At 50.4% G+C, this 48,296-nt stretch carries 43 protein-coding genes, 1 other RNA gene and 3 pseudogenes (1 of these 47 cut by a window edge); 20 read left to right on the plus strand and 27 right to left on the minus strand.

Features of this window, described 5'->3' with window-relative positions; all coding sequences use genetic code 11:
• Positions 1–782 carry the 3' portion of a FecR domain-containing protein gene (locus BUB06_RS06865; RefSeq protein WP_039470908.1) on the plus strand. 166 nt of this gene lie to the left of the window's left edge, so only the last 782 of its 948 coding nucleotides appear in the window; its start codon lies off the left edge, out of view; its stop codon occupies positions 780–782.
• A gap of 169 nt (positions 783–951) precedes the next feature.
• The gene (locus tag BUB06_RS06870) at positions 952–1,962 is read left to right on the plus strand and encodes an AI-2E family transporter (protein ID WP_010295764.1); all 1,011 of its coding nucleotides are present in this window, start codon (positions 952–954) and stop codon (positions 1,960–1,962) included.
• A gap of 182 nt (positions 1,963–2,144) precedes the next feature.
• Here the strand turns inward: BUB06_RS06870 and BUB06_RS06875 are convergent, their stop codons facing one another.
• On the minus strand, positions 2,145–3,671 hold the full coding sequence (locus BUB06_RS06875) for an MFS transporter (RefSeq protein ID WP_039470910.1): 1,527 nt from the start codon (positions 3,669–3,671) through the stop codon (positions 2,145–2,147).
• A gap of 383 nt (positions 3,672–4,054) precedes the next feature.
• Here BUB06_RS06875 and BUB06_RS06880 point away from each other — a divergent pair, with 383 nt between their 5' ends.
• Complete coding sequence (locus tag BUB06_RS06880) at positions 4,055–4,429, plus strand: hypothetical protein (RefSeq protein ID WP_039470911.1); 375 nt, start codon at positions 4,055–4,057, stop codon at positions 4,427–4,429.
• Here the strand turns inward: BUB06_RS06880 and BUB06_RS06885 are convergent.
• Positions 4,422–5,909: a mannitol dehydrogenase family protein gene (locus tag BUB06_RS06885; protein WP_039470913.1), complete on the minus strand. Its 1,488-nt coding sequence runs from the start codon at positions 5,907–5,909 to the stop codon at positions 4,422–4,424. The two genes, BUB06_RS06880 and BUB06_RS06885, sit on opposite strands and share 8 nt — an antisense overlap.
• Positions 5,910–6,230: 321 nt before the next feature.
• Between BUB06_RS06885 and BUB06_RS06890 the strand changes: the two genes are divergently transcribed.
• Positions 6,231–7,511: an O-acetylhomoserine aminocarboxypropyltransferase/cysteine synthase family protein gene (locus BUB06_RS06890; RefSeq protein WP_010295775.1), complete on the plus strand. Its 1,281-nt coding sequence runs from the start codon at positions 6,231–6,233 to the stop codon at positions 7,509–7,511.
• Between the two features lie 63 nt (positions 7,512–7,574).
• Here BUB06_RS06890 and BUB06_RS06895 read toward each other — a convergent pair whose 3' ends face one another.
• The 4 genes from BUB06_RS06895 to nifJ all read right to left on the minus strand — a co-directional run bounded on the left by BUB06_RS06895 (position 7,575) and on the right by nifJ (position 13,960).
• Complete coding sequence (locus BUB06_RS06895; protein ID WP_039470915.1) at positions 7,575–8,642, minus strand: L,D-transpeptidase family protein; 1,068 nt, start codon at positions 8,640–8,642, stop codon at positions 7,575–7,577.
• A gap of 184 nt (positions 8,643–8,826) precedes the next feature.
• A complete protein-coding gene (locus tag BUB06_RS06900) occupies positions 8,827–9,624 on the minus strand; it encodes a deaminated glutathione amidase (RefSeq protein ID WP_039470917.1) in 798 nt (265 codons plus the stop codon).
• Between the two features lie 21 nt (positions 9,625–9,645).
• Positions 9,646–10,182, minus strand: coding sequence for a cytochrome b561 (cybB, locus tag BUB06_RS06905; RefSeq protein ID WP_039470919.1), 537 nt, complete (start codon positions 10,180–10,182; stop codon positions 9,646–9,648).
• A gap of 244 nt (positions 10,183–10,426) precedes the next feature.
• On the minus strand, positions 10,427–13,960 hold the full coding sequence (gene nifJ, locus BUB06_RS06910; protein ID WP_039470921.1) for a pyruvate:ferredoxin (flavodoxin) oxidoreductase: 3,534 nt from the start codon (positions 13,958–13,960) through the stop codon (positions 10,427–10,429).
• Between the two features lie 412 nt (positions 13,961–14,372).
• Here nifJ and BUB06_RS06915 point away from each other — a divergent pair, with 412 nt between their 5' ends.
• Both BUB06_RS06915 and BUB06_RS06920 read left to right on the plus strand, forming a co-directional pair.
• Complete coding sequence (locus tag BUB06_RS06915; RefSeq protein ID WP_039470923.1) at positions 14,373–14,798, plus strand: hypothetical protein; 426 nt, start codon at positions 14,373–14,375, stop codon at positions 14,796–14,798.
• A 248-nt stretch (positions 14,799–15,046) separates the two neighbouring features.
• Positions 15,047–15,529 (plus strand): GNAT family N-acetyltransferase, encoded by a 483-nt coding sequence (locus BUB06_RS06920; RefSeq protein WP_039471041.1) that lies wholly within the window; start codon positions 15,047–15,049, stop codon positions 15,527–15,529.
• Between the two features lie 43 nt (positions 15,530–15,572).
• Here the strand turns inward: BUB06_RS06920 and BUB06_RS06925 are convergent, their stop codons facing one another.
• The 4 genes and pseudogenes from BUB06_RS06925 to BUB06_RS22110 all read right to left on the minus strand — a co-directional run bounded on the left by BUB06_RS06925 (position 15,573) and on the right by BUB06_RS22110 (position 18,501).
• Positions 15,573–16,199: a LysE family translocator gene (locus tag BUB06_RS06925; protein WP_039470925.1), complete on the minus strand. Its 627-nt coding sequence runs from the start codon at positions 16,197–16,199 to the stop codon at positions 15,573–15,575.
• Between the two features lie 255 nt (positions 16,200–16,454).
• The gene (locus BUB06_RS06930) at positions 16,455–17,237 is read right to left on the minus strand and encodes a transporter substrate-binding domain-containing protein (protein ID WP_039470927.1); all 783 of its coding nucleotides are present in this window, start codon (positions 17,235–17,237) and stop codon (positions 16,455–16,457) included.
• Positions 17,238–17,606: 369 nt separating this feature from the next.
• Positions 17,607–18,185 (minus strand): annotated as a pseudogene (locus BUB06_RS06935) (hypothetical protein).
• Between the two features lie 139 nt (positions 18,186–18,324).
• Complete coding sequence (locus BUB06_RS22110) at positions 18,325–18,501, minus strand: hypothetical protein (RefSeq protein ID WP_153266389.1); 177 nt, start codon at positions 18,499–18,501, stop codon at positions 18,325–18,327.
• A gap of 288 nt (positions 18,502–18,789) precedes the next feature.
• Between BUB06_RS22110 and BUB06_RS06940 the strand changes: the two genes are divergently transcribed.
• On the plus strand, positions 18,790–19,281 hold the full coding sequence (locus BUB06_RS06940) for a YhfG family protein (RefSeq protein WP_039470929.1): 492 nt from the start codon (positions 18,790–18,792) through the stop codon (positions 19,279–19,281).
• Positions 19,274–19,858 carry a putative adenosine monophosphate-protein transferase Fic gene (locus tag BUB06_RS06945; protein ID WP_039470930.1) on the plus strand — a complete coding sequence of 195 codons (585 nt, stop codon included), beginning with the start codon at positions 19,274–19,276 and terminating at the stop codon, positions 19,856–19,858. Before BUB06_RS06940 ends, BUB06_RS06945 begins: the two co-directional genes overlap by 8 nt.
• 109 nt (positions 19,859–19,967) lie before the next feature.
• On the opposite strand, the gene BUB06_RS22240 is transcribed toward BUB06_RS06945, so the two are convergent.
• The gene (locus BUB06_RS22240; protein ID WP_228286751.1) at positions 19,968–20,219 is read right to left on the minus strand and encodes a type II toxin-antitoxin system RelE family toxin; all 252 of its coding nucleotides are present in this window, start codon (positions 20,217–20,219) and stop codon (positions 19,968–19,970) included.
• A pseudogene (locus BUB06_RS22395) lies at positions 20,209–20,459 on the minus strand (type II toxin-antitoxin system Phd/YefM family antitoxin). The gene BUB06_RS22240 and the pseudogene BUB06_RS22395 overlap by 11 nt, the downstream one beginning before the upstream one ends.
• Before the next feature lie 129 nt (positions 20,460–20,588).
• Between BUB06_RS22395 and BUB06_RS22245 the strand changes: the two are divergent.
• Together BUB06_RS22245 and BUB06_RS06965 are read left to right on the plus strand one after the other, a co-directional pair.
• A pseudogene (locus tag BUB06_RS22245) lies at positions 20,589–21,058 on the plus strand (STM2901 family protein).
• On the plus strand, positions 21,043–21,387 hold the full coding sequence (locus tag BUB06_RS06965; protein ID WP_039470933.1) for a DUF1493 family protein: 345 nt from the start codon (positions 21,043–21,045) through the stop codon (positions 21,385–21,387). The pseudogene BUB06_RS22245 and the gene BUB06_RS06965 overlap by 16 nt, the downstream one beginning before the upstream one ends.
• Positions 21,388–21,668: 281 nt before the next feature.
• Here the strand turns inward: BUB06_RS06965 and ssrA are convergent.
• Together ssrA and smpB are read right to left on the minus strand one after the other, a co-directional pair.
• Positions 21,669–22,031, minus strand: a transfer-messenger RNA (tmRNA) gene (gene ssrA, locus BUB06_RS06970).
• A gap of 50 nt (positions 22,032–22,081) precedes the next feature.
• Positions 22,082–22,564 (minus strand): SsrA-binding protein SmpB, encoded by a 483-nt coding sequence (smpB, locus tag BUB06_RS06975; protein ID WP_010282425.1) that lies wholly within the window; start codon positions 22,562–22,564, stop codon positions 22,082–22,084.
• A gap of 155 nt (positions 22,565–22,719) precedes the next feature.
• On the opposite strand from smpB, the gene BUB06_RS06980 reads away from it, so the two are divergent.
• Both BUB06_RS06980 and BUB06_RS06985 read left to right on the plus strand, forming a co-directional pair.
• The gene (locus BUB06_RS06980) at positions 22,720–23,166 is read left to right on the plus strand and encodes a type II toxin-antitoxin system RatA family toxin (RefSeq protein WP_010282427.1); all 447 of its coding nucleotides are present in this window, start codon (positions 22,720–22,722) and stop codon (positions 23,164–23,166) included.
• On the plus strand, positions 23,156–23,437 hold the full coding sequence (locus BUB06_RS06985; protein WP_207189301.1) for an RnfH family protein: 282 nt from the start codon (positions 23,156–23,158) through the stop codon (positions 23,435–23,437). Before BUB06_RS06980 ends, BUB06_RS06985 begins: the two co-directional genes overlap by 11 nt.
• 238 nt (positions 23,438–23,675) lie before the next feature.
• Here the strand turns inward: BUB06_RS06985 and bamE are convergent, their stop codons facing one another.
• From bamE to nadK, 3 genes are all read right to left on the minus strand, one after another.
• Entirely contained in the window at positions 23,676–24,011 is a 336-nt protein-coding gene (gene bamE / locus BUB06_RS06990; RefSeq protein WP_011092444.1) for an outer membrane protein assembly factor BamE, read from the minus strand.
• A gap of 152 nt (positions 24,012–24,163) precedes the next feature.
• A complete protein-coding gene (gene recN / locus BUB06_RS06995; RefSeq protein ID WP_039470937.1) occupies positions 24,164–25,825 on the minus strand; it encodes a DNA repair protein RecN in 1,662 nt (553 codons plus the stop codon).
• An 81-nt stretch (positions 25,826–25,906) separates the two neighbouring features.
• Positions 25,907–26,785, minus strand: a complete 879-nt coding sequence (gene nadK, locus BUB06_RS07000) for an NAD(+) kinase (protein WP_010302009.1) — start codon at positions 26,783–26,785, stop codon at positions 25,907–25,909.
• Positions 26,786–26,934: 149 nt separating this feature from the next.
• Between nadK and grpE the strand changes: the two genes are divergently transcribed.
• A complete protein-coding gene (grpE, locus tag BUB06_RS07005) occupies positions 26,935–27,522 on the plus strand; it encodes a nucleotide exchange factor GrpE (RefSeq protein WP_039470939.1) in 588 nt (195 codons plus the stop codon).
• 231 nt (positions 27,523–27,753) lie between these two features.
• Entirely contained in the window at positions 27,754–28,992 is a 1,239-nt protein-coding gene (locus BUB06_RS07010; RefSeq protein ID WP_029368458.1) for an Nramp family divalent metal transporter, read from the plus strand.
• Positions 28,993–29,041: 49 nt separating this feature from the next.
• Here the strand turns inward: BUB06_RS07010 and BUB06_RS07015 are convergent, their stop codons facing one another.
• Positions 29,042–29,245: a 2-hydroxymuconate tautomerase family protein gene (locus BUB06_RS07015; protein WP_010282462.1), complete on the minus strand. Its 204-nt coding sequence runs from the start codon at positions 29,243–29,245 to the stop codon at positions 29,042–29,044.
• A gap of 13 nt (positions 29,246–29,258) precedes the next feature.
• Positions 29,259–30,425 carry an MFS transporter gene (locus tag BUB06_RS07020; protein ID WP_010302022.1) on the minus strand — a complete coding sequence of 389 codons (1,167 nt, stop codon included), beginning with the start codon at positions 30,423–30,425 and terminating at the stop codon, positions 29,259–29,261.
• Positions 30,426–30,656: 231 nt separating this feature from the next.
• On the opposite strand from BUB06_RS07020, the gene nudK reads away from it, so the two are divergent.
• The 6 genes from nudK to BUB06_RS07050 all read left to right on the plus strand — a co-directional run bounded on the left by nudK (position 30,657) and on the right by BUB06_RS07050 (position 37,506).
• On the plus strand, positions 30,657–31,238 hold the full coding sequence (gene nudK / locus BUB06_RS07025) for a GDP-mannose pyrophosphatase NudK (RefSeq protein ID WP_010302025.1): 582 nt from the start codon (positions 30,657–30,659) through the stop codon (positions 31,236–31,238).
• Positions 31,239–31,619: 381 nt separating this feature from the next.
• Complete coding sequence (locus tag BUB06_RS07030) at positions 31,620–32,885, plus strand: ABC transporter substrate-binding protein (RefSeq protein ID WP_039470942.1); 1,266 nt, start codon at positions 31,620–31,622, stop codon at positions 32,883–32,885.
• Between the two features lie 63 nt (positions 32,886–32,948).
• Complete coding sequence (locus BUB06_RS07035; RefSeq protein ID WP_039274971.1) at positions 32,949–33,830, plus strand: carbohydrate ABC transporter permease; 882 nt, start codon at positions 32,949–32,951, stop codon at positions 33,828–33,830.
• A 1-nt stretch (position 33,831) separates the two neighbouring features.
• Positions 33,832–34,644 (plus strand): carbohydrate ABC transporter permease, encoded by an 813-nt coding sequence (locus BUB06_RS07040; RefSeq protein WP_039274968.1) that lies wholly within the window; start codon positions 33,832–33,834, stop codon positions 34,642–34,644.
• Positions 34,645–34,680: 36 nt separating this feature from the next.
• Positions 34,681–35,766, plus strand: coding sequence for an ABC transporter ATP-binding protein (locus tag BUB06_RS07045; RefSeq protein WP_039470944.1), 1,086 nt, complete (start codon positions 34,681–34,683; stop codon positions 35,764–35,766).
• Between the two features lie 216 nt (positions 35,767–35,982).
• Complete coding sequence (locus tag BUB06_RS07050) at positions 35,983–37,506, plus strand: glycosyl hydrolase 53 family protein (protein WP_039470946.1); 1,524 nt, start codon at positions 35,983–35,985, stop codon at positions 37,504–37,506.
• Positions 37,507–37,576: 70 nt separating this feature from the next.
• Here the strand turns inward: BUB06_RS07050 and BUB06_RS07055 are convergent, their stop codons facing one another.
• The 8 genes from BUB06_RS07055 to tkt form a co-directional block, all read right to left on the minus strand.
• Positions 37,577–38,614 carry a LacI family DNA-binding transcriptional regulator gene (locus BUB06_RS07055; protein ID WP_039470947.1) on the minus strand — a complete coding sequence of 346 codons (1,038 nt, stop codon included), beginning with the start codon at positions 38,612–38,614 and terminating at the stop codon, positions 37,577–37,579.
• 280 nt (positions 38,615–38,894) lie between these two features.
• On the minus strand, positions 38,895–39,656 hold the full coding sequence (locus tag BUB06_RS07060; RefSeq protein WP_039470949.1) for an amino acid ABC transporter ATP-binding protein: 762 nt from the start codon (positions 39,654–39,656) through the stop codon (positions 38,895–38,897).
• A gap of 53 nt (positions 39,657–39,709) precedes the next feature.
• Positions 39,710–40,654 (minus strand): amino acid ABC transporter permease, encoded by a 945-nt coding sequence (locus BUB06_RS07065; protein ID WP_039470951.1) that lies wholly within the window; start codon positions 40,652–40,654, stop codon positions 39,710–39,712.
• Positions 40,651–41,547 (minus strand): ABC transporter substrate-binding protein, encoded by an 897-nt coding sequence (locus tag BUB06_RS07070; protein ID WP_039470952.1) that lies wholly within the window; start codon positions 41,545–41,547, stop codon positions 40,651–40,653. Before BUB06_RS07070 ends, BUB06_RS07065 begins: the two co-directional genes overlap by 4 nt.
• A gap of 412 nt (positions 41,548–41,959) precedes the next feature.
• Positions 41,960–42,808: a BglG family transcription antiterminator LicT gene (gene licT / locus BUB06_RS07075; protein ID WP_080726764.1), complete on the minus strand. Its 849-nt coding sequence runs from the start codon at positions 42,806–42,808 to the stop codon at positions 41,960–41,962.
• Between the two features lie 148 nt (positions 42,809–42,956).
• On the minus strand, positions 42,957–44,384 hold the full coding sequence (locus BUB06_RS07080; protein ID WP_039471046.1) for a glycoside hydrolase family 1 protein: 1,428 nt from the start codon (positions 44,382–44,384) through the stop codon (positions 42,957–42,959).
• A gap of 64 nt (positions 44,385–44,448) precedes the next feature.
• Positions 44,449–46,365 carry a beta-glucoside-specific PTS transporter subunit IIABC gene (locus BUB06_RS07085; RefSeq protein WP_039471047.1) on the minus strand — a complete coding sequence of 639 codons (1,917 nt, stop codon included), beginning with the start codon at positions 46,363–46,365 and terminating at the stop codon, positions 44,449–44,451.
• 329 nt (positions 46,366–46,694) lie between these two features.
• Positions 46,695–48,296, minus strand: a 1,602-nt coding sequence (gene tkt / locus BUB06_RS07090; RefSeq protein ID WP_072886124.1) for a transketolase, incomplete at its 5' end; no start/stop codon positions are given.

The raw sequence follows: 48,296 nt of genomic DNA on the forward strand, positions 1-48,296 counted from the left end.
AGATTCACGCCCGCTTCCATGCGGTAGACAGCCAATTAGCCTCTTCGGTGCTGAGCAAGCGGGGTGGGGAACGTCGACGCATGCTCAAACTGTTGGCGATTGCCAGCCTTACCGGAGGCGTGGGCTTTAGTCTGCCGTGGGAAAGCTATGCGGCGGATTACCACACGGGAACGGGCGAAACGCGTGAACTCAACATCGAAACGGGGATGACCGTCTGGCTCAATACGGATTCGGCATTGAATCAGCAGGGCAACCCCGCGTTGTCTCAGCCGCTGACGTTTCAATTGCTCAAGGGTGAATTGATGTTGGACAACCGAACGGCCCATGCTGCCCGGTTGACCACGCCCCATGGCGATCTCGCAGCTTCTGCACATTCCTGCCAATTAGCGCTGCGCTATACGTCCGCCCACAGTGTCCTCTCCATTTTTAGCGGTGAGGTCTTGCTACAAACGGCCGTGCCCGCTGCGCAGCGTGTGACGGCAGGGCAGCAGGTTATCTTTACCCGTGACAGGAGCAGTGAACCTGTGCCCGTTGAGAATTTCCGCCAGAGCTGGCGTAAAGGGCAACTGGTCGCGGATAACATGCCGTTAGGACAGTTCATTAATGAAATTGCCCGCTATCACCACGGTTATTTTCATGTTGATTCTGCGGTGACGACGCTACGGATTTCGGGCGTGTTTCCGCTACATGAAACCGATCGCCTGCTTGAGGCTGTTGCCCGGACGCTGCCAGTGAAGGTGACCCGGCGTTTTTCCTGGTGGGTGGATATCCGTCCGAGCTAAAACACGGCTGGTATTTCGCGGGTAAAACACCAAAAATATCCCTCGTTTGTTATCACTCCAGAATAGACGTAAATCTGGCGTATATATATCAATCTGTTGGTACCGAAAAAGGCGTAACATACTCCACAAAGAGTACCCTCGGCGTTGCCTCTTCATACGGGATGTCATCATGCAGTTACTAAATCTGAAACAAGCTCGCCTGTTGAGCTTTTTCTTTATTATGGGTGGCCTGCTTATATTGCTGCCTTTACGCCTGCTAGCCTGCTTTATCGCTGGTTTTTTGGTGTATGAAATTGTGAATTTACTGACGCCCTATTTTCAACGGGTCATCAGCGGTAAGCGCGCCCGCTGGATTGTGGTCGCGGTGATCAGCACGCTGGTCGTCAGCCTGTTGAGTCTATTGTTTGGCAGTCTGGTCGGGTTGTTGATGCAGGAAATGAAGGATACGGCGGCCTTCAATGTGCGCATTGGCTACATCCTTAATGACATCCAGCAGCAGATCGTCCACTACTTACCGGGGTATCTGCCGGTCAGTATTGAAGAGCTCCAGCACGAGCTGCTGCAATGGGTTCAGGCGCATATTGTGATGTTGCAAAACATGGGGAAAAGTTTTCTGCATGGCTTTGTGACGATGCTGATTGGTATGGTACTGGGCGCGATTGTCTCGCTTTATAATGTCGATAAAGACACGGAAAAACCGTTACTCAAAGCGGAGTTATTACGCCGGGTTTCGCTGTTGTCAGCCTCGTTCCGCAACATCGTTTTCGCGCAGGTGAAAATCTCTGCGGTTAACACGGTGCTGTCTGCCATTTTCATTCTTGGCGCTCTGCCGCTGTGTGGTATCCATCTGCCGTTTGCCAAAACGCTGGTGGTGCTTACCTTCGTTTTCGGCCTGCTGCCAGTGATTGGTAACCTGATCTCCAATTCGATCGTTTTCCTGTCTGGCTTATCGCTTTCATTGCCGATTGCGCTGGTCGCGCTGGTGTATTTGATGCTGATTCACAAGTTGGAATACTTCCTGAATGCACAAATCGTTGGGACGAGGATCAAAGCGCACGCGTGGGAAATCCTGCTGGCGATGTTGGTGTTTGAAGCGGCGTTTGGCTTGTCCGGTGTGATTGCTGCCCCGATATACTACGCTTACCTGAAAAGCGAATTGAAAGAAGCCTCGTTGATTTAATCCTGCATTTTGGCAGGTGATTGATGCGATCGCCTGCCTATCCTACCCGTTCTGTTAATCAGCAAACGCAGGCCTAAATGAATCAGCCCAATACGAGATTGGGCTGATTGTTTTTAGTTGATAACAGTTAATTGATGCCTGTTTTCAATCGATGCTTGTTTCCAATAAACGAACGTCTTCAATTAATGCTGTGCAGTCGCAACCTGCGGTTTAGCCTCTTCTGACTGAACACCTAACGGGTTGTTACCCCAGCACTTCTCATATTCCCAGCCCGTCAGTTCTTCTGCGACAGCGCGAGCATGAGCCGGGACATCGGCAATCGCGCCGCCCGCTTTGATACGTGCAATCTCTTCCAGCAGAATGGCGTGGTTCTTACGATCCAGCTTCATTTGCGTGGTGTAGTAAATCGCAATCAGCGCAAGACCGATAACACCCAGCGAGAACACGCCAACAATCGCCTGTACGGCAGATTCCGGCTGCACTGACTGCCCGGAGACAAAGCCGAATTGGCTCAGCGTCCAGCCCATCGCGAAGACAATCACAGAGCGAACCATTTTACCGGCAAACGTCATGGCACCAGCGTAAATCCCTTCACGACGACGCCCGGTCAGCACTTCATCCACATCGGCCAGGAAGGTATAAACCGTCCAGGGAATGTAGTAGATACCGCCCGTGCTCAGGCCAAATACGGCAGTAATCGCGAACAGAACAAAGATGGTCATCTCTTCTGACCAGTTAGCGAAATAGAGTGCGGCATAGGCTATCACGCTGACAATTACTACCATCAAGGCCAGACGGAACGGCCGCGCAAAGCCCATTTTGACGCAGATACCGATAAAGGCTGCGGTAGAAATGAGCTGCATAATTGAGCTGAAGCTATTGAGGTGTGATACCAGCGCCGTGTTCTGCTTCAGACCAAAGACGATGAAGTAGGTGAACGCGGAAGCGAACAGCCACTCAGCACCAAAGCCAAACAGGTACATCCCCAGATGCTTGCGGAAAATACGCAGGCGGAAGGTGGAAACCATATCCACGCTCAGCTTTTTCATCGCTTGCCACAGGCTGGACGTGCTTTCATGGACGATTTCGTTGACCGGACGTTCCCAGGAGGTCATATACAGCGCGATCATCGCCGCACACATAATGGCACCGTAGACCAGACCGGTGTAGAAGAATGGCGTTGCGGAATCTTTACCGTAGATAGCAATAAATTGCCCAGGAATGAACGCCGCCAGGAAGTTGGCGATTTTACCGAAAATGGCTTTAGAACCTGTCAGCTTAGAGCGCAGTTTAAAGTCAGAGGTCATTTCGGTAGCCAGCGTCTCATACGGCACCATGATCGAGGTGTAAATCAGCTCGAATAGCACGTAGGTTGCCAGATAGTACCAGAAGCCAAAGCCTTCAACCCATAGCATGGGGTAGACCAGAACCAGTGGGACACCCAGCAAAATAAAGAAGCGGCGGCGGCCAAATCGGCGACCAACACGGGTGTTGTAGAAGTTATCGCTGATGTACCCCATGATGGGGTTACTGACGGCATCAATGATGCTGGCAACGGAGAAGATAGCAGCAGCCTGAACCAATGTTAACCCACAGAATGTGGTGTAAAAATACATCAGCCATGCGCCGCTGATAGCAAGCGCGCCACTGCCAAGCAGGTTCGCGCTGCCGTAGCAGAACGTGTGTTTAAAAGAGATTGGTTTATTCATGATCAGCCTAATTACAAAGATGAAACAATATTTCAGTTCTATTGAACTATCATTTCTTTATCATTTGCTCTATTGAAAAGAAAGTAAACTGGCGATCACGCTTTAGGGCGCTTTTAATGGTGATCTGTCAGACAGATCATGAAATAAGATATTTTAATTTGCTTTTTATAATTATTTGATCGTGCGTTTATGTTCTTAATTTACAAAGTATGTAAATTTATTACGGGAAAGCATTATGCGTGCAGATTGGCGACGAGGCGATAGTGGGCGCTGCCCCACAAATCGATAGCATGATGTGAAATAACGCATTGACCGCAGAGAGGAAATGTCGTCATCATCCCGCCCAGTTCAATCTACTGTATTCCCTCATCAGGAGCCGTAACGTGAGTCATTTGCTGGCCTATGCCATTATTTATGTGATTTTTATTGCCGTAGTTGGGTTGTTTGCTTTTCAGGCCTGGTTACCGTCTTCCGCCCCGCTTGGGCTAAGAGATCGTGCGGGTATTTTGGTCGGGGTATTGCGTTGCGTTACGCTGTTTCTCATCGTTTCTGCAATGCAAATTTTGTTTCCCAATTCGCTGCTGGATAAGCTTGTCTGGCTGGTTGCCGCAGCGATGTTGGTGATCGCGGTTATTGGCGCGGGAATGAGTTGGTCATCGCTGCCGTGGCTGGATGAAACAAAAGGTAAAGGCCGCACTCTGTCGCTGGGTGCCCAGAGTGCGGTATATCTTGCGCTGCTTGGATTTATCGTTATTTAAAGTCTTGTACCAGTGCGGCCACGGTGTTCTTCGCGCCGTGATCGCGCAGCTTCAGATAAGCCTGTGCGATAGCGTTGAAGACATCGTGGTTTGCTGACAGATCCTCGCCGAAAATAGAACGAATATTGAGAAACGCACTGACCCGCTCGGGGCTATCTGACGTTTCCGCAACGACCTGTCTGAGCTTATCAGCCAGCGGATCGCGGATCTCGATAGGGTTGCCCGCGTCGTCTTTTCCGCTGACATAACGCATCCAGCCAGCGACCCCTAATGCCAGACAGCGATAGTCTCCGCCATTACGCAGATGCCAGCGTAGCGATTCCAGCGTGCGCTGAGGCAGCTTTTGTGAACCATCCATCGCGATTTGCCAGGTTCGATGCTTGAGCGCTGGGTTGGAAAAACGAGTAAGCAACTGAACCGCATAGTCTTTCAGGTCGATATCCACCACGCTGAGCGTCGGTGCCTGCTCCAGCAGCATGAGATGAGACACCGCACGGCGATAGTTCTCGTCATTCATACAGTCGCTGACGTGATCATAACCGGCGAGATAGCCCAGATAGGCTAAAAACGAGTGGCTGCCGTTCAGCATGCGCAGTTTCATTTCTTCAAACGGCAGTACGTCATGCACCAGTTGCACACCCGCTTTTTCCCACTCAGGGCGTCCGGCAGTGAAATGATCTTCGATCACCCATTGAATAAAGGGTTCACAGGCTATCGCACAGGGATCGGCGACGCCGAGGTGATCGGCAATTTCCTGCAACGCTTCTGGCGTCGCGGCAGGGACAATGCGATCCACCATCGTATTCGGGAAAGAAACCTTGGCCTCGATCCAATCGATCAGACTCTGATCATTGAGCCCCGCAGATTCCAGCACGGCGGCTTTGGCCGTTTTGCCATTCTCCGGCACGTTATCGCACGAGAGGACGGTGAACGGCGCAATCCCGCGCTCGTGACGCAAGCGCAGCGCTTCCGCCAGTAACCCCGGCACCGAGGCGGGATGACGAGGATCGATGAGATCCTGTTGAATCAGCTTATTGGTCCGATCCAGCTTGCCGCTCGTTCCGTCCATACAATAGCCTTTTTCGGTAATCGTCAGGGAAACGATGGCGGTTTCTGGCGCGGCGAGTTTCTCAATAATGGCAGTAATGCCTTCTATTTTGGCATGTAACGATTCACACACGGCACCCACGACAATCGGCTGATTGTTCGTCGCCGCTTTTTCCAACACGGTAAACAGATGATCCTGCTGACGTAGCGCAGTGATCATGGTGTCGTCGCTGAACAGCACGACTTCACAAATTCCCCAGTTTCCTCCCACCATATTCAGCACGCGATCGGTGAGCAGTGCCTGATGAGCGCGATGAAAAGCACCAAAACCGATATGGACGATGCGTGGCTTCAGCGCCTTACGATCGTAGTGGGGGAATTGGACGCTAGCAGGCAATTCGCAGGTAGCGATATTTTTTATTTTATCAGTCATTTATTGCGTTTCGGGTGGGGGGATTCATAACGTTAAAAGTAGCCGTGATTTGCAGGCGGTGCAATACGTGACGCGCAGATAGGTTACGGTGCGCACGTTTTTTTCTCTGCGCAAATTTTATCGCTTTTTCAGATTTGGTTCAGCGGCGGATCACGGTTTTGTGAGGGGGCTTCAGCGTAATAATGTAACGCTGAAATTTAGTCTTGTTTTTACTAACTTATCTCCATTTCTTCTACATCATCAAGTGCTTTTCCCGATCGCTGTCTGCTATTTTGTCTGGATATTTTCCTCACTCCAACGATCAACAAAAAGGTCTGTAAGATGAAACTTGAATCCCTCGCGCTACATCATGGTTATGAATCTGAAGCGACAACGAAGTCCGCCGCCGTGCCGATTTACCAGACGACCTCTTACACATTTGACGACACGCAGCACGGTGCAGATCTGTTTGATCTGAAGGTGGCGGGCAATATTTATAGCCGTATCATGAACCCAACGAATGCGGTGCTGGAACAGCGGCTGGCAGCTATTGAGGGTGGCATTGGTGCGTTGGTGCTTTCATCCGGTATGGCGGCAATTACCTATTCGCTCCAGGCACTCACGCAGGTTGGGGACAATATTGTCAGCACCAGCCAGCTGTATGGCGGCACCTATAACCTGTTTGCCCACACCCTGCCGCGTCAAGGGGTTGAGGTGCGGATGGCCTCTTTCGATGATTTTACGACGCTGGAATCGCTGATTGATGAGCGCACTCGCGCTGTTTTTTGTGAATCTATCGGGAATCCGGCGGGAAATATCGTCGATATTGCCAAAATCGCGGAGATTGCGCATCGCCACGGCGTTCCGGTGATTGTTGATAACACGGTGGCGACACCTGTGCTGTGCCGACCTTTTGAGCACGGCGCAGATATCGTCGTCCATTCACTGACCAAATATATCGGCGGTCATGGCACCACCATCGGCGGGGCGATTATCGATTCCGGCAAGTTTGACTGGGTTGCGAACAAAGCGCGTTTCCCGTTACTGAATGAGCCCGATCCTTCTTACCACGGCGTGGTGTATACCGACGCTTTCGGTCCGGCGGCCTATATTGGGCGCTGCCGCGTGGTGCCGCTACGCAATACCGGTGCGGCGCTTTCTCCTCACAGCACGTTCTTGCTGTTGCAGGGGCTGGAAACGCTCAGCCTGCGCATCGAACGCCATTGCAGCAATGCGGAAGCGTTGGCTGGCTATCTGAATCAGCATCCGTTGGTTACCTGGGTCAACTATGGCGCGTTGCCAGATAGCCCTTACAAAGCAAACTGCGACAAAATTACCTCGGGTAAGGCGTCTGGGATTATCAGCTTTGGCATTAAAGGCGGGAAAGCATCAGGGGGGCATTTTATTGATGCGCTGAAGATGATTTTACGACTGGTGAATATTGGCGATGCCAAATCGCTTGCGTGCCATCCGGCAAGTACCACGCATCGGCAGTTGAATGCGGAAGAGTTAGCGAAAGCGGGAGTGAGTGAGGATCTGGTCAGAATTTCGGTCGGTATTGAGCACATTGACGACATCATCGCGGATGTGGCGCAGGCGCTGGAAGCCTCACAGAAAAAGTAAACGGTAGGGACGCTAGAGAAACGCGTTGGAAACCTGAATGGGTTTCCAACGCGTCATAGGCGATTACGAACGGTTAGCGTCGGCTGCGGTCGTCGTCTGTGCTTCAACTGGTGCGACATTTTGCACGGCATTGAGGCTATCTTGCGGCTGTGCTTCTGGTGCAACAGGTGCTGCAACAGATTCAACCGGAATAGCTGGCGTGGCTTGTTCGATCAGACCATTGATTTTGGTCGGCATACCAGAACGTCTCTGGATTGCCTGATCGACTTCGCTAGTGTTCACGCTGGCGTCGGCCAAAACTTTGCTCACTTTTGGTGTCATGCTGATCGGTGCCGGAGAATCAGAATGGAATTCTTCTACCGTGCGAGACAGCGGATTGTGAACTTCAACATAGCGTGAACCATCTGGCTCAACGGTGGCTTTCACTGGCTCATTGATGAACTGAACGCGAGTACCGACCGGAACGTTGTTGAATAGATACTTGATATCATCGGCGCGCAGACGGACACAGCCGTGGCTTACACGTAGACCAATACCGAAGTTGGCGTTGGTGCCGTGGATCGCGTACAGGTTACCGATGTACAGCGCGTACAGCCCCATTGGGTTATCTGGACCAGCCGGGAAAACTTTTTGCAGGGTTTCACCGCGTGCCGCATATTCTGCGTGCATCTTCGCGGTTGGTGTCCAGGTTGGGCCCGCTTTCTTGCGCTGAACGGAGGTCGTCCAGTTAATCGGCGTATCTTTACCTAACTCACCAATGCCGATTGGCAGCACGACCACGGTCTTGGAGCCTTTCGGGTAGTAGTACAGACGCATTTCTGCGCTGTTGATGACAATGCCTTCACGCGGTGCATCTGGCAGAATCAACTGATGAGGAATAACCATTTTGCTGCCGGGAATCGGCAGGTAAACGTCCGCATCTGGGTTGGCTTCCATCATGTTGCTCAGGCCCATTTGGAACTGTGCTGCAAAATGTTCCAACGGCTGTGTGCTATCTTCCGGTACGGTGATTTCGATATTCTCGCCTACCAGTCGGCTGTTAGCCGCAGGCAGAGGATAAACAACGGCAAAAGCGGCCTGGCTGAATGCGGCGGCTGCAAGAACTAAAGTAAAGATCGCGCGAATACTCATTTTCGTTTCTTTATTTGAGTGGTAAATGCACCCCCCGAATCAGGAGGCTGGTCTGCTAAGGTCGCGATGACGACCGGATGCGCATTATATGTGCAGAATGGCCTCCGAGGGAAACAACATGTGTAACTAATCACACTTTTTGGCGCACGAATGAGAAAGAAAACCCCTTAGGGTGAGGTGCGACTCAATTTTCCTCTTCCAATGTGGGTTTGTTAAAGCGGCGATTAGCCAGAACTGGAAGAATCTGACGGGCGTAGGCCAGTCGTTCTGGGTCAATGTCGGCATAGATGAGAGCCGATGTTTCCGGTGCCTGAACTACGACAACGCCTAAAGGATCGACCACCATGCTGTTGCCGATATTCTTGACGCCGCATTCGCCAACGGCGACGAGATAGGTCGTGTTTTCCAGTGCTCTGGCGCGCACCAATAATTCCCAATGCGCTTCTTTCAGCGGCCCCTTAATCCAGGCCGAAGGAAGAACAAGTACGTCTGCGCCGTCTAGTACCAGACGGCGTGCAAGTTCAGGGAAGCGGATGTCATAGCAGGTCATCAGCCCGACGTTCAACCCGGCGATGGTCAACAGCGGCGGAACGTCTTCGCCTGCCAGCACATTCTCCGATTCCTGTACGGAAAACGCATCATACAAGTGCAGCTTCCGGTACTGAGCAACGATCTCGCCGTTGCGCAGCGCCAGCAGCGTATTCCAGACTTTCCCTTCGCCATTCGGGATATGCACACACAGCATGGTCGTCAGATTGCTGCCTTTACTGGCTTCCAGCAGATGCGAGATAAACGGGCCATCAAGCGGTTGAGCAGCGGTGAGCACCATGTTGGGATTGGTGATATCGCGAGCCAGCACGCCTTCAGGCAGCACCAGCAGGTCAGCACCGTTTTGCTGTGCTGCCGACATGAACTCAGTGATAGTCGTGGCGTTTTGCTGCCATTCGCGGTCAACGGCGAATTGTCCCAGTGCGACTTTCATGCTTGCTCCTTCGTGGCCCGATTAATCGCGCTTGGCTGGCATCATGCGCAGCAGCGTGTTGTCTTTCATAACATAGTGGTGGAACAGGGCAGCGGCGGTATGCAGGGCAATGAGCCAGTATCCTAACGGTGCCAGTGTTTCATGCCAACCGATCAGCGTTTCAGCCAGGTCAAAATTTGGTGTCGCGGCTGTTGGCATGCCGATACCAAAAAGCATCCAGTCCCGACCGCTGTAATAGCGCGAGGCAACGCCCAGTATCGGCAGCGTGATAAACAGCAGGTAAATAACGGCGTGGGTAAGTGAGCCCAGCGCACTTTGCCAACGAGATGGCGCTGGCGTAATGGCTGGCGAGGTATGCCGATGGCGCAAGAACAGGCGAGCCAGCATGAGAACCAATATGGCTACACCGCAGCTAAAGTGCGTCACCATCATCACGGTGCGCAGCAGCGAACCGCGTTCAGCAAATCCGCGTAGCTCGATGGTGGCATAAGTCACAACGAGCAACAGAAAAACCAGCCAGTGCAATGCAATTTGCGATGGTGCGAACTTTCCTTTCATGTTTCGTCCTCTGCGACGTTGAGAGCGGTTTGACACCGTAACGAGCGAATAATCTCATAAAGTATAAGGTAACTTGCGTCTTGTCAGCCCCTCTTTACCATGCCTGACAAACTGGACTATCTGCGTTGGATTTTTCGGTATTCACCCTCGTTTGGATAGGGGAAAACGCAACGGCCCGTAAGGGTGGCGGCCAGGGATGGCACGCCATAAAAAAACCGGCCGAAGCCGGTTTGGAGCGGAACGATTATTCCTGCGGGTTTTTCTCTGTCTTGACTGCCATCATCGTCAGGAAGTCAAAGCGGCGACGCAGATCCAGCTCCGCTTCTTCATAGAGCTGTGCGGTTTCTTCCGGCATCATGCTATTCAGGCGGCGGAAGCGTTGCTCTTTCATCAGCGTTTCACTCAGGCTGCTTGATGGCGGACGAGAATCAGTGACCAGCGCGGCTTTCCCTTCTTCGGCGCGACGTGGGTCGAAGCGGTAGAGCGGCCAGAAGCCGGTTGCCGTTAATTGACGCATCTGATCGTGGCTGAATGCCAGGTCGTAGCCGTGCTCTTCACACGGGCTGTACGCGATAATCAGCGATGGGCCTGGCCAGGCTTCGGCTTCCTGAATCGCTTTCACCGTTTGGTTCAGCTGTGCGCCCAATGAGATCTGCGCGACATATACGTGGCCGTACATCATGACGTTGATGCCGAGATCTTTACGCGCTTTGCGTTTGCCTTTCTCGCCAAATTTGGTGACGGCGCCCAGCGGTGTCGCCTTGGACTGCTGTCCACCGGTGTTGGAGTAGCACTGCGTATCCAGCACCAGCACATTGACGTTTTCGCTCAGGCTCATGACGTGATCCAGCCCGCCGTAGCCGATATCGTACGCCCAGCCGTCCCCGCCGATAAGCCAGATGGATTTATCGACAAAGTGGTCGGCTTCGCTCGCTAGTACCTTGGCGTCGTTATCATTGATAGCTGCTAGCAACCCACGCAGCTGTTCAATCTGCTGACGGCGCAGATCGGGGGCGATGGACTCTTCCTGCAACGCGTTAACCAGATCCGGCGGCAATTGCGGTGCTAGCTTGTTGAGCAGGCGCACGGCACGCTGACGGTGTTGATCGACGCTCAGACGGAAGCCCAGACCGAATTCGGCGTTATCCTCGAACAGCGAGTTAGCCCAGGCCGGACCGCGGCCGTTGGCATCAGTCGTCCACGGCGTGGTAGGCAGGTTACCGCCATAAATAGACGAACAACCTGTCGCATTCGCGACTAGCAGGCGATCGCCATAGAGCTGCGTCAGCAGCTTGATGTACGGCGTTTCGCCACAGCCGGAGCAGGCGCCGGAGTATTCAAACAGCGGCGAAATTAGCTGAGAAGTACGGATATCGATACGTTCCAGCGTGGATTTGTCGATTTCCGGTAATTGCAGGAAGAAATCGAAGTTCTCTTTTTCCGCCGTCAGATTATCCAGACGGGATTCCATATTGATGGCTTTGATTTCTGGGTTCTGACGGTCTTTAGCCGGACAGACTTCTACGCACAGGTTACAACCGGTACAGTCTTCCGGAGCGACCTGCAACACGTATTTCTGACCGCGCATATCGCGCGCTTTCACATCCAGCGATTGTAGTGAGGCTGGTGCATTTTCCATTGCGTCTGGCTGAACAACTTTGGCGCGAATAGCCGAGTGCGGGCAGGCGGCAACGCAGTGGTTACACTGCGTACAAAGCTGCGGCTGCCACAGCGGAATCTCTTCCGCGATATTGCGTTTTTCCCACTTGGTGGTGCCAGTCGGCCAGGTGCCATCGGGCGGCAGGGCAGAAACGGGCAGCGTATCACCCAGCCCAGCCAGCATCGCGGCCGTGACGGTCTTGACAAAATCGGGTGCGGCGTCGGAAACCACAGGCGGCCACTGCGGGCTGTCTGGATTGACGACTTCCAGCGGCACTTCTGCCAGCGCTTCCAGCGTGGCGCTCAGCGCCTGCCAGTTACGCTCAACCAGCTCCTGACCTTTACTGCCGTAGCTCTTGGCAATGGCGGTACGCAGTTTTTCTATCGCCACATCGGCCGGCAGAATCTGTGACAGGTGGAAGAACGCCATCTGCATGACGGTATTAATACGCGCGCCCAGATGACACTCGCGGGCAATCTTGGCTGCATTGATGCAGTACACGCGGGCATTGCGCTGATTCAGTCCCGCCTGCACTTCCTGTGGCAAACGGTGCCACAGATCGTCGCTGCTATACGGCGAGTTGATCAGGAAAACGCCGCCGGGCTTCAGCCGTTCGACCATGCTGTATTTGTCGATAAACTGCCACTGATGGCAGGCGACGAAATCGGCTTGATCGATCAGGTAGGCTGAATTGATCGGGTGCGGGCCCACACGCATGTGGGAAACGGTCAGGCTACCGGCCTTTTTCGAGTCATAGACAAAGTAGCCCTGCACAAACATCGGCGTGGTCTCACCAACGATTTTGATGGCGTTCTTGGTCGCAGAAACGGTGCCGTCACTGCCCAGACCGTAGAACAGAGCTTCGAGTGACGCGCTGCTGGGAAAATGTTGTTCCGGCAGTGGCAGAGACAGGTTGGTGACATCGTCATAAATCCCGACAGTGAAGCGCGGTCGTGGGTTAGCAAGTGCTAACTCATTAAAGATAGCCTGTATGCACTGCGGGGTAAATTCTTTGGAAGACAGTCCGTAACGACCACCAATCACGCGTGGCATAAGTGAACGCTCACTTGCGGAGAACGCCTCGGCCAGCGCGGTCATCACATCGAGATACAGCGGTTCTGCCAGCGCACCCGGCTCTTTCGTGCGGTCCAGCACCGCGATGCTCTTAGCCGTTTGCGGAATGACGGCCAGCAGATGCTTGGCAGAGAACGGACGATACAGGCGGATTTTCACCACGCCGACTTTCTCGCCGCGCGTCAGCAGCGTATCGATCACTTCTTCGCAGGTGCCGACGCCGGAACCCATCAGGACGACGATCTTGGTCGCTTCCGGGTGGCCGTAGTATTCAAACGGCTGGTACTGGCGTCCTGTCGCGGCAGCGAAATCGTTCATCGCCTGTTCAACGTGCTCATAAGCCGCGTCATACCAGCGGTTAGTGGCTTCGCGCGCCTGGAAGAAGGTATCCGGGTTAGACGCGGTACCTCGAATCACCGGACGTTCCGGTGTGAGCGCTCGCTCACGGTGTGCATCAATGGATTTCTGTGGCAGAAGCTGGCGGATCACGTCATCGCTCAGCGGCTCAATCTTATTGATTTCGTGTGAGGTACGGAAACCGTCGAAGAAATGGATAAACGGCAGACGGCTGTTCAGGCTGGCGATTTGCGAAATCAGCGCGAAGTCCTGCGCTTCCTGCACATTGCTGGCGCACAGCATGGCACAACCCGTCTGGCGCACGGCCATGACGTCCGAATGATCGCAGAAGATAGAAAGCGCATGTGTCGCAACCGTACGGGCAGCGACGTGTAGGACGAACGGGGTTAGCTCACCGGCCAGCTTATACAGCGTGGGGATCATCAGCAGCAGACCCTGCGATGAGGTAAACGTGGTGGCGAGCGTACCCGTCTGCAATGCGCCGTGGACGGTAGCGATCGCGCCGCCTTCCGATTGCATTTCAACAACGCGGGGCGTATCTCCCCATATATTCAGCCCGCCGTCGCTCGACCAGGCGGCCGCGTGTTCAGCCATGCTGGAACTGGGAGTAATCGGGTAGATGGCGATGACTTCATTGGTTCGCCAGGCCACAGAGGCGACTGCGTTATTACCGTCGGTGGTGATCATGACTTATAGCCTTCTTGCTCACTAAGCCTTTCATTTTACATGGTCTTTTGAGGCGATGAAAATGATTGGGCATAAACGAAAATACGATTTTTATCGGAGGATTATCGCATTTCAGGAAAAAAGAGGGTGGAACGATGTGTGCGGAGTTGTATCAAACTGTGTTTTATCTCCGTCATACTTCAAGCTGCACGCGCGTTGGCTTTCTATTCTATCTACATCTACGCGCAGCTCTGGCTTTAGGAAGTCCGTGTTTCCTAAAATTGGGCATATTATACACCGCTGAGCGAGTTGATGTCTTTTTGTACCTATTGAAGGGTATCGCCGCATGATTTTGTTTGCTCATTACTGCCATGACAGGTAGCGTGCTTATACTAAAATAACATCTGTAATCAATGTATGAAGGAACCGAACGATGGCAAATGATGAAATAAAAAATAAATTGGTTTCCGTACTGGCTTCACAACAGGCTCAGGGGAAAACGCCAGAACAGGCCGTCGAACACATCCTTCAGGCCTTGGGGGGAAGAGCGGGTGATGTGTCCCGTATTTCGGTTTTGACGTCGACATTAATTGCTGATGTGCTTTATACCGTGTATCAGGAGGCGATCACATACCAGCAGGTTGCGGTGATTTTACGCAAACTGTGTTACGCCGCTCGCGACATTGCCGTTGCATCACACGCCATCTATCCCCAACTCACCATTCAGGAAATCGGCCAGCTTTTGCAGAGCTCAGAGATTTATCCGACGATCGATCGCGCCGCATTACTTGATGCGCTGACCTACGCCAACTTTTCCAAGGCGGAAAGTGAGCAGGTTGCTGACACTCTCGGCGTTTAAAAGAAAAAACGGCCAGATTGATAACTTTCCTATCGCCGCTCTCGTGCTATTGATTGAGCGAGAACGGCGAGCCTGACATTCTCAACCTAACGTATTCCCTCCTTCTCTATATGACAGAACTCGTCATATCGTTGTGTAACTGATTTTAAATCCGGTAGCATGGCAAGCCTTGGTCATGGTTAGCATTGGAAAAATTAGCACCGGAGAAGAGAGACGTTATGAACCCAGCACTTCTGGACCCAGCTTTTATGGATATAGCCATCCGTCCCGCGCAGAAATCAGATGCGAGCGTGATTCTGGATTTAATCATCGAACTTGCCGTGTATGAGAAAGCGCGCCACGAAGTCCTGGCTTCGCTTGAGGATATTGAGCGCTCGCTCTTTGGTGAGGGGGCGACGGCTGAAACGCTGATTTGCGAGATTGATGGTAAGCCTGCCGGTTATGCGATTTTCTTCATGAGCTACTCAACCTGGCTGGGGAAATACGGCATCTATCTGGAAGATCTCTACATCGCGCAGGCGTATCGTCAAGCGGGAGCGGGCAAAGCGCTGCTGAAACAGGTGGCGCGTCTTGCACAGGAAAGACAGTGCGGACGGCTGGAATGGAGCGTGCTGGACTGGAACCAACCCGCGATCGATTTCTATAAGAGCATTGGCGCGAAACCGCAGGATGAGTGGGTGCGCTATCGGATGGACGAAAAGGGCATCGCTGATTTTGTCACGGCATCGTAACGGTGTCGCTCCTGCCAGCCGGAAGGCAGCAGGAGCCAGTCAATTAACGCGTTGACGCCGCCAACGTGGTGCCTGCCAGAATAAAGATCCCGCCCGTCGAGCGGTTAAACAGCTTGATGCGGCGCGGGTTGGAGAAAAGGCCCGATAAACGACGGCCGGTGCAGGCATAGATAAACATGATGCTGAAATCGAAGACTGCCCAGGTTACCGCCAGAATGATCAGCTGCAAGGCGTGTGGGGCGCTGGTATCGATAAAATTTGGGAAGAGTGCGGCGAAAAACAGCAGATCTTTCGGATTACTGATCCCGACCAGAAAGCCTTTGCGGAATAGCGGAAACCAGCCAAGAGTCGAGGCTTCCTGCACGTTCTGCACCGTAGTGGTCATATCCTTAGAGCGCCATGACGCGATACCCAACCAGATGAGATAAACCGCCCCAATAATTTTTAATACGGTAAATGCAGTGGTTGACGCAGCGAGGATGGCACCTAACCCCAATGCTGAACAGGACATCAAAATCATTGCCGCGCTGACGCCGCCGAGTACGGTTGCTGTTGCGCGTGAAGCGCCGTAGCGTAAACCGTGCGACATGCTGATTAAGGCGGATGGGCCCGGAATGGCAATCAGAGCGATGATGATGCCTGTATAAGCCAGCCAGAGGTGAAGGCTCATGGTTTCTCCTGCGTGTAGTTCACTGTGAAAGCGACATTAAAAATGGTGGTGTGAAGCGAGGTATATTCACATATATATCGCTATTTTCCAACGCGTGATAGTAACAGAAAAGGGGCTGATGGCGCTCACCCTCTTTATCAAGATTCTGTTGCTGGGTATGGCCGTAAACTCCCGTTTCGTTGAAATCTCCCCGGCCTTCTAATAGGTCAGGGAGAACAGTTGGACATGAAAATAATCTGTTAACCGCGCCTGATATTATTCCTTCACGCTTAAATCGATATCGCCGAAATAGCGTTTCTGTATTTTTGCATATAGGCCTTTTTGAACGATATCTTTCAGCCCTTGATTGATGAGTTGTTTTGTTTCCGTATCGTCTTTACGTATACCGTATGCAGAACCGAGACTGAATAAATCCGCATCGGTCACTTCCGGGCCTTTTAGCTCAAAATCTTTACCCTGCGGTGTGTTTAAAAATCCAAACGCGACGGCAACCGACGGGCACAGCGCGCCTTCCACTCTTCCTGATTGTAAATCCTCATAAATGGCTTCCTGATCGGGATAGTTTTTAACAATCACCCCGGCGGGTAGCCAATATTTATTGGCGTAGGCTTCCTGAATGGTACCTTGCTGTACCGCGATATTTTTCCCGCGCAGCAGTTCAGCTTGGGGAAGAAGATTGGATTCTTTCCTTGCGACAAGTTTGGTGGGAACATGGAAAACATAGTCACTGAAATCTATCGATTCCTTTCGCTTACGTGTCACACCAAGTGGCGCGATGACGTCTATTTTTTTTGCGAGAAGGGCGGGGATCTGGGAATCGAACGTGTTGACGATATAATCACACTTTGCATTTATCGATTTACAGATAGCATCCGTTACCTCGATTTCAAACCCCGATGGATTACCATTGTTATCCATGCTCTGAAAGGGGGGATACGTTAAATCGACGCCGATACGCAGTATGTCCGATTTGGCAAATGCAAAGGGAGAAATAGCAAAAATGACAACGATCTTCAGGAGAGATAATTTTCTGAACATAGCAGTAACACCTCTTTTTAGTCGTATAAAATGAATATCAATATTTCGATATTTGTATTATCACCAGTGATAGGACGTAAATTGGATCGCACATCATCATCCAGCCTACGTTTTAAAAACTGACATTAATTTACACTTGAAATTATAACAAATTGTTATTATTTGCTTTCGTGATGTAAAATTGCGACATCGGTGATGTCCAAACGTGTAAACAGGAAATACATTCCAGTGGATGATTTCATTTTTGGCGGGGTACTGGTGTGCATTGCATGCCGAAAACCGACCTAAGCGAGTTTCTGGTATTTTAATCTATCAACACTTACTAAGGGTGTCGGTAAAACGGTGGAATTTGCGAGCTTGAGGGCGAAATTACTTATAGGTAAATTGATAATCGACAATATACGTACCGAGTTTATTGACCCGCGCAGTGATCCATAATGCATCCATTCCTTGCCTCCTTTTTTTAAACAGTATTTCTCTGTTAGTGCATAGCTGTTTAAATTGCCCAGTATGGATATCTTTAACCCATATACCGGCTTCACAACGACTACTTTTCCTGTAGATGGTCCAGGAAAAACAATCTTATAGTCGGATGTGTAACTAATCACGTCATCAGGGAACAGATAAACATACACGTCAAAAATATTCACGATGGAAAGAAATCCCAACACAAAACCACCCAGGAACATTTCGAGCATGTGTTTTAGTTTCTTTTTTGCCGATCGAGAGTAGAGCGCACGGCCAGCAAAGATAAGCCCCAGAACGATCCCAAAGGTAAGGTAGATAGTGAGTTCTGGAAGTGTCTCGAGCAGTATCGTGCGACGTGACAGCTGCGAGGCCCAAAGCATGTACCAGAAAATAGCTAGCATGATATATAAGACGAGGAGAGTAACGAGAAAATCCTTCGACAATAAATAGGTTATCGTTTTTTTTATAAAGACGGTGCATCTATCCATGAGCTGGGGGAATCTGAATATCTATCGTAACGTGATGATCTTTATGTTTTAATTTTGAATTCAAACTTTATTTATAGGCCTAAACGTGAGCCTACGCAAAGTGACGATGAGTATGTGAGATAAAAATGAGATCAATTTTCACTCAATTCTTTACGCCTTTTGATCGCAGAGAGTAATGCTGGTGAAATTGGTGCTTCGGATAGTAAGGTTGTTGCGAATTGATGTTGTTCTTCAATCTCCAGCTTAAGCAACATGTCCCTTCCGTTCTTTGGAGAACGTTTCTCTTTACGCTTTAATTTATAATTCATCCAGATCGACCTTTACACGCTTCCCCTTCATCCGTGATACGAAATTTAACGATTAACCCAAAAAGCAGCAATAGGGCGATATCAACAAGACACCAAAATAAAATGATTTTGCGAAAAACTGTTCATCCTCTTCACCTTGTGTTTTTTATCTTTATTTTTAGTGAGTTAAGTGATGAACAGTGAATGAACAGGTGATGAGTAACTCACCACCCTTGCAGATAAGGTATGCCTAGGCCGTAATTGTGGTACTCTTTATCGCATATATATGCGGATTAAAGGTGAAAGCACATGCGCTATGAAATGGCGGTACTCGCGGCTCTGGTACAAGAAGATTCCCCTAATACGCAATCTATCATCAACGCTACAGGTATCTCTGAAAGAAAAGTACAGGACGTGTTAAACACGCTCCAGTCAACGATGGATATCAACATATCACGCGAGAAAAATGGCAAACGGCAAGCCTTGTCTATCTCGTCATGGGGCGTGTTTGGTGACGGAGAAAGGTTGATAGAGAAATTGAAAAATACCGATCTGTCGATATTTAAACAGCACCGGAAAATCACGACAAAAGGATCGCCAGACAAAACGCGATCCCCACGTATGGTGACGCTGGAAGAAAAGCGTGATTACTACAATCAGGTGAAACTCAAAAACTATCGGGACAGTATGCGTCTTGAAGGATTCAGCGTTGAGGATACGCCACTTCCAAGCGACAAGCAGGACAGAGAGGCGCTGAGAAAAAATCTGATAGCCATGTATAAGGCGAGTGGTTATGTCTGATAAATACGGTTCAGGGCAAGATCCTTATACCTACCCTGATAGCGATGTTCTGATAAATAAACTCTGCATCAACGATGACAGTCAATTCGACGATGCGGAACGTCAACTATCCGAGCTGGCCGTTCTTGATATTGAATTTGAAGAACCGCCTTACGATTTACATTATTGGTGTGGGCTGCACGGGAAAATATTCGGGGATTTATTCGATTGGGCAGGAGAAATACGGCGTATCGATATTTCTAAAGGTCAAACACGTTTCTGCACCGTATCCCGTATCGAAATTGAAGCTAATAAAATTTTTACACGGCTATCCAATGATGATTTTTTACAAGGCCTTGAACGTCCAGCGCTAATAACTCAGTTAGCAGAATATTATTCAGATTTGAATGTGATTCATCCATTTCGGGAAGGCAATGGACGTTCTCAGCGTTTATTGTTCGAGCATATGATTATCAATTGTGGCTATGGTGTCTCTTTCGAAAATATCGGCGTTCAGGAATGGTTAGCGGCTAACGTGGCCGGATACCACGGCAATACTCAACCATTAGTCGATATTTTTGAGAAAAGTATTCTCTGACTTCCCAATAAAAAGATTTTTCACAAAACTGTTCGCCCTCTTCACCACGGTTTTTTATTTTTACTAATCAATAAATTAATGGGTGATGAGTCGGTGAATAGGTGACGAGTTACTCATCACCTTGATAGATAGGTTGCACAACAAAATAGCCGCGAGTTGAAAACTGTCCGCGCTTATAGTCGGTCTTTGGCTGCTTTATAAACTTCTTGTAGCAGTCAGCCATTCCGTGAAGACGATTGGCGGGAACGTGGGGATGTTGTAAAACCTCTTTCAACTTTTTGGTGAACTGCTCCCGCACGGGCGCGCCCAGCTTCTTAAATTCTTTCAGTGCGTGCCCTTCAAACTCCAGCTTATAACTCATCCAGATCGACCTTCACACGTTTCCCCTTCATCCGGGAACGGGCAATTTTGGCGAGTTCGATATCTTCCTGATAGTCGGCCAGCGCTTCCCATGTTTCAGGAGAAACATATTAGCCAGAGATATGGCCATTGGTTAGCACGGCTACAGGCTCGCCGTTAGCTTCTTTAAGCGCGGCATTAGGGGACTTTTTAAAGTCGCTGATACTCACACTGCATTTGCAAGGATAGGTTGTACGGACATAATCAGCCCCTTTTAAGTATGATATTTGATACTGAATTTAGCGCTTAACCAAAAAGGCAGTAACATCACGGTATAAATGTGACACCAAATAAAATAATATTGAAAATACATTAAAAACAGGGAGGTTTAATGGATACTACCGAGGAACTTAATAGCACGTATTACTATCACGACATGGGAATTTAACTGCCGGAGAGTTATTTAGCCTGATCTTTCTTGAAAATTTTTCTTCTCGTACCGGTTTAGAAATTACAGCGGCGGCGCTGATCCTCTAAGGGCAACCTTATCTAAAGGTGTCAGGAAAACTATCTGCCGCCACAGCAACACCCGGAACGAGTGTTGCTTCCAAAGTATCACGAGCATTGCTCAGAGATTTACGTTTCCCTTATGGGCTAAGGCCACTTACGCCTATGGGAAAAAATCTTGCGACATTGAAGATGGTTCCAACGAATAAAATTGCCTCTTTTGTTGGTCGTTATATTCCATGAATAGGCTACGTCCAATTGATTGCTATAATGCAATCGGTAGCAAGGGACACCCGTCGACAGTATAACCTGATCGCTAGGCCAGAAGACCGCATTGAATGGACGTATTTCTGATGAACAAAAGAGATATCGAAAATGAGATTATTCAATATCTCATGGAACGTTACCCGATTAGGAAAAATTGGTTTAAATCCGGAATTAGACAAGTCACTAAAGACTGGACGTTACAGGATGATTATCAGTTTCTACCAGAGGATGCTCACGATTTCCTTCTTGATGTATTCGGACATTTTAATATTGAGCATTCAAACTTTGATGGAAGAAATTATTTTGAATATGAGTATCCAATCTGGCAAAAGAAACCAATATCGAAAGCGTTAAAACCGCTCACTGTCGGGATGATTATTGAGTCAGCTAAAGCAGGGAAATGGTTATACGATTAGAGGCATCTAATTATTGAAGTGTTTGGACGTAAAAACCGGCTGGAGCCGGTTTTGTCGTTTCTGGTGTCTACATCGCCGACTCACATTTGGGCAGCCAGTCGGCGTCTGATTCGTCTTCAGCCAAAAATTAGCCTGTATGCTCAGTTTGCGTATACCTAAACGTAGGCAATAACCACCGGATATCGTTGGACTATTACGGATACAAAAAAGCCCGCAGGGCTTGTGCCGTGCGGGCTTTTCGTACTTCATCGGACTTATCTGGTAATACCCGATGTCTAAATTGGTGGAGCTGGGGGGATTTGAACCCCCGTCCGGAACCACTCTACCGTCGGTACTACATGCTTAGTCTATCTTTACATTCGCTTGCCAGCTGCGAATAGACACGCCACTAACAAACTAGCCTGATTAGATTTAGTGCTTCAACCCCAGGCAAGGTATCCACACGATCTCTTTTGGGTTTGACCTCTCTTGATCCCCGTCCTAAGAGCGGAGGCTAGGGAGAGAGGGCTAAAAGCAGGTTATTAAGCTGCTAAAGCGTAGGTTTCGTCGTTTGCGACTATTTTTTTGCGGCTTTTTACGAGGCAAACCGCCCCTCGGCATGCACCTTGGGCTTTGCAAATCCCGTCGAATCCAGAATCAGCCCCCAAGAAACTGTCGCCAGTATACCAGAACTTACCGTTGTTAAGCCAGTGGCTTAGCGATTGGCGTTCTTCATGATACGGGCTTTGTCTAACTTCCATTCACGTTCTTTGATGTCATCACGCTTGTCGTGATCTTTTTTACCTTTCGCCACGCCAATTTTGACTTTGCTCCAGGCATTTTTCCAATACATGGACAGCGCAACGACCGTATAGCCATCGCGACTGACTCGACCAAACAGTGAATCCAGCTCGCGTTTGTTGAGCAGGAGTTTGCGCGTGCGTATGGGATCGCACACAACGTGTGATGAAGCCACGTTCAGCGGCGTGATCGTTGCGCCAAACAGGTAAGCTTCACCATTCATGAAGGTGACATAGCTGTCGCTGAGGTTTGCTTTGCCTGCGCGCAGTGATTTGACTTCCCATCCTTGCAGCGCAAGGCCTGCCTCAAATTCTTCCTCAATGAAGTATTCGTGACGGGCGCGTTTGTTCTGCGCAATGGTGGCGGAACCGGGTTTGTATGCTTTTTTCTTTGTCATAGTGCCGTCATTATACTGGATGTCATTGGGAATGAAATCCCCGCCGTGCGTCCGTGTCGTGGTTAATGATATCGTGCGATAAGCTTCGCAGAATTTTTGTCTGTCGGGCTATCAATGCTATTATTTTGCGCGTTTTATGAATCACGGAAAATAGTATGCCAAAGATAAGTCGTTCCGCACTGGTGCCGTTCAGCGCTGAACAGATGTACAAGCTGGTGAATGATGTCGCTTCCTACTCCGCGTTTTTACCGGGCTGTACGGGGAGCCGCGTGCTCTCCTCCTCAGAAGGGGAGATGACCGCCGCAGTCGACGTTTCCAAAGCCGGTATCAGCAAGACTTTTACCACCCGTAATACGCTGACGCACAACCAGAATATCAATATGCAGTTGGTTGATGGCCCGTTCCGTCAGTTGGGTGGTGACTGGCATTTTACGCCGCTGAGTGCTGATGCCTGTAAAGTCGAGCTGCATCTGGAATTTGAATTCACCAATGCCTTGATTGAACTCGCTTTTGGCAAAGTATTCAAGGAACTGGCCGGAAATATGGTGCAGGCTTTCACGCAGCGAGCAAAAGAGGTCTACAGTGTCCGCAATGCAGGTTGATGTCGTCTACGCGTTGCCGGAACGTCAGTATTTACGCACGGTGAAGCTGGAAGAGGGCAGTACGGTTGAACAGGCGATTGTGGCATCGGGCCTGCTGGAGCTGCGCCATGATATCGATTTGCAGGTGAATAAAGTCGGTATTTACAGTCGCGCGGCGAAGCTGGCCGACGTTGTTCAGGATGGTGACCGTGTGGAAATTTATCGTCCGCTGATTGCCGATCCGAAAGAGCTGCGCCGTCAGCGCGCAGAACGTTCTAAGAGCAAATCCTGAATAATGCTGCTAAACGGCACATGGCGTTTTCCTGAACGTCCTTACCTTAATGCCCTTACAAAAAAACACAGGCAAACCTGAAGTGTTCAGATTTGCCTGCTGTTATACCCGCTAGACATCAAGCCGCGTGTGCGTTGGCTTCCTTCAAGTACTCCGCCTATTGTGGGCTTCGTCTTAACGTACCGTTTCGGGCTGCCAGGAGCGTTCATCCTGGTTCAGCAGAACGGCATTGAAAGCATTAATCCAACGCAGGTTTGTTATTGATGTTGGTTAACACGCCACTGCCGCTGAAGGTCAGCGTCAGCGTCTGCTGTTTTACTGACTCATGACCAGGTTGCTGGCGGAAGACGTAAAACCAGGTATCGCTGCCAAACGGATCCTGCATCATAGGAGTACCCAGCGTATAAGCGACCTGTTGTTTGGTCATGCCGGTGTGAATTTTCGCAACGTCAGCCGGTGCCAGATAGTTTCCCTGATTGATGTCCGGCCGATAGACCACCTTTTCCAGTGTGGAACAACCGGCAGTCAGCATAACAACCACCGCGGCGACGACAGTCAGCGTTTTACAGCGCATAGTGATTACATTCCTTAAGGGCATAGGTTGCCGATGATAATAGACCTTGCAGGACTTGGAAACCTGCAAGGCGATTGTATGACCTCAGGAAGGTAAAAAAGTTGAGCTTTTTTACCTGTGATGCACCTTTCTTGCCCTGTCGGCGGTAGATTTTAGGCCGCCAGCAATTCTTTGGCATTCGCCAGCGTGTTTTTGGTTACGGCGCTGCCGCCAAGGAGGCGTGCCAGTTCTTGTAGCCGTGCACGCTTATCTAACGGCTGCATCAGGGTTTCTGTTTCTGCACCGTCCGTTCGTTTGCTCACGAAGAAATGCTGATGACCGCAGCCCGCGACCTGCGGCAGGTGCGTTACGCACATCACCTGCGTAGATTCGCCGAGCTGGCGCAGCATTCTGCCGACGATGGCGGCGGTTGGCCCGCTAATACCCACATCGACCTCATCGAAGATCATCGCTGGCGTGTCCATTTTCTGTGCGGTGATCACCTGAATAATCAGTGCGATACGCGATAGCTCACCGCCCGAAGCCACTTTCGCCAGCGTCTGATGCGGCTGGCCGGGGTTGGTGGTCACGCGGAATTCGATACTGTCGGCACCGGTGGCCGTCAGGCTGTCTGGCGTAAATTTCACATCAATGGTGAAGTGGCCGTGCGGCATTGCCAGCTCACGCATATTGGTGGTGATGAGCTGAGCCAGTTCGCTGGCGTGGTGCTGGCGGCGCACGTGCAACTGTTCTGCAAGGTGCAACGCCTGCTGATGATATTCGCCAACGGAGGCGCTGAGCGCGTCGTGGTCGCTTTCCTGCTGCTCCAACTGTTGCTGTTCTTCCAGTAGCTGCTGATGGAACGCTGGGAGCGCTTCTGGAGCAACATGGTGTTTGCGTGACAGCGCGAGCTGGCGCGACAGACGCTGTTCCAGTTCATACAGCCGAATCGGGTCGAGATCCATTTGTTCGCTGTAGTGGCGCAGTTCATCGCTGGCTTCGCTAAGTTGAATACCGGCTTCTTCGAGCATGGACAGCACGCCGGACAGCTTGTCATCCATACTGATGAGTTCGCCAAGCTGATGTTTTACGCTGTGCAGCATACTGATGATGTTCTGCTCTTCGTCTTCACTCAGCAGTTGCATAGCCTGTTGGCTCATCGTCAGTAGCTGGCCGCTATTCGCCAGACGTTTATATTCAACGTCAATCTGTTCATATTCGCCGGGCTGTGGGGAGAATTCATTCAGCTCTTTTAATTGGTATTGCAGCAGTTCCCGGCGAGCTTCGCGCTCAATAGCCGCCTGTTGCAACTGCGCCAGCGCGCGGCAACTTTGGTGCCACTGATGCCAAACCTGCTGCATCGCAACCAGCAGTTTCGGTTCATCGGCATAGGCATCCAGCAGGTGTTTTTGATGGTCGGGGCGCAGCAGTAGCTGATGGGCATGCTGGCCATGTACCTGAATCAGGTGCTGGCCGAGTTCACGCAGTTGAGACAGCGGCACGGCGGTGCCGTTAATAAAACCGCGTGAACGACCATCAGCACTAATGACGCGGCGTAGCAGGCACTCGTTGCTGTCATCCAACTGGTTTTCTTCCAGCCACTGACGTGCCGTCGGCGTATCCGCCAGCGCAAAGCGGGCGCAAATGTCGGCGCGGGCAGCGCCCGGCCTGACCATGCTGGCGTCAGAACGATTTCCCAGACATAAACCGAGGGCATCAATCGCAATCGATTTCCCTGCACCGGTTTCCCCGGTGATCACGCTCATCCCTGACTGAAAATCGATTTCTAATTCGCGCACGATAGCGAAGTTACTGATAGTGAGTTGCGCCAGCATGATAAACCTCTGTATGTAATCACCTGTGATTACATACAGTATAAACTGGTTTTATATACAGTAAAGTAGCTGGGTACAATTTTAGAATAATTTTTTTGACCAGCCGAGTTTTGAACTTAGTGTATTGAAATAGCTATAATTTTTAGGATGGATCAGATTCAGGTAATGTTCGCTGCGGCGAATCAGTACTTCTTCACCCTCTTGCACTGGCAGCGCAATCTGGCTGTCACAGCTGATCTCCAGATCGTTGGTAATGCAGGAAAATTTCAGCCGAATCGTACTGCTGCTGTTGATGACCAGCGGGCGGGCAGACAGCGTGTGTGGGAACATGGGCACCAGCGCAATGGCATCCAGAGACGGCGTCAGGATTGGGCCGCCAGCGGAAAGGGAATACGCGGTTGAGCCTGTGGGCGTGGTGATAATCAGGCCGTCTGAACGCTGAGAAAAGGCGAATTTGTCGTCAATATAGACTTCAAATTCAATCATATGTGCGACTTTTCCGGGGTGAAGCACCACTTCGTTAATGGCGGTACTGATGCTGTCGGGCTGGTTTACGCGGCAAACGTGCGCTTCCAGCATGAAGCGCTGCTCGCTCAGGTAATGGCCGTCAAGTACGTCAGAAAGCTGTTGCTGCGCATGGTCAGGATCGAGATCGGTCAGAAAACCGAGGTTGCCACGGTTTACGCCGATCACCTTGATGTCATAGCGCGACAGCACACGCGCTGCGCCTAGCATATTGCCGTCACCGCCGACGACAACCGCCAAATCCGCCTGCTGGCCGATGTCGGCAAGGCTACCGGTCGGTGCATCTTTCAGATTCAGTTCACGGGCGATCTGTTGCTCGATCAGAACCGAGTAACCCTTGTCGGTGAGCCAGTGGTAAAGCATCTCATGCGTTGCCAGCGCCGTTGGGTGGCGCGGATGGCCGACAATGCCAATACAATTAAACGGCCTGTTCATTGTAAGCGGTGTGTTCATTGCTGTTTTTGTCCTCAGCGTGGTGTATCGGCAGCGGCGGGAACCAATATGTGACTGGTTCCCTTGAATCCCCGATTTTGATCCCCATAATAAGCAACTAGCGAGATTAATGCTAAACCGCGGAGAATTTCATGAGTAGTAAAGAACAGAAAACGCCTGACGAGCAAGTCCTGGATCAAAAGGAAGCAGCAAAAGGGCAGCAAGCGGATGCCGCGCCAGAGACGGCAGACGTAGCTGACCCGCGTGATGCGCGCATCGCCGAACTGGAAACCCAGTTGAGCGAACTGCAACAGCGTGAACGTGACAATATGCTTCGCGTCCGTGCTGAAGCCGATAACATTCGCCGCCGTGCGGAAATGGATGTTGAGAAAGCGCATAAATTTGCGGTAGAAAAATTTGCCAGCGAAATGCTGCCAGTTATCGACAATCTGGAACGTGCGCTGGATACGGCGGACAAGGCCAATGAATCACTGGCTGCAATGATTGAAGGTGTTGAACTGACGCTGAAATCGTTGCTGGATGCCGTGCGTAAATTTGGCATCGAGGTTGTGGGTGATGTGGGTGTACCGTTTAACCCAGAAGTGCATCAGGCGATGACGATGTTACCTTCGGCCGATCACCAGCCGAACCACGTCATGATGGTCATGCAAAAAGGCTATACGCTGAACGGCCGTTTGCTGCGTCCAGCTATGGTTGCAGTATCAAAAGCACAAGACTGATACACGCACCCTATTTACAACGTAGCTTTATTCCGAACCCCGTGCCCACCGCATGGGGTTTTTTGTTTATATCTTGTTAAGATTTGTTTGATAAAAAAGATGTTTTTTAGGTTTTGAATGACTCATCATCATTAGCTATCAAAAGAATTGGTATTACCACTCTAAATGCACTTGATAATCATTATCGTTTTTGTGAGAGTAATAAAACAACAGTGTTAGAAGGGTCATACTATGCCGGGTAGCCGTGTTATTGAGTCAACAAGCCGCACATCAAGGAAGGTCAAACTTTCTCTGATGGGCCCGGCGTTTATCGCGGCGATTGGTTACATCGATCCGGGTAACTTTGCCACTAATATCCAGTCTGGCGCGGCCTATGGCTATACGCTGCTGTGGGTGGTGGTGTGGGCGAACCTGATGGCGATGCTGATCCAACTGCTGTCCGCCAAATTGGGGATCGCAACGGGTAAGAACCTGGCGGAACATATTCGCGATCGCTTTCCGCGTCCGGCCGTTTGGGCGTATTGGGTGCAGGCCGAAATTATTGCGATGGCGACCGATCTGGCCGAGTTTATCGGTGCGGCGATTGGTTTCAAGCTGCTATTGGGCGTGTCGCTGCTGGAAGGCGCGATCCTCACTGCCATTGCCACCTTCCTGATTCTTATGCTGCAACAGCGCGGTCAGAAGCCGCTGGAGATGGTCATTGGCGGCCTGCTGCTGTTTGTGGCGGCGGCGTATATTGTCGAATTGGTCTTCTCTCAGCCTGAGCTGTCCGCGTTAGCCAAAGGCATGGCAATCCCGAGTCTGCCGACCTCTGATGCCGTGTTACTGGCTGCGGGTGTGTTGGGGGCGACCATTATGCCGCATGTGATTTACCTGCACTCTTCCCTGACGCAGCATGAGGGCAACCACACCCGTGCCGAGCGTTATTCGGCAACGAAAGTCGATGTCGCGATTGCGATGACCATCGCAGGATTCGTCAATTTGGCGATGATGGCAACGGCTGCGGCGGCGTTCCATTTCAGCGGCAATCAGGATATTGCCGATCTGGATAAAGCCTACCTCACGCTGGAGCCGCTGCTGGGTAAAGCCGCCGCGGTCATTTTCGGTCTGAGTCTGGTGGCGGCGGGTCTGTCTTCTACTGTCGTTGGTACGCTGGCGGGGCAGGTGGTGATGCAAGGATTCGTGCGCTTTCATATTCCACTCTGGGTACGCCGCACGGTGACAATGCTGCCGTCGTTTATCGTGATTCTGTCCGGTATGGATCCGACGCGCGTGCTGGTGTTGAGTCAGGTGGTGCTGAGCTTCGGGATTGCGTTGGCGCTGGTTCCCTTGCTGTCCTTCACCGGTAACCGTGAATTAATGGGAACGATGGTGAACGGAAAATGGGTACAGCGCATCGGCCAACTCATTGTGGTGCTGGTGGTTTCCCTGAATATGTATCTGCTGATTGATACGATGTTGGGGATATAAGTCTGGTGCCACCCAGGTGGCACCGTTTCACTCTTTATCACTAGCCTTCTTACTTACTGGCCTTCCTCAACTCCGTCACCGGCACGCCGCCGATTCCCCAGTTGTCCGTTTCAACTTCATCAATCACGACCACGGTGGTTTTCGGGTTCTTATTTAGCACGTCGACTAGCAACTGGGTGACGCCCTCAATCAACTGACGTTTTTGTTCAGCGGTGACGCCTTCATTGGTGATTTTGATGTTGACGTACGGCATAGATTCTCCGGGATTAGGGTAATGGTCGACGGTAGGGGAAGCAGAGCCCTGCCGCGATGAAAAGTGCTGCTGCGCTACACAGGATCGCTGGCGCGACAGCGTTGGTATTCGTCAGGGCGCTTGTGAGCAGTGGGCCAAGAATCTGACCTATGCCGTAAGTGAGCGTCACCAGCCCAAGCAGGTTGATGCCGTGTGGCGCGCGTAGCCGCTTGGCTAATGGCATCACCAGCGAGGTGGTTCCCATAAAAGTAGCACCAAAGCCGAGACAGCTGAATATCAATGCCACGGGTGAGTGGCTGAATAGCGTCAACAGGACGCAGCTTCCCTGAATCAGCAGGTTTGCCGTCAGGCAGGGCAAGGTTCCCCAGCGGTTGGCGGCCCATAGCCAGAAAAAACAGCCGGGAATAACTGCCAATCCAACCAGCGACCATAAATGCAGGGATAAATGCGGAATGCCGAGCGACGTCACTATCAGCGGTAGATAGGTGGCGATGATGATATACCCAAACCCTGCGAGGCCGTACAGCAGTGCAAGCCGCCGCCAGCCAAGGTGCGGTGGTTCATCGACATTGATCATGTGTTGCTGCACTACGGTTGATTTATGCGGTGAAAGGATGAGTAAGGCGAGTAGAAGCAGCGCGGCGATCAGCGCCGCACCCCACCACAATAGCTCGGCGGTGAGGGCGTAATGCTGTCCGATGATGATGTATTCATTGCCTAACACGATTCCTACGCCAACCCCGGCATAGAGCGAAGCGATAACGCGAACGTGCCTCGTGTGGTGCAAAATAGTCAAAGAGCCGAAGATCATCATCGCCGCGCTGGCGATCCCAGCGAGGAAACGAACGATCATGACCAGCGTCGTATCGGTGGTCAGAGCCATAGTGAAGAGCAAAACGCCCGTTGTGGCTGCGGCGATAAACAGCAGGAACACCGGTTGATTGGTTGAGGCGCGACGGTTGAAAGAGAAAAACAGACTGCCGAACAGATAACCTGCGTAGTTTGCGCTGGCAATATAGGAAAGCTGGCCGAAGGTGAAACGGCCTTCTTCCAGCATCACGGGCAGCATCGGCGTATACAAGAAGCGCCCCAGCCCCATTCCTAATGCCAGCACGATCGTCCCGAAAAGGGCAAGCGTCAGCGTATCCGATAGGGCGATAAGGCGAGGACGTTCCGTCATTCGATGGCTCAGGGTCGAGAGAGTATGCCGTTATCCTGCCCGTTTTCTTATCAAATGAAAGTGAATAGTAATGAGTAGGTTGATGACGCAGAGAGAATAGATTGTGGTAAGGCACTGGCGTCCGGGAGACAGTGCCTGCAACCCGTTTATGCTGCGGTTAAAAGGGGATATGATGAATTCGCGTTGTATATAAACGAGCCTTCCCTCCACATCGATCGCTGAGGTGTTTGCATGTCGTCTCCCATTGATATCGTCGAAAAGAAGCTGCTATCCGATAACTGGTACATTCTGAATAAATATACTTTTGATTTAAAAAGAAATAATGGCGGCGTTGTTCGTCAGGTTCGTGAAGTTTACGACCGTGGTGATGGCGCGACGATTCTGCTGTACAACCGGGCGAAAGGCACGGTGATTCTGACACGACAATTCCGCATTCCCACCTACGTCAACGGTAACGAAAGCGGCATGCTGCTGGAAACCTGTGCGGGTTTGCTGGACGACCATTCGCCCGAAGAATGTATCCGTAACGAAGCAATCGAAGAAACCGGCTATGCGATCGGCAATGTGGAAAAGCTGTTCTATGCCTACATGTCGCCGGGCAGCGTGACGGAACGCGTGCACTTTTTCGCCGCTGAATACGATGAGTCGCTGCGGGATAATGAGGGCGGCGGTGTGGACGATGAAGATATCGAGGTGCTGGAGCTACCGTTCAGCGAAGCCGTTGCGATGATGAACGATGGCCGGATTAAAGACGGTAAGACCATTATGCTGCTACAGCACGCAATCATCCGCGGCTGGTTTGCCAAGGCATAGACATGTTTTGCGGCACACGGGTATCCCATGTGCCGCTTGATTTTGTGTGGTAACGCTTTCATTTTTGCGTAATTACATGGTGAAGGCGTGATTATGGTTAATACGAGCTGAGTAACGTTTTTATATTGTTATTTTTTGTTTTATTCTCAATGGGATGTGATTGTTTTTGTCTTTGTTTTTATCATTTTTATGGGCCGGCATGGACTTTATTGGAGGAAATTTTTCCTAAATTTTTTGTATTTAGATCGAATATTTAGTCATTTTTCTCCCTGTTGTGTGACCCGTATCACCGGATGAAAGAATGTAAGCGGTGTAACTCGTTGCTTCATTATGCAGTAACTCATATTCTCTCTTTACAAAAAGTAAAGAAGGACTGCTCTGATGAAGATCAAGAATAAAGTATCTACCCTATTTGCAGTTTCATTCCTCACGCTGGGCTTATCGAGTCACTGCCTGGCTGCTGAAGTCACCGTGTGGGCCTGGGATCCTAATTTCAATGTTGCGGCAATGCATGAGGCATCGTCGATATATAAAAAAGCCGATCCAAGTTTTAGTCTGAAAGTGATCGATTCAGGTAAAGAAGATATTGAGCAGAAATTAAATACCATGTTGGCTTCAGGGGTTAAAAACTCGCTTCCTGATATTGTGCTTATTGAAGATTATAATGCGCAGAAATATCTTCAGGCTTATCCTGATTCGTTTATCCCATTACAGGATGCTATCGACTATAGCCAGTTTGCCCCTTATAAAACGAAAGTGATGACGGTAGGGGATAAGGTATACGGCGTTCCTTTTGATTCCGGCGTGGCGGGAATGTTCTATCGACTCGATTATCTGGAGGCTGCCGGATATAAAGAGAGTGATATGGTGAACATTACCTGGGATAAATATATTGAAATCGGTAAGCAGGTAAAAGCGAAAGCCGGTGTTGATATGCTGACCTACGATATGAATGATGTGGTTCTCCCTCATATTATGATGCAGTCCGGTGGAGAATGGTTCTTCGATAATCAAGGCCAGCTCAATCTCACCAAAAACAATGCACTGAAAGAAACATTAAAAACGATTAAAGCGATTAATGACGCGAAAATTGCACGTCCTATTTCTGGTTGGTCGAGTTTCGTCGGGAGTTTTAATGCCGGAAAATCGGCGAGTGTAGTTTCCGGCGTGTGGGTAATTGGCTCCATTAAAAGTGCCGAAGATCAGAAAGGAAAATGGCGTGTTGCGCCGATCCCACGGCTGAACCTCGATAAAGCGGTACATGCCTCTAATCAGGGGGGATCGAGCTGGTATGTCTTAAAAGGTGGCAAAAATACGAAACAGGCGATTGAATTTTTGCAGAAAACCTTTGCGGCAGATAGCAATATGTATCAAACCCTTTTAGTTGATCGCGGTGCGCTTGCGACCTTCCTTCCCGCTACTTCCGGCCCTGCTTATGCAGTAAAGGATCCGTTCTTTGGCGGGCAACCTGTGTTCGCTGATTTCTCTAAATGGGTGACTGAAATTCCACAGGTTTCCTACGGTATGTATACCCAGGAAGTCGATAACGCCATTGCTGCTGAAATACCTGCATTACTGAAAGGCGATTCTGTTGATGACGTTTTAAAACGCGCCGAAACCACATTAAAAAATCAGATTATGCAGTAGCGAGTGTGAGCTTGAGGGCGGAAAGCCCTCAAGTATTTCTCTCCAGAAATCGATGGTGTAATAATGATGTATAAACCTAAAATGAATAGGCTTTATAACATCAACGGCTGGGCTTTTGTCGCTACGGCTGTTGGGTTAATTGCCTTAATGACGATATACCCTATTTTCAAATCACTTTGGCTCTCTTTTCAGTCTGGCCGTGGTGTGGTGACACAATTTGTTGGCTTGGGAAATATCATTCGTTTATTCAGTGATCCTATGTTCAAAACGGCACTTTGGAATACGTTAACGTTTCTGGTAATCCAAGTTCCCATTATGATTCTATTATCACTGGCTATTTCTTCTTGTTTGAATTCGTCTCAGCTTAAATATCGCCAATGGTTTAGAATTGCCATCTTTTTGCCTTGCGTGACCTCACTGGTGGCCTACTCAATTCTTTTCAAGAGTATGTTTGAACTGGATGGCGTGATTAACTCATTCTTGCTGTTTATTCATGTTATTGACGATCCGATTCCGTGGCTGTCCGATCCTTTCTGGGCAAAGGTGACGATTATTATTGCGATCACATGGCGTTGGACAGGATATAATATGATCTTTTATCTTTCCGCTATGCAGAACATTGATAAGTCAATTTATGAGGCGGCTAGGGTTGATGGCGTCAGCCCCATTAAGCAGTTTTTCTTCATCACCATCCCCTTATTGAAACCGGTTATTCTTTTTACCAGTGTGACATCAACTATTGGCACATTACAGCTGTTTGATGAGGTTATGAATATTACGAATGGTGGTCCGGCAAATGCGACGCTGACGTTATCGCTTTATATTTATAATTTGTCATTCAAATTTGTGCCGAACTTTGGCTATGCGGCAACGGTTTCATACGTGATTGTTGTTTTTTCAGCAATACTTGCGCTGATTCAGTTTAAAGCAGCACGGAAGGGATAATATGAGAAAAAGTAAAATTAACAGCATGCTGATGCATATTTTTCTTGTGCTGATGAGCATTTTCTCGCTTTTCCCATTCTATTGGATGGTGGTATCGAGCACGAATAGCACCAGCCAAATCAACATGGGTAAATTCACGTTTGGCGATCAGCTGTTGGTCAACTTTACCAATCTGACGAGTCAGGTAGATCTGGCATTAGTGTTTTGGAATACCTCAAAGATTGCGTTGATTAGCACGGTATCGACGCTGGTAGTGTGCTCTATTGCGGGTTATGCCTTTGAGATTTATTCCAGTAAGAATCGTGAGCGTGTCTATGTTGCGCTATTAACGACGATGATGATCCCGTTTGCGGCATTAATGATCCCGCTTTTCACCATGTTTGGTAAGGCTGGCTTACTGGATACGCATTTTGCTGTTGTCATGCCGACGGTGGCAGGCGCATTTATTATTTTCTACTTTAGGCAATGTACGAAAACGTTTCCGAGGGAGCTGATCGACGCTGCGCGCGTGGAAAGCGTCGCGGAGTGGAAAATTTTTCTGTATGTCTACGTGCCGATTATGCGAGCCAGCTATTCCGCTGCGTTTATCATTGTTTTCATGACGTCATGGAATGCCTTTCTCTGGCCGCTTATTGTCCTTCAGTCTAATGAATTAAAGACGATTAATCTGGTGTTATCCAGCTTCGCTTCTGCCTATTCTCCAGACTTCGGGCTTATTATGGTGGGAACAGTCATCTCTACTCTTCCTAGCTTACTTATCTTCTTCGCCATGCAAAAGCAATTTATCGCAAGTATGACGGGCGCAGTGAAGTAATGCGCGCGCAATGGCAAATTAAGTTTGAGGTTCAACATGGCTGATATTTTACTAAAAAATATAGTGAAGCGTTACGATAAGACGGAAACAATCCATCGTATCAATCTTGAAATTAATTCTGGCGAATTTGTGGTTTTCGTCGGCCCGTCGGGGTGTGGTAAATCGACGTTGCTGAGAATGATCGCAGGATTGGAAGAGATCACGGATGGCGAAATTCATATTGATAACCGTTTAGTGAACCATTTCGACCCCGCAGAGCGGGGGATTGCGATGGTGTTCCAGTCTTACGCGCTGTACCCGCATATGACGGTGGCTGAAAATATGGGATTTGGGTTGAGAATGAACGGGCACCCCAAAGCTGAAGTCGAAAAAATGGTGCGCAAGGCCGCGATGACGCTCCAGCTAGAAGCATTGTTGGATCGCACACCGAAACAGCTGTCTGGCGGCCAGCGGCAGCGCGTTGCGATTGGGCGAGCCATTGTGCGCGATCCTAAAGTGTTCTTATTCGATGAGCCCTTATCGAACCTCGACGCCGAATTACGTGTGGAAATGCGTTTACAGATTGCCCGGCTTCATCAGGAAATGCGTAACACCATGGTTTATGTGACGCACGATCAAGTGGAAGCGATGACGCTGGCGGATAAAATTGTGGTGTTAAACAAGGGATATATTGAACAGGTTGGGACACCGATGGCGCTCTACCATAAGCCAGAAAATCTTTTTGTCGCTGGTTTTATCGGTTCGCCGAATATGAACTTTTTACCTGGCGAAGTGCTACAGGTTGAAGGGAACAACGTGAGTATCTTGATCAATAAGCTCAATACACTTTCCGTTAATCTTGCTAACCACGAATTGTGCACCGATCAGAAAATTACCGTGGGTATCCGCCCTGAACACCTGAGTATTGATCCAAATGGCGGTGATGTCAGCTTGTCGATCAATAGTGAGGTCACTGAAAGGTTGGGTAATGCTACCTATATTTTTGGTGCGTATTCTGGCGTTAATAATTTCAAGGTTCATTTGTCGGGTGATAATAATATTGTGCCTTACTCAACGATTCCGCTGACGTGCCAGAGTGAACATCTGCACTTTTTTGATGAAAACGGAAAGCGGATTAATTAAAAAGAAAATGTCTGTCATGGCGAGAATAACCCCATAGAAAACGCCATGTTGAATAAGTGAAAAAATTAGAAAACTAGCTAAGCAGCCATTGATATTGGCTGCTTGGTTTATTATGTGAAATTTATTTCTATAAGTACCGCCCGCTATTTTTTTAATCTGTACCTGGGTATTTATGTCATAAATACCTTTTAAGCGTGTTACCTCAAGGAGAAATGAATGAAAAAGAATAATTATTCAGGAATCATCTCTGTATTGTTAATGCTGTTTATCGGGTTCATGTTGGCCAATCTGGCGAAAGCGGCGCAGCCGTTTGCTTATGGCGCGGATATTGGCTGGGTAAAGCAATTAGAAGATCGCGGAGTAAGCTGGCGTGATGATGCAGGAACGCCGCGCGATGTATTACAGATATTGCGCGATCACGGCATTAACGCTGTACGGTTACGCATTTTCGTTAATCCCGACCCCAGTGCGTTATGGCATAAAGATAATACGACCTGGACGATGCTCGGCTATACGGATAAAACCCGCGTGGTGGATGCCGCGCAGCGCGCCAAAGCGATGGGAATGCGTGTCATGGTGGACTTCCACTACAGCGATGTTTTCGCAGATCCTGGCCATCAAATAAAGCCAGCCGCGTGGGCGAATTACAATCTTGGTCAATTAACGACGGCCGTTTATAACCATACACATGAGGTGATGACTGCGCTCATTGCCGCTGGCGTGACGCCGGAATGGGTGCAGGTTGGCAACGAAATGAACCCTGGAGTTTTACTACCGGAAGGCAGCACAAGCCGATTTGCCAATTTAACGCAGCTACTGAATGCGGGCTATGATGCGGTTAAAGCAGTCAGCCCTTCCTCTAAAGTGATCAGCCATCTGGCGCATGGCAATAATAATTCAAACGCTCGCTGGTTTTTTGACAATTTCCTCACTACGCACGGTGGGAAAACCGATGTGATTGGCTTTTCATTCTACCCCTATTGGGAGGGGAAAAATTATTGGGAGCTCACTGGCGCACTGGCTAGCAACCTCAATGATATGGCGAGCCGCTATGGTAAGGAAGTCATGGTCGTTGAAGTCGGCGGTTTGGAAACTAACCCGACAGACAGTTACTGGACGATTAGGGATACGATTAATCTTGTTAAAGCGGTGCCGGGAAATAAAGGGATCGGGGTTTTTTATTGGGAACCTGCGGGCAATGCAAAGGTGTTACCGGATGGCTACGCTTTAGGCGCGACGACGCAAGTTTCAACCAATGTATTGCAATTTACCCGAGCACTGGACGCGTTTGCTGAATCACAAATCAATTTTATCAACGGAACCCGCTATAAGATCGCTAATCGACATAGTGGCAAATCACTGAATGTTGTGAGCGGTTCGCGTGAAGACGGTGCATGGGTTGAACAATACAGTGACGGCAACTGGGACAGCCAGCGTTTTTATTTTAACGCGATTGGCAATGGTTACTTCAATCTGGTGAATGTGAATAGCGGAAAGTACATTGATGTTAATTTCAGTGCCAATGAGGATGGTGCGCAAATTCTCCAAATGTATAACACCGGCCATTTTAGCCAGCAGTGGCTGATTTTGGATGCGGGCGATGGCTATTATAAAATCATGAACAGGAACAGTGGGAAACTTTTGGATGTTAACAGCCGTTCAACAGAGAACGGGGCATCCGGTATTCAATGGCATGATAACGGGGGATGGAATCAGCTGTGGAAAATAACCGCTAATTGACGCTCTCTGGCCGCGTAATGTCCTTGCGTGGCCACTTTATTTGTAAGAGCAGGAAAGATAAGGGGACGTATTATAAAAGGGCATCGTTAAGCGTAAAACTTTCGCGCCAAACCATCTCATAACCAATCTGTACGTGTTTTTTATAATAGCGTCCTGCCACCAGCTCTAAAAACAGATCGACGGCGGCTTCGCCCATTTCAGTGGGGTAGAGCCGCATTGTGGTCAAACTGGGATTGAGATGTTGTGCTGTGGGGATGTCATTCATCCCAATCACTTTGATTTGCTTAGGGATGGAAATACCTTTCTCTTGAATCGCCCGGTACACGCCAATAGCGATAATGTCTGTCGCCGCGAACACGACATCAGGCCATTCTTTTTGTTGCAGCAACTCATTCATCGCCTGATATCCGGACTCAATACAGAATAACTGGCTGACCTTGCACCGCGATTCGTCGTAGATACCGTGTTTTTGCGTTATCTCCTGAAATACATGCAACCGGCTCTCATTGTTCCCTATAAATGCGGGGCGCTGAGCGCCGCTATTCACAATGTAATGTAATACCTCGCGTGCAGCCGCTTCCCGGTCGAAAAGCACGGCGTCACATTGTTTATCGAGGGGGGCAGAATCGATAAAAATCAGATTTTTATTTAATGAAGAGATTAAGGCGATATCGCTATCGCTAAAGTGACCTACACAAATGATCGCCTGCGCCTGAGATAAAGTATGGCTATTGGATGATAAATTTGTGGTGAATAGATTGCGTAACGAAATATTAAAATGGTGGCAGCGGTTTTCAATGCCAATACGCATTGCGGTGAAATAAGGATCGTTGAGTTCTTCTGAAGGCGTAAGAAAGTGGACGACGGCGAGATTTAATACATTGTCATTATCCATTTTGAAATGAGAGCGGACAACAAGCGAGTTCTCTAACCTTTTTTTCTGCTGCTTACGTTGTGTAGGCGATAAATAGGCTAACTCATGGGCAATTTTCTTGATGAGTTGGCGCTTTTCTTTGGTTATGGACAGGCTGGGATCGTTATTAAGTACGCGAGAAACAGTCGAGGCTGCTACTCCGGCCTTTTGAGCGATATCTGTAATTGTTGCCACAAAAAATGTCCATAATTTTTCTATGAGACTGATATTAGCGAATGCTTAATTAATTTAAAACGCTAATGATTCAAAAGTACGCTTAAATCTTCAGAAGTGCGATGACTTCACTGACCCGTAGCCGTAATATCCTAAATCATTCGAGTGGCGTGAAAAAACGAGTTCGTTTTGAACGCCGCTTGCGGCAGCCTTTTAGGGGAAAGCTCAGCCATGAGCCGAGTATTGCCAACGCACAAGCAGCTTTAAGTATGACGGGCATAAATAGCAGAACGTGCCCTAATTACAGCACGGTTGAGAAAAAGGCCTGCGTACGGCGGTTCAGCGGGGCGTCCAGTACCCGTCTGGCCGGGCCTGTTTCGACAATTCGACCGTTTTCCATAAACACGATGTTATCGGCGATCTCACGGGCGAAGCCGATCTCGTGCGTGACGATGACCATCGTGATACCGGAATGTGCCAGCTTCTTAATGACCTGAAGCACTTCACCAACCAGTTCCGGGTCTAATGCCGAAGTGGGTTCGTCAAAGAGCATCACCTGCGGATTCATGGCGAGGGCGCGGGCAATCGCGACCCGCTGCTGTTGGCCGCCAGAAAGCTGGTGCGGCCAATCGTCGGCTTTCTCCGCGAGTCCAACCTGTCGCAGCAGCGAATACGCCTGATCGAGCACCTCCTGCCGTTCACGTTTTTTAACGCGCAGCGGGGCATCGCTCACGTTTTGCAGCACGGTACGGTGAGGGAACAGGTTAAAGTGCTGAAACACCATGCCCATTTTACTGCGCTGGGCTGCGACCTGTTTGTCACTCAATTCATAGAGCCGATGGCCTTTTTGCCGATAGCCAACCAGCGTGTCGCCAACGCAAATGGTGCCGCCATCGAGTTTTTCCAGATGGTTAATACAGCGCAGCAGCGTGGATTTACCCGCACCGGATGGACCCAGAATCGCAGTGACCGATCCGGCCTCCATCTGCAAATCGATGTCATCTAAAATCAGGTTTCCCGACAGGAATTTACGCACGTTTCGCAGTGTGATGGGCTCGCCCATAGTTGCCTTTCCTTCATCATTCATTGAGAGCACGACTTTGGTCGCCCGCCGATTCAGGTGCCGGGGGACTCGCTGGGCTGCTGCCGGCTCGCTGGCCGGGCGCGTTGGGTAAGCCTTGCAGCACGCGGTTTACGGCTTCTACCTGGCTTGTTGCGTTTGAGCGTGGAACGGCCGAAATAGCGTTCAACATAGTATTGACCGACAGACAGCACGGAGGTCAGCAGCAGATACCAGATAGTGGCAACCAGCAGTAGCGGGATGACTTCATAGGTCCGCTGATAAATAATCTGTGCCGAATACAGCACATCCTGAAGCGAAATCACGGAAACCACCGCCGTGGTTTTCAGTTGGCCGATGACCTCGTTGCCCGCAGGAGGCAGGATGGCGCGCATCGCCTGCGGCAGAACGGTGTAGAAGAATATTTGCGGTTTACGGTATCCCAGCGCGCGGGCTGCTTCTAACTGACCGGGGTTGACGCTTTGAATGCCCGCACGAACGATTTCCGCCGCATAGGCAGACTGGTGCATGACCAGCGCCAGCACGGCGGCATTAAACGGGCTGATGAGCGTATTTCCGGGAACGCTGAAAAGTTCGCCGACAAACGGCAGCGAGAGCGAAATCGTCGGGTAGAGCGCTGCAATGTTATACCAGAGAAACAGCTGCACCAGCGTCGGGACGCCACGGAAGAACCAGGTATAGCCCCAACTGACCGCCACCAGCACCGGGTTGCTGGACAGACGCATCAGCGCCAGTATCGTGCCTCCGCCAAAGCCCAATACCACCGAAATGGCGGTCAGTTTCAGCGTCATGATGACGCCCTGAAGAATGGAGTCCTCCGTAAAACTGTCCACAACGACCCGCCATTCGAAACGGGGATTGTTCAGCACGGAATGGGCGATTGCGCCTAACAGCAGCAGAACCAGCAGGGCGCTGATCCAGCGCCCGTAGTGTCGGTTGGCAACGATGTGCAGTTCCTGCTGCGGCGAGGAAGTACTCATCCGAAGATCTCTGCGTTACGTTTCGCCTCAGGGACTGCGCCGTAGCCGATGTCCCACTTATCCAAAATCTTCTGGTAGGTGCCATCTTTAATCAGCGAATTCAGCGCCGCCTGAACCGCGTCTTCCAGAGCCGAGTCTTTAGGGAACGCAATGGAAACAGGTGCATCGTTAACGGCGATATCACCACTGATGGTCAGCCGTTTTACCTGACTCACCTGATAGCGTAGTCCTTCATAAGGGCCGAAGAACAACGGTACGCGCCCGCTGATCACCGCCTGTACGCCTGATGGACGATCCGGGAAGATCGCGATTTTGATCGCGTCTTTCTGTTCTGCGACACACTGCTTGTCGGCTTCCTGCAAGCGCAGTAGCTGAGTGGTACCCGCTCCCGCCCCAACTTCTTTACCGCACAGCACGCTGAGGGAGGTAAAAGGCGCGACGTTAGCGTCTTTAAGGGAAATGATGGCCAGTTTTGATGCGTTGAAATAGCCGATGAAATCGATTTGCTCAAGGCGCTTTGGCGTCGCATTGATATTCGACAGCGCCACATCGTAACGGCCTGATTTCAGACCGGGGATGATGTTGTCGAACCCGCCGGTATCGTTCCAGTTCACCGGCACGCCCAGCCGGTCACCAATCGCGTTCATGATATCGATCTCGCGGCCTGCCAGCGTTTTATTATCTTCCTGATAAAAGGTGGTTGGCGGCGTATTGGGGTTGGTGCCCGCAACGATAAAGCCTTTTTGCAGGACGGCCTCTGGCACTTTGGCTTTTAAGGCGGCATCGGACTGAACCTGAAAGGTGCGAGTGGTGGGGACATTTTGATCGGCAGAAAAGGCCGACGGCAATACGCCAAGCATAAGTAATGGAAAGGCCAGCAGAGGTTTTTTCATTGTTTTTACCTGGGTTAACTAACATGCCTTTCTTCATAAGACATGAAAAAATAAATGGGTTTTTCTTATCAAAAGAAAAGGGCTTATGCGGTATGTGATTTGCCAAACGGCATTTTTTGACACCTTTTCTCTTTTAATCGTCAGGGTAAAACAGGACAAATAAAAAAAGGTTATAAGTTATAAGCGAGCGATTTTGTTACTTTTGTTATTGGATTACGGGAGTGTGAAATGGATTTTTTACTATGATAAACAGAATGATAGCATTTATTTCTTTATTATCTTGACTGGGTTGAAGGCTAAAGAATAAATATCGCAAAGCAAAGGCAATCAGAACATATACCCGAAAGGGGACCGGTGATAATGGCAGAAATCTTGCCCAATAGCGGCATTTCGCCTGGCTATTGGGAAGGGATTATTTTTCCGGTGTGATGCGGACGATATGAATAATCAGGTACAGCATTTCATCGTTAGAAATGTCGATATTGAGCAGGTTATGAATATAGTCTTTGATCAATCGACTGCACTTATAGGCATCAGGATATTCTTTGGTGACTTGCTCAAAAATAAAGTCATCATTTGAATGAATCAGGCTATTTTCCAACAGACGCTGAATAAAGAATTGCATGTGCGTCAGGAAACGGGAGTAATTAATCGACTCTTTATCAATCACGATATGGAAGTTGTACTGGATGATATTAAAGATATCTTTCAGCATCTTGACCGACTGGAGCGTGTTCTCCATATTCTGGATGTCGGTTTGGGCATTGACTAAATGAAACGCGATATTGCCTGCTTCTTCTTCGGGCAATTCCAGCTTCATCTGTTGGTTAATGTCGTTGAGCGCCCGTGAGGCAATCGCGAATTCCTGCGGATAAAACCGCTTTACCTCATAAAGTAGACGATTTTGTATGCTGATGCCTTTGCGATAGCGCTCAATCGCAAAGCTGATATGGTCGATCAGCGTAAAAAAGACCTGCTCGCTCAAACGACCATGAAGCTGCCGGTTCGCATCATCAATAATCTTATTCACGATGTGAACATATTCTTCCCCGACGTGTTCAATGAGACGGGCAAATTCACGTGGCGATGTACCATCCTTGAGAATAAAAGTCTTCTCAATTTTGGCCGGATCGAGAATATCTCCGGTCTTGCTGTTAAATCCGATTCCTTTCCCCATAACAATGATTTCGTTGTTATCTGCATCGGAAGATAACACCAGGCTATTGTTCAGTATTTTTATTGCTTTTATCGGTTCAGCCATCATGCGTTTCTTGAGTGATTCAGTGGGAAAGCCAGTGAGATAAGCCTGCTTCATGACGTGTCACGTTGCGGGAAATAGGCTTCCTGCAACGTGACATATCCGGCGTCGTGCTCATCCCCGTTTTAACAACGTTTACTGGATATCGGTATCACGGGACGCTGGGAAATAAGCGCGCTCCATTTGATTCTATGACACCTTGATACCAGTAAAAACTTTTCTTTTTGATGCGGCGCAGATCTTTCAGATCGAATTCGTCACGGTTCACGTAAATAAATCCGTAACGCTTGCCGTAGCCCTGATGGGTGCTGACCACATCGATCGCCGACCACGGGCAATAGCCAATAAGATCAACGCCATCGCTGATGGCGAGCTGCATCTGTTCAATATGGCGAGCAATAAAATCGATGCGGTATTGATCGTCGATCGTACCGTCGGCCTCAAGCTTATCCGGCGCGCCCATGCCGTTTTCCGTAATCAGGATCGGCAGATGATAGCGCTCGTAAGTTTTCCGCAGCGTTAAGCGTAAGCCAATAGGATCGATCACCCAGCCATAAGGCGTTTTATCAACGTACGGGTTTTCCGCTGCGCGATAGACGCCGGGTTCGCCCAGCATGATTTGCTGATCGCCCGCGCGGGCGCTGACATCCGACGCATCGCCTTTGCTGGCGGCAATGGTGGCGGTGGAGTAGTAGTTGATCGCCACGTAGTCGGGCTTTCCTGACTGTAGAATATCGTCATCGCCGGGTAATTTTTCCGGTGCCAGACCGCGATCTTCCAGATAACGCCAGGCCAGCGCGTTGTAGCTGCCGTGTACGGCAACATCCAGAAAACTCCAGCAGCGCAGCGTTTCCCAGTTGTGTGCGGCGATAGCATCTTCCGGTTTGCTGGTGGCCTGATACATAGACGTGGTGTTGATCGCCGGACCAATCAGGCCATTGGGCGCGAGTTCGTGACACAAGGTCATGACCTGAGCCTGCGCCAACATCATGTGGTGGTTTTGCTGATACAGCACTTTTTTAGACGGTAACACGCCACCTTCCGGCAGGCCAATCGCGCCGGGATGCAGAATCATGGTGTTCTGCTCATTGATTGTCAGCCAATATTTTACCTTGTCGCCGAAATGCGTAAACAGCGTACGGGCGTAGTGAACAAAGGCATCAATCGTGGCGCGATTCTGCCAGCCGCCTTGTGCCTCAAGACAATAAGGCAAATCGAAATGGTAGAGCGTGACGACGGGTTCGATATTGTGCGCATTCAACTCATCAATCAGATTGTTGTAAAACGCGATACCCAGCGGATTGATGGCACCGGTGCCATCGGGAAGAATACGTGTCCAGGCGATAGAGAAGCGATAGGCCTTTAAGCCCAGCTCTGCGAAAAGCTGCACATCTTCTTTAAACCGATGATAGTGATCGCTGGCGACGGTGAAGTCGGCAGTGTTTTCCGGGTGCTTGCATTGATCAATGATCGACGGGCTTTTCCCATCGGCCTGCCAGCCACCTTCTACCTGATAAGCCGACGTCGACGCCCCCCACAGAAAACCTGCCGGGAAGTGTTTTTGCTGTTGATAGTGCATATTTTTCTCACATACAGGGAGACTGAAAAGCATTGGGCACCTTGCCCAATGCTTTTATGGATCGTCAGGCGTTCACTTTAATGATGGTATCCATCGGGGCGATCGGCTGCGGTGCGGTGCAGACGACGCTGGCGTACTCATCGCTATTGATAATCACGACTGGCGTAACCGGGTCATAACCCAGACGCGTGATTTCATGCAGATCGAAGCTAATTAGCCTGTCGCCAGCGGTGACGCGGTCGCCCGGTTTGATATAGCCAGTAAAGTGCTTGCCGTTGAGGTTCACTGTGTCCAGACCGACGTGAATCAGCAATTCCAAACCGTTGTCAGCCCGGATGCCGATGGCGTGTTTAGACTCAAGGAACGTGATGATTTCGCCACTGACGGGCGCGACCACTTCACCGTTGTCAGGAATAATCGCCACGCCTTGCCCCAGTAATCCCTGTGAGAATACGTCATCGTTAATGTCACTCAGCGCGACCAATTTGCCGGACAGGGGACTCATAATCGCTTGCTGTTCCGCATGGCCTTCTGCGGCCTGCGGTTTTTGCGCGGTATTGGCTGCCGGTGTCGCTTGGCGTTGATCTGCCTGAGCTGAGTCGGTTTGGGCACTGTCAGTTTCATCCACCGGATCGTCGAATCCCATGATCCAGGTGAGAGCAAACGTGACGACAATCGCAATGGCGCAGGTGATCAGTGCATGGACGATGTTCATCGGGTTTTCACCAATGAAAGCAGGCAGCGCTGCCAGCCCTGGTGAGACGAAGGCGTAGCGAACCAGCCCGGCTAAACCGGCATAGATGCCCGCACAGCCCCCGCCAATCATGGCGGCAATCAGCGGTTTCTTCAGTTTCAGCGTCACCCCGTACAGGGAAGGTTCGGTGATACCCAGCAGCGCGGTGAAGCCCGCCGAAGAAGCCAGCTGTTTCAGATTCTTGTTCTTGGTTTTAAACGCAACGCACAGCGTGGCGGCACCCTGAGCAATGTTAGAAGCCAGCATGCCGGGCCCGTTGATCATTTCGAAGCCGTTACGGGTAAGCTGCGAGGTGGCAATCGGCGTCATCGCCCAGGCCGTACCGGTGATCACCAGGAACGGTTGCAGGCCACCCATCAGCATCGGGATTAACCAGCTTGCCTTGCCGTCAATGATGGCCGCGCCGCTGGCGACCAGATCGTTGAGGAAAATACCGAAAGGCCCAATCACCACTAACGCCAATGGCGCGGTAAACAGCAGCACGATCATCGGCTTGGTGAAGAAGGTGATCATCGACGGTGAGACTTTTTCAGCGAATCTCTCGATGTAGGACATGATCCATACGGTGAGGATGATCGGTAACACCGATCCGGCATAGTCCGCCAGCCGTACCGGAATACCGATAAAGCTGATGGGCCCGCCTGATGCTAAAAGCTGAGCCAGATTCGGGTGCAGCAGTGCGCCAGCAATTGTCATCGCCAGAATTGGGTTACAGGCGAACTTGATGGAGGCACCGTAAGCCAGCAGCACGGGCAGGAAGAAAAAGGCCGCATCGGAGATGGTATCCAGCAAGCGATAGGTCGTGCTGTCGGCAGAAATTAAGCCAGTCAGCTTGAGGATTGCCAGCAGTGCTTTGATCATCCCTGCGCCGGTAATTGCTGGAATGACGGGGGTAAAGGTGGTGGAAATCACGCTGATGATTTGCGTAAAAATGCCGCCTTTTTTCTGCTGCTTGTTGCCAGCATTGCGCTGGCTGTTCATCTCGCCAATCTCATTCAAAATCGCGCGATAGGTGACTTGAACGTCGTTGCCGATCACCACCTGAAACTGGCCGCCGCGATCGACCACGCTGATGACGCCGGGAAGTTTAGCAATCGCCTCTGCCTGTACGGCATGGCTGTCGTTGAACTCGAAACGTAAGCGAGTGGCGCAGTGGGTCAGTTTGCTGACGTTCTGCTTGCCGCCGCTCAATGCGAGGATGTCGACCCCAAGTTTTTGATAATTCATTTTTTGATAATCCATAGTTTTACCCTGTGTTGACGCCAATTAGGCCAAAAAAAAAGACCAAAATAAAAATGCACCTCTAAAAAAGAGGAAATGCATTTTTACTTTGGTCTTGCCTGCCGAAGCAGTAGCACGCCGCGATAAAAATAGGCTGGTGCAACTTGTGGTGTTGCGCCGCAATATCAGCATGCGGCGCTGGAGTCATGCAATATACTCAGGTGAATTAATTGATCTGGATCACAAACAATAGTGCGGTTTGCGATCCTTTTGCGCGCGATATCGCAGTCTACTACTGGTGTTTTACGGCATCGTCAGTCTACCGAACCACCGCTTTACTTCAGCAGCGCCTGCGCTTTTTCGACCACGTTATCGACGGTGAAGCCGAATGCTTCGAACAACAGCTCAGCCGGTGCAGATTCGCCGAAGCTTGTCATGCCGACAATCGCGCCGTTCAGACCGACGTACTTGAACCAGTAGTCTGCAATACCCGCTTCAATCGCTACGCGCGCCGATACCGCTTTCGGCAGAACAGCTTCATGGTAGGCTGCATCCTGCTTGTCGAACGCATCTGTAGACGGCATGGACACCACACGCACCTTGCGGCCTGCGGCGGTCAGTTTGTCATACGCGCCGACAGCCAGTTCAACTTCAGAACCGGTGGCAATCAGGATCAGCTCAGGCTGGCCATCGCTGTCTTTTAGCACGTAGCCGCCTTTCGCCACGTTTGCCAGTTGTTCAGCGGTACGGGGTTGCTGTGCCAGATTCTGACGGGACAGGATCAGCGACGTCGGGCCGTCCTGACGCTCAATGGCATATTTCCACGCCACCGCGGTCTCCACCTGATCCGCCGGACGCCAGTTGCTCATATTCGGCGTCACGCGCAAGCTTGCCAGCTGTTCAACCGGCTGGTGCGTCGGGCCGTCTTCGCCCAGACCGATGGAGTCGTGGGTGTAAACGTAGATGCTGCGGATTTTCATCAGCGCAGCCATGCGCACGGCATTACGCGCGTATTCCACAAACATCAGGAAGGTCGCGGTGTACGGTACAAAGCCCCCGTGCAGCGCAATCCCGTTGGCAATCGCCGTCATACCGAATTCACGCACGCCGTAGTGGATGTAGTTACCCGCGTGGTCTTTATCCAGCGAGACCGAGCCGGACCAGATGGTCAGGTTGCTCGGTGCCAGGTCGGCAGAGCCGCCCAGGAATTCCGGCAGCAGTTTGCCGTAAGCTTCCAGCGCGTTCTGTGAGGCTTTGCGGCTGGCGATTTTCGCCGGATTGGCCTGCAAATCGTCGATAAATTTCTGCGCGTCTGCCTGCCAGTTAGTTGGCAGTTCACCGCCGGTGCGGCGAGTGAATTCGGCAGCCAGTTCCGGGTAGGCGCTGGCGTAGGCGGCAAACGCCTCATCCCAGGCCGCTTCCTTACGCTGACCGGCCGGTTTCGCGTCCCAGGCAGCATAAATGTCAGCCGGGATATCAAACGGCGCGTGCGTCCAGCCCAGCTGGTCGCGGGAAGCCGCGACTTCCGCCTCACCCAGCGGGGCACCGTGGGAATCATGCGTACCAGCCTTGTTCGGAGAACCGAAACCAATCACGGTTTTGCACATCAGCAGCGACGGCTTGTCAGTGACAAGCTGGGCTTCGCCGATGGCGCGTTTGATGGCGTCCGCATCGTGACCGTCTACGCCACGCACCACGTGCCAGCCGTAGGCTTCAAAACGGGCAGCGGTATCGTCGGTAAACCAGCCTTCAACGTGACCGTCGATGGAGATGCCGTTGTCATCATAAAACGCAGTCAGTTTGCCGAGCTTCATGGTGCCTGCCAGCGAGCAGACTTCGTGAGAAATCCCTTCCATCATGCAGCCGTCACCGAGGAAGGTGTAGGTGTGATGGTTAACAATCTCGTGGCCCGGACGGTTGAACTGTGCGGCCAGCGT

The organism is Pectobacterium carotovorum, from assembly GCF_900129615.1.
GTDB classification, from domain to species: domain Bacteria; phylum Pseudomonadota; class Gammaproteobacteria; order Enterobacterales; family Enterobacteriaceae; genus Pectobacterium; species Pectobacterium carotovorum.

Excerpts from the sequence above, each read along its gene's own strand:
- BUB06_RS07070 (WP_039470952.1), bottom strand. The coding sequence starts at position 41,547 with ATGAAAAAACCTCTGCTGGCCTTTCCATTACTTATGCTTGGCGTATTG.
- BUB06_RS07015 (WP_010282462.1), bottom strand. The coding sequence starts at position 29,245 with ATGCCGTACGTCAACATCAAAATCACCAATGAAGGCGTCACCGCTGAA.
- licT (WP_080726764.1), bottom strand. The coding sequence starts at position 42,808 with ATGGCTGAACCGATAAAAGCAATAAAAATACTGAACAATAGCCTGGTG.
- BUB06_RS06945 (WP_039470930.1), top strand. The coding sequence starts at position 19,274 with ATGTCTGATAAATACGGTTCAGGGCAAGATCCTTATACCTACCCTGAT.
- BUB06_RS07080 (WP_039471046.1), bottom strand. The coding sequence starts at position 44,384 with ATGCACTATCAACAGCAAAAACACTTCCCGGCAGGTTTTCTGTGGGGG.
- BUB06_RS07010 (WP_029368458.1), top strand. The coding sequence starts at position 27,754 with ATGCCGGGTAGCCGTGTTATTGAGTCAACAAGCCGCACATCAAGGAAG.
- grpE (WP_039470939.1), top strand. The coding sequence starts at position 26,935 with ATGAGTAGTAAAGAACAGAAAACGCCTGACGAGCAAGTCCTGGATCAA.
- BUB06_RS06875 (WP_039470910.1), bottom strand. The coding sequence starts at position 3,671 with ATGAATAAACCAATCTCTTTTAAACACACGTTCTGCTACGGCAGCGCG.
- BUB06_RS06885 (WP_039470913.1), bottom strand. The coding sequence starts at position 5,909 with ATGACTGATAAAATAAAAAATATCGCTACCTGCGAATTGCCTGCTAGC.
- BUB06_RS07045 (WP_039470944.1), top strand. The coding sequence starts at position 34,681 with ATGGCTGATATTTTACTAAAAAATATAGTGAAGCGTTACGATAAGACG.
- BUB06_RS07085 (WP_039471047.1), bottom strand. The coding sequence starts at position 46,365 with ATGAATTATCAAAAACTTGGGGTCGACATCCTCGCATTGAGCGGCGGC.
- BUB06_RS06980 (WP_010282427.1), top strand. The coding sequence starts at position 22,720 with ATGCCAAAGATAAGTCGTTCCGCACTGGTGCCGTTCAGCGCTGAACAG.
- BUB06_RS06985 (WP_207189301.1), top strand. The coding sequence starts at position 23,156 with ATGCAGGTTGATGTCGTCTACGCGTTGCCGGAACGTCAGTATTTACGC.
- nifJ (WP_039470921.1), bottom strand. The coding sequence starts at position 13,960 with ATGATCACCACCGACGGTAATAACGCAGTCGCCTCTGTGGCCTGGCGA.
- nudK (WP_010302025.1), top strand. The coding sequence starts at position 30,657 with ATGTCGTCTCCCATTGATATCGTCGAAAAGAAGCTGCTATCCGATAAC.
- BUB06_RS06870 (WP_010295764.1), top strand. The coding sequence starts at position 952 with ATGCAGTTACTAAATCTGAAACAAGCTCGCCTGTTGAGCTTTTTCTTT.
- BUB06_RS07065 (WP_039470951.1), bottom strand. The coding sequence starts at position 40,654 with ATGAGTACTTCCTCGCCGCAGCAGGAACTGCACATCGTTGCCAACCGA.
- BUB06_RS06930 (WP_039470927.1), bottom strand. The coding sequence starts at position 17,237 with ATGTTCAGAAAATTATCTCTCCTGAAGATCGTTGTCATTTTTGCTATT.
- BUB06_RS06940 (WP_039470929.1), top strand. The coding sequence starts at position 18,790 with ATGCGCTATGAAATGGCGGTACTCGCGGCTCTGGTACAAGAAGATTCC.
- BUB06_RS06925 (WP_039470925.1), bottom strand. The coding sequence starts at position 16,199 with ATGAGCCTTCACCTCTGGCTGGCTTATACAGGCATCATCATCGCTCTG.
- BUB06_RS06890 (WP_010295775.1), top strand. The coding sequence starts at position 6,231 with ATGAAACTTGAATCCCTCGCGCTACATCATGGTTATGAATCTGAAGCG.
- BUB06_RS06965 (WP_039470933.1), top strand. The coding sequence starts at position 21,043 with ATGGACGTATTTCTGATGAACAAAAGAGATATCGAAAATGAGATTATT.
- BUB06_RS07030 (WP_039470942.1), top strand. The coding sequence starts at position 31,620 with ATGAAGATCAAGAATAAAGTATCTACCCTATTTGCAGTTTCATTCCTC.
- BUB06_RS06920 (WP_039471041.1), top strand. The coding sequence starts at position 15,047 with ATGGATATAGCCATCCGTCCCGCGCAGAAATCAGATGCGAGCGTGATT.
- recN (WP_039470937.1), bottom strand. The coding sequence starts at position 25,825 with ATGCTGGCGCAACTCACTATCAGTAACTTCGCTATCGTGCGCGAATTA.
- BUB06_RS06915 (WP_039470923.1), top strand. The coding sequence starts at position 14,373 with ATGGCAAATGATGAAATAAAAAATAAATTGGTTTCCGTACTGGCTTCA.
- BUB06_RS22110 (WP_153266389.1), bottom strand. The coding sequence starts at position 18,501 with ATGAATTATAAATTAAAGCGTAAAGAGAAACGTTCTCCAAAGAACGGA.
- BUB06_RS07060 (WP_039470949.1), bottom strand. The coding sequence starts at position 39,656 with ATGGGCGAGCCCATCACACTGCGAAACGTGCGTAAATTCCTGTCGGGA.
- BUB06_RS07035 (WP_039274971.1), top strand. The coding sequence starts at position 32,949 with ATGATGTATAAACCTAAAATGAATAGGCTTTATAACATCAACGGCTGG.
- BUB06_RS07020 (WP_010302022.1), bottom strand. The coding sequence starts at position 30,425 with ATGACGGAACGTCCTCGCCTTATCGCCCTATCGGATACGCTGACGCTT.
- BUB06_RS07040 (WP_039274968.1), top strand. The coding sequence starts at position 33,832 with ATGAGAAAAAGTAAAATTAACAGCATGCTGATGCATATTTTTCTTGTG.
- BUB06_RS06895 (WP_039470915.1), bottom strand. The coding sequence starts at position 8,642 with ATGAGTATTCGCGCGATCTTTACTTTAGTTCTTGCAGCCGCCGCATTC.
- BUB06_RS22240 (WP_228286751.1), bottom strand. The coding sequence starts at position 20,219 with ATGAGTTATAAGCTGGAGTTTGAAGGGCACGCACTGAAAGAATTTAAG.
- cybB (WP_039470919.1), bottom strand. The coding sequence starts at position 10,182 with ATGAAAGGAAAGTTCGCACCATCGCAAATTGCATTGCACTGGCTGGTT.
- smpB (WP_010282425.1), bottom strand. The coding sequence starts at position 22,564 with ATGACAAAGAAAAAAGCATACAAACCCGGTTCCGCCACCATTGCGCAG.
- BUB06_RS07050 (WP_039470946.1), top strand. The coding sequence starts at position 35,983 with ATGAAAAAGAATAATTATTCAGGAATCATCTCTGTATTGTTAATGCTG.
- BUB06_RS06900 (WP_039470917.1), bottom strand. The coding sequence starts at position 9,624 with ATGAAAGTCGCACTGGGACAATTCGCCGTTGACCGCGAATGGCAGCAA.
- bamE (WP_011092444.1), bottom strand. The coding sequence starts at position 24,011 with ATGCGCTGTAAAACGCTGACTGTCGTCGCCGCGGTGGTTGTTATGCTG.
- nadK (WP_010302009.1), bottom strand. The coding sequence starts at position 26,785 with ATGAACAGGCCGTTTAATTGTATTGGCATTGTCGGCCATCCGCGCCAC.